This is a genomic window from Cognatishimia sp. MH4019, from assembly GCF_020177595.1.
In the GTDB taxonomy this organism is placed as follows: Bacteria; Pseudomonadota; Alphaproteobacteria; order Rhodobacterales; family Rhodobacteraceae; genus JAHTBL01.
The window spans coordinates 228,424-286,094 of sequence record NZ_JAHTBL010000005.1 but is presented as its reverse complement, the minus strand read 5'-3'; the positions used below and the strand labels follow the sequence as shown (position 1 = coordinate 286,094).

Below are 57,671 nucleotides of genomic sequence, written 5' to 3'. Positions count from 1 at the left end.
GGCAGCTGAGCGGGACGGTTTCGCGTGCGAAACCCTGTTTTTAAAGGCCCTGCTTTGATATCATTACCTTTTATTTTCAGCAACTTAACATAATACAGGTTAACGCTGAAGCGCCCTGTTTTTCAACGATTTCTTAAGGTTTTCGTGGGATGCGTTAGCTTGCGTCCCCGTTGAAATGCACGCGCCCAAGGTCGGAAAGATCATAGCCGCCAAGTTCGGCTGCGCGGGCGGCAAGATCGGCGGACCGCAGGAACTGAAGGACCGCCTGAAATGGCGGATCGAACCATGCCGCGCGCCAGACCAGAAGGTCATAGCGTTCGGTCAGCAAAGGGATGAAATCAAGACGCATCTGGGCGGCGCTGGCCGCGATCCCGAAGCCCACATCGGCTTTGCCTTCGGCGATGGCGGCAGCCACATCGCCTTCGGTGCGCATGGGTTGGGTCGGCCCTGCAAGGGCCGCTGCATCGATGCCGACCTCGCGGGCTAGGTCGGCAAACATGCGGTGGCTGGCGGCGCTTTCCTGACGGCGCGCAAAGCGGAGCGATGCAGGGCGTGCAGATGCGGTGGTGTCTGTGGATGCGGTCGGCCCTGCGGATATGGGGGCGAGATCGGCAATGCCGGTGATGCCATGTGGATTGCCGGCAGCGACGATCAGGCCACGCTGGCGCTTGGCGAACTCCACCAGCACGACGGGGATGTTGGCGAGTTGAGTGGCGACGGTTGCGGCGTTCCATCCGTCTGTTTCGCGGATATGCAGGCCGCAGCCCATGGCCTGGCGGCTGGCCACGCGGGTTAGCCCATCGTGACTGCCATCATAAAACGCGGCCAGGCCAGAGCCGCTTTCGCGCAAGGCCCAATCAAGCAGCGGGTCATGGCTGCCTGCGAAAATGCCGGGCAATGGCGTCGGCACGGTTTCAGGGCCAGAGCGGTTGCCGTCGATCCAGGCCATCACCTCGGCCCGGGGAAAGAGCAGCTTGCCCACGACGCGGGTGCACGGCACCTCTCCTCCAGAGGCGAGGTCATAGACCTTGCGTTCGCTCAGCCGCAGCAATGCGGCCAGCTCTTTCGTGGTCAAATAGTCGGGGGCGGCGTCGTTCATAGGGGCGAGCCTAGGCCGAAGGGTGCTTTGCATTCAACTGGGATTGCTTGAGTTTGGCCCCTCAATCATCATATGAGTGCGCAGCAACCTTGGATGCCTTCACGCATGGCCGACCCCTCCACCGATATGACATCGCTTCAGATTGCCCGGCGCCTGCTGGGCGAGGCGCTGCCGCGTCACTGGAAGCTGTATCTGGGATCATTGATTTGCATGTTCGGTGTCGCCGGGTTCACCGCGGCGCTGGCCTATTCGACCAAGCTGATCGTGAACGAGGTTTTCGTGGCGGGCAGCGCGACAGCGGCCTATCAGGTGGCCGCGCTGCTGGCGGTGGTGAGCATCGGCAAAAGCGGCTTTGAATACGCCAATGTGGTGATCGGCACGAAGTTCACGCGGTCGGTCGCGGCGTTCTACCAGAAGGCCACGTTCAAAGCGATGGTCGCGAAATCGGTGCCGTATTTTGCGGGCAAACACGCGGCCAAACACATGGCCGAGGTGATGCTGTTCGGGCGCGCGGCAGGCTTGATCGTGACGACAGTGCTCAACAAGCTGTCCACGGATGTGCTGACCCTGATCGGGCTGGTCGCGGTGATGATCTACACCGATCCGTTGATGTCGATCTCTCTCGCGGTGCTGTTTCCGCTGATTTTCGGGCTGGTCGCGCTTTTGACGCGCCGGATCAAGGCGGTCGCGGCAGAGGAAACCGAGCTGCAGGGCAAGATCCAATCGGTCGGCGCGGAGGCGTTCGAGGGGATCAAGACGGTCAAGAGCTATGGGTTGGAGGAGAAATCCAAGTCGAAATTCGCAGCCGCGGTGAACGCGCTGGAAGATCGGATGCTGGGGATCGCGAAGACGACATCCCTCACAATCCCGTTGATGGAGTTTCTGGGCGGCCTCGCGATCGGTTTGTTCATCCTCTATGCGTCCTGGCAGACCGGCCAGGGCACCCGCACGGCGGGGGATTTCACGGCGTTCATCACGGCGTTTTTGCTGGCCTACCAACCGGCGGAGCGGGTCTCGCAGAACTGGGTGATGATCCAGAAATCGCTGGTGCAGGTGGGGCAGATGTATGGGCTTTTCGCCTCGTCGGATGGGGACGCGCGAACCGGGACGGCGACGCTGGAGGGGCGGTCGAGCGCGTTGAAGTTTGACGGCGTGTCGTTCCGCTACAATGCGGAAGCCGCCGCGCTGCATGATCTGAGTTTTGAGACCAAGCCGGGGGAGCGGATCGCGGTTGTGGGCCGCTCGGGCGCGGGAAAAACCACGCTGATTGATCTGGTGCAGCGGTTTTACGCGCCGACCAAGGGCGTGATTTCGATCGGGGGGCAGGATTTGGCCGAGGTGACCCCGGATGCGATGCGGGACGCGATTGCGCTGATCTCGCAGGATGTGTTCCTGTTTGACGGCACGATCCGCAACAACATCCGCGACGGCAATCCCGATGCGACGGATTACGAGATCGCGGCGGCGGCAGATCGCGCGATGGTCAGCGCCTTCGCCGATGACATGCCGGACGGTCTGGACAGCGAGATCGGGCCGAACGGGGCCTCCTTGTCGGGTGGGCAAAAGCAGCGCGTGGGCATCGCGCGGGCGATGGTCAAACACGCCAAGATCTACATCTACGACGAAGCAACCAGCGCGCTGGACGGGGCAAACGAGCATAAGATTATGCAGGCCACGGTGGACAGCGCGACTCAGAGCACCATCCTTTTCGTCACGCACCGGCCTTCAACGCTGCAATGGGTCGACCGGGTTTTGTTGCTGGATCATGGTAAACTGGTGGCGTTCGACACCCATGAGGTGCTGATGGAAACCAACGCGATCTATCGGGCGTTGTTCAATCTGGAGGCCAAGGAGGACGCCGACACGTGAGCCAGACGCAAGAAGATATGCGAGCCGATATCTCGAACCGTCGGTTGTGGTGGAAGGCGTTGGTGGGGGTGTTCAACGCAATTGACCAGAAGAACCTCGCGCTGATTTCGGCGGGCATTGCGTTTTATGGCATCTTGGCGGTCTTTCCCGGATTGGCAGCGATCATTGCGATTTGGGGTCTGGTGTCGGACCCATCGATTGTGGATGCGCAGTTGGAGTTGATGCGCGGAATCATCCCGGCGGATGCGTTTCGATTGTTGGGCAATCAGGTGGACCGGCTGGTGCGCACGTCCTCCTCTACGCTGGGCTGGGCGGGCGCGATATCTATCCTCTTTGCGCTGTGGTCGGCGCGCTCCGGGGTCAGCGCGCTGATCCGGGGGCTGAACACGATCCACGGGTCGTCCAACCGGGGCGGGGTGATGCATTATCTGACCGCCCTGTTCCTGACGGCTTGTCTGGTGGGCGTGGCGCTGGTCGCGCTGACGACAATCGTGATTGTGCCGATCATTCTGGCATTCCTGCCGCTGGGCGCGTTTGCAGAGGTCGTCGTCGAACTGCTGCGCTGGAGCACGGCAATCACGGTGCTGCTGATGGCGCTGAGCCTACTATATCGGTATGGCCCGAACCGCCCGGTCTACAAGATGAGCTGGATCACACCGGGCAGCTTTCTGGTGGTGATTTTCTGGGCTGGTGCGTCGGCGGCCTTTTCCGTCTATCTGTCGAATTTCGGCACCTATAACGAGGTCTACGGCTCTATCGGGGCGGTGATCGCGATGCTGATGTGGCTCTATATCAGCGCGTTTTTGATTCTGCTGGGCGCTGCCCTGAACGTCGAGCTGGCCCGCGGGCGAGACACCCGATAGGGCCTCAAAATTTCCGATAGGCGTCAGAGCGTGTGCCAGTAGAGACGCGCGCCGACAGCTGATGTCGGAAATGACCATATCTGTGTCTCATACAACCGTATGCATTTGTGTATTTTCGCGTCTCATCAACGGCGAGTTGGTGTGCGCTGAGGGAGGCTTGGCATGGCATTGGACGATCGTAAGGGCGTTTGGAAATCGGGGCGGGGCAAGGGCCGCGTCACGCCAAAGGGCCGTCAGTATGACGACGCCGCCTTGGCCGAGGTGCGCGCGCTGTTGGGCGACCGCCCGCGCCGCCGGGATCTGCTGATTGAATTTATGCACCTTATTCAGGACGCGCATCGTTGTCTGTCGGCGGCGCATCTGCGCGCGCTGGCCGAAGAGATGAAGCTGAGCATGGCCGAGGTTTACGAGGTCGCGACATTTTATGCGCATTTCGATGTGGTGAAAGAAGGCGAGGCGGTGCCGCCTGCGCTGACCATCCGCGTGTGCGATTCCCTGTCGTGCGAGTTGGCTGGGGCGCAGCAGTTGAAAGCCGCGCTGGAGGACGGTCTGGATGCGTCCGAGGTCCGCGTTCTGCGCGCGCCGTGCATGGGGCGGTGCGATACCGCGCCGGTACTAGAGCTGGGGCATAACCATATCGACAACGCCACGGTCGAAAATGTGGAGGCCGCGATTGCGGCGGGCGACACCCATGCGCATGTGCCGGATTACGAGGATTTCGACGCCTATGTCGCGGATGGCGGCTATGCGGCGCTGAAGTCGTTGCGCGCAGATGGCGATTGGGAAGACGTGCAGGAAACCGTGCTGTCCTCGGGTCTGCGCGGCCTTGGCGGGGCCGGGTTCCCGTCTGGCAAAAAGTGGGGTTTTGTACGGGGCAATGAAGGCCCGCGTTATCTGGCCGTGAACGGCGACGAAGGCGAGCCGGGCACGTTCAAAGACCGCTATTATCTGGAGCGGACGCCGCATCTCTTCCTTGAGGGGATGCTGATCGCGGCTTGGGCGGTCGAGGCCGGGACGTGCTTTATCTATATGCGCGACGAATATCCGGCGGTGCTGGACATTCTGCGCACCGAGATTGCCGCACTTGAGGCGGCGGGCATCGTTGCTGAGGGCTATATCGACCTGCGGCGCGGGGCTGGGGCGTATATCTGCGGCGAAGAAAGCGCGATGATCGAAAGCATCGAGGGCAAGCGCGGGTTGCCGCGGCATCGCCCTCCGTTCGTGGCTCAGGTCGGCGTTTTTGATCGCCCGACCTTGGTGCATAACGTCGAGACTTTGTATTGGGTCGCCAAGATTTGCCGCGAAGGGCCGGAGGTTTTGAACTCGGTCGAGATGAATGGACGTGTGGGCCTGCGCAGCTATTCGGTGTCAGGTCGCGTGGCAGAGCCGGGCGTATATCTGCTGCCCGCAGGGTCCACGATTTTGGACATTATCGAAGCGGCGGGCGGCATGGCGGATGGCCATGTGTTCAAGGCGTATCAGCCGGGTGGGCCGTCCTCAGGGCTGCTCCCTGCGTCAATTGACGATGTGCCGTTGGACTTTGACACGTTGCAGCCTTTGGGCACGTTTATTGGATCGGCGGCGGTTGTCGTGCTGTCCGATCAGGATGCGGCCCGCGATGCCGCGCTGAACATGCTGCGGTTTTTTGAGGATGAAAGCTGCGGGCAATGCACGCCGTGTCGCGTGGGCTGCGAGAAGGCCGTCAAGCTGATGCAAGAGCCGGTTTGGGATCAGGATTTGCTGGGCGATCTGTGTACCGCGATGACCGACGCCAGCATTTGCGGGCTGGGGCAGGCGGCGCCCAACCCGATCAAGCTGGTGATGCAGCATTTCAAGGAGGAAATCTGATGTCGTATTCCCTCCGCGTCCCGGGCCTGACCCGGGACCTTTCCGCCACCCAAGAGGTCCCGGATCTGGTCCGGGACGTGAGGGAGCCAAAGCCATGACCGTGACCTTTACCCTCGACGGTGAAACCGTCACTGCAGCCCCCGGAGAGACCATTTGGGAGGTCGCCAACGGGCGCGGTCTGGTGATCCCGCATCTGTGCCACAAGCCTGCGCCGGGCTATCGCCCCGATGGCAATTGCCGCGCTTGTATGGTCGAGGTTGAGGGTGAGCGGACGCTGGTTGCGTCCTGCATTCGCGAGCCTATGGACGGCATGGTTGTAACGACGGATTCTGCGCGCGCGAAGACCGCGCGCAAGATGGTTGTCGAAATGCTGGTCGCCGATCAGCCAGAGCGTGACGTGGCGCATGATAAATCCGCGCATCTGTGGGATATGGCCGAGGCCGTGGGGGTTGAAGGCAGCCGCTTTCCGAAGCTGGAGAAAGAGCGCATTCCGCTGCTGGATGACAGCCATATCGCGATGAGCGTTAACCTTGATGCCTGCATCCAATGCGGGCTGTGCGTGCGGGCGTGTCGCGAGGTGCAGGTCAATGATGTGATCGGCATGGCGGGGCGTGGCCATGACAGCTATCCGACCTTCGATTTTGCCGACCCGATGGGCGACAGCACCTGTGTGGCTTGCGGTGAATGCGTGCAGGCGTGTCCGACAGGGGCGCTGATGCCGTCGTCTGTGGTGGATGAGGCGCAGGTCGGCGATAGCAAGGATTTCGAGGAAGAGGTGCAATCGGTTTGCCCGTTCTGTGGGGTGGGCTGTCAGGTGTCGCTCAAGATCAAGGACGGGGCCGTTAAGTATGTTGAGGGGATCAACGGGCCTGCGAATGAGGGGCGTTTGTGCGTGAAGGGGCGGTTCGGGTTTGACTACATTCACCATCCGCACCGGCTGACGACACCGCTGATCCGGCGTGAAGATGCGCCGGAAAAGGGGCTGAACGTGGATCCTGCAAACCCGTTTACGCATTTCCGCGAGGCGACGTGGGAGGAGGCGTTGGAGGTTGCCGCGAAGGGGCTGGTGGACCTGCGCAGCTATTATGGTGGCGCGTCGGTGGCCGGGTTTGGCAGCGCGAAATGCACGAATGAAGAGGCGTATTTGTTCCAGAAGCTGATCCGGCAGGGCTTCAAGCACAACAACGTCGATCACTGCACGCGGCTGTGTCACGCGTCCTCGGTTGCGGCGTTGATGGAGAACGTCGGTTCCGGCGCTGTGACGGCGACGTTTAATGAGATTGAGAACGCGGATGTGGCGATTGTGATTGGGGCGAACCCGACCGAGAACCATCCGGTTGCGGCGACGTTCTTCAAGCAGTTCGCCAAGCGCGGTGGTGAGTTGATTATCATGGATCCGCGCGGGCAGGGGTTGAAGCGGCATGCGTCGCATATGCTCCAGTTCCGGCCGGGGACGGACGTGGCTTTGCTGAACGCGATCATGAATGTGATCGTGGAAGAGAAGCTTTATGACCGGCAATATATTGAGGGCTTCACCGAAGGATTCTTTGAATTCCGTGAGCATATTCGGGCGTTTACGCCCGAGCGGATGTCGGAGCTGTGTGGCATCACGCCCGAGATGATCCGCGATGTGGCGCGCACTTATGCGGGGGCCACGAATGCGATGATCTTTTGGGGGATGGGCGTTTCGCAGCACATCCACGGCACGGATAATGCGCGGTGTCTGATCGCGCTGGCGCTGCTCTGTGGGCAGATCGGGCGGCCCGGGACGGGGCTGCATCCGCTGCGGGGGCAGAATAACGTGCAGGGCGCGTCGGATGCGGGGCTTATTCCGCAGGTTTTGCCGGATTATCAGTCGGTAGCGGATGAGGAAGTGCGCGAATTGTTCCGGCATATCTGGAAGGGCACCGAGATTGATGCCAAACCCGGTTTGACCGTGGTCGAGATTATCGACGCGATTTATCGGGGCGAGATCAGCGGCATGTATATCATGGGCGAGAACCCCGCGATGTCGGACCCGGATGTGGAGCATGCCCGCAAGGCGCTGGCGCGGCTGACACATCTGGTGGTGCAGGATATTTTCATGACCGAAACGGCGATGTTTGCGGATGTGATCCTGCCGTCGTCGGCGTTTCCTGAGAAGTCAGGCACGGTCACCAATACCAACCGTCAGGTGCAGGTGGCGCGCAAGGCGGTCGATGCACCCGGCGAGGCGCGTGAGGATTGGGAAATCATCGTCGAGATGGCGCGGGGCGTGGGTCTGGATTGGGATTATGACGATCCGCGCGAGGTCTTTGACGAGATGAAGATGTCAATGCGCTCGCTGCATCACATCACGTGGAAGCGGCTCGAGAAGGAAAGCGCGGTGACCTATCCGTCGCTGTCCAACACCGATCCGGGGCAGGCCGTGGTCTTTGGCGACGGGTTCCCGCGCCGTGCGGGACGGGCGATGTTCACGCCTGCGCGGGTGACGCCGCCGGCTGAGGTGCCGGACGAGAACTTCCCGATGATCCTGACCACAGGGCGACAGTTGGAGCATTGGCATACCGGTACGATGACCCGCCGCGCGCCCGTGCTGGACGCGGTGGAGCCTGAGGCGAACTGTTCGCTGCATCCGAAAACCCTGCGCAAACTGGGTGTTGAGCCGGGCGGGCATTTGAAGCTGACGACCCGTCGCGGCAGCCTTGTTGTGATGGCCCGCGCGGACCGCGCGGTGGCCGAAGACATGGTGTTCCTGCCCTTCGCCTATGTCGAGGCTGCGGCCAACATATTAACCAATTCTGCCGTCGATCCTTTCGGCAAAATCCCTGAATTCAAGTTCTCGGCCGTCCGTGTCGAGCCTGCCGAGTTGCAATCTGTCGCCGCTGAGTGACCTCTAAGAAAGACCACGCCTATGGCTTACAAGACCGACATCGAAATCGCCCGCGAAGCGAACAAGAAACCGATCCAAGAGATCGGTGCCAAGCTGGGGATCGGCAGCGATGATCTGCTGCCTTATGGCCACGACAAGGCCAAGGTGAGTCAGTCGTTCATTAACTCTGTTCAGAGCAACAAGAACGGCAAGCTGGTGCTGGTCACCGCGATCAACCCGACCCCTGCGGGCGAGGGCAAGACCACGACGACCGTGGGTCTGGGCGATGGTCTGAACCGCATCGGCAAGAAGGCGGCTGTCTGCATCCGCGAAGCCTCGCTCGGGCCGAATTTCGGGATGAAAGGCGGGGCCGCTGGTGGTGGTTACGCGCAGATCGTGCCGATGGAGGATATGAACCTTCACTTCACGGGCGATTTCCATGCGATTACGTCCGCGCATTCGCTTTTGTCCGCGATGATCGACAACCACATCTATTGGGGCAACGGGGCCGAGATTGATATTCGCCGCGTTCAGTGGAAGCGCGTTGTGGACATGAATGACCGCGCGCTGCGCCAGATCACGGCGTCTTTGGGCGGGGTGGCCAATGGCTTTCCGCGGGAGGCCGGGTTTGACATCACGGTGGCCTCGGAAGTGATGGCAATCCTGTGTTTGGCCAAGGATCTCAAGGACTTGGAGCAGCGTCTGGGTGATATGATCGTGGCCTACCGTCGCGACCGCAGCCCCGTGTTTTGCCGCGATATCAAGGCGGAAGGCGCGATGACGGTTCTGCTGAAAGATGCGATGCAGCCGAACCTTGTGCAGACGCTGGAGAACAATCCCGCGTTTGTGCATGGCGGTCCGTTCGCGAATATCGCGCATGGCTGTAACTCGGTCATCGCGACGACGACGGCTTTGAAAATTGCCGATTACGTTGTGACGGAAGCCGGTTTCGGGGCCGATCTGGGCGCTGAGAAATTCATGAACATCAAATGCCGGAAGGCGGGCCTGGCACCCGATTGTGTGGTGCTGGTCGCCACCGTGCGCGCGATGAAGATGAACGGTGGTGTCGCGAAGGCCGACCTTGGTGAAGAGAATGTCGAGGCCGTGAAAGCGGGCTGTGCAAACCTTGGGCGGCATATCGGGAACCTCAAAGGGTTCGGCGTGCCGGTTGTCGTGGCCATTAACCACTTTGTCAACGACACAGAGGCGGAAGTGGCGGCGGTGCAGGAGTATGTCGCCTCGCAAGGCTCGGAAGCGATTTTAAGCCGCCATTGGGAGCTGGGCTCGGAAGGCTCCGAAGCCTTGGCGACGCGGGTGGCCGAGATTGCCGAGAGCGGGGCGAGTGAGTTTGCGCCGATCTATGGCGATGACATGCCGTTGATCGGGAAGATCGAGACGATTGCCAAGCAGATTTACCATGCGGATGGCGTGATCGCGGATCAGAAGATCCTGGGTCAGTTGAAGCTGTGGGAAGAGCAGGGTTATGGCAACCTGCCGATCTGCATGGCGAAAACGCAATACTCCTTCTCGACCGATCCGAATGAGCGCGGCGCGCCGACCGGGTTTTCCGTGCCGATCCGTGAAGTACGGCTAAGCGCGGGGGCCGGTTTCGTGGTTGTTGTCTGCGGCGAGATCATGACGATGCCGGGTCTGCCGCGCGTGCCGTCGGCAGAGAATATTCGCCTGAACGACGAAGGCCAGATCGAAGGTTTGTTCTAGGGAGCGCCGCGCCGGGGCATCGAGCCCCGGCCCGCCGCCATGCCCTCCGGGCGGGAGGTATTTGCGGACAAAAGAAGGGATGAGGTGTCGCGTTGAAGGTGGGGATCGGGTGGCTTAGGTCAGAGGCGACTGTCATTGGAGTTATGACTTATGAAACCGCCATCTGAGTGTTTGGACATGGTTGATATTCGCGCCGGAATTGATGCGCTGGACCGGGAGTTGGTGGCGCTTTTGGCACGGCGGGCTGCGTTCATAGATCGCGCGGCTCAGATCAAGGAAGCGGCGGGTTTGCCGGCGAATATTCCGGCGCGTGTTGAGGACGTTGTGGCCAAGGTGCGGGTGGCCGCTGGAGAGGCCGGGTTTGATGTGGATCTGGCAGAGCGCCTGTGGCGCGAGATGATTGACTGGTCCATTGCGCGCGAGGAGCGGCATATGGGCGATAGGAAAGACGGGTAAGATGACAGCGACAGTGATCGACGGCAAAGCGTTTGCGGCAAGCGTGCGGGGCAAGGTGGCCGCGCATGTGTCCCGGATCAAAGAGGAAAACGGGATCACGCCGGGTCTGGCCGTGGTGCTGGTGGGGGAGGACCCTGCGTCTCAGGTCTATGTGCGCTCGAAGGGGAAGATGACTGTCGAGGTGGGTATGCACTCGGTCGAGCATAAGCTGGACGTGGACACGTCTGAGGCGGATCTGCTGGCGTTGATCGCGGAGTTGAATGGCGATCCGAGCATTCATGGGATTTTGGTGCAATTGCCGTTGCCGGGGCATCTGGACGAGGATCTGGTGATTAACTCGATTGATCCGGCCAAAGATGTGGACGGGTTTCATATCAGTAATGTGGGCCTGCTTGGGACCGGGCAGAAAAGCATGGTGCCGTGCACGCCGCTGGGCTGTCTGATGATGCTGCGGGATCATCATGGGTCGCTCAGCGGGATGGATGCAGTGGTGATCGGGCGCAGTAATATCGTTGGCAAGCCGATGGCGCAGTTGTTGCTGGGTGACAGCTGCACGGTGACGATTGCGCATTCGCGGACCAAGGATTTGCCGGATGTGGTGCGGCGCGCGGATATTGTGGTGGCGGCTGTCGGGCGGCCTCAGATGGTGCCGGGCGACTGGATCAAGCCTGGGGCGACTGTGATTGACGTGGGCATCAACCGGATTGAAAAGCCCGAGGGCGGTACGCGGTTGGTGGGCGATGTCGATTACGACAGTTGCGCGGCTGTGGCGGGGGCGATTACGCCGGTGCCGGGCGGTGTGGGGCCGATGACGATTGCGTGTCTGCTGGCCAATACGTTGACGGCGTGCTGCCGGGCGAATGGGTTGGTGGAGCCGGAGGGGCTGACGGCTTAGGAGGCACCTGCAAGTCTGACGTTCTGAATCTGGCAGGGAGGGTGTCCCGCCTTTCAAGCATTTTGCCGATACCTAACTCCATTGGCTTGCAGACCTAAAAACTTGCGAGCTTTTTGGCGTAGTGCTACCTGATTGCGTAAAAGGAGCGGAAGTCGTTGAGCCGAAAAGTCTTATTCTCTGCGGTGAAAAACGAAGGTTCGACACTCCTTGAATGGGTCGCGTATCACCGGCTGATCGGGTTTGACACGATCTATATCGCCTCAAACGATTGCACAGATGGGACGGATGCGCTGCTGGACGCGATGGAGCAGGCAGAGCTGATCGCCAAACACTTGCCGCATAAGCCTGATCCGCGGTTTGGACCTCAGAGATCGGCGATCATGGCGCTCAACAAATCGGGGCTTTTGCAGGATGGCGATTGGTTCGCCTTTCTGGACGCGGATGAGTATCTAAATATCCATCTGGGTGATGGCTATGTGGACGATCTGATCGTCAAGCTGGGACGCAAGAAGGGGATGATCATTCCGTGGCGTCTGTTCGGCGATGGCGGAACGACCGGGGTGATCCAACGGCAGGTGTCCGAGGACTTCTCGACGGCAGAAAAGCAACCCAGCGGGAAGCCGTGTCACGTGAAATCGATCTTCCGGTACGAGCGCGGTGTGCTGGGGTTTACCTATGGCAACATGCACCGCCCTCAGATTGTTAAAGGCGCCGAGCTGAGCCTTGATGATTTCCTTTTGGCGGGCGATGTGCCTTGGAACGCAGAGCGCGATGCCAATAAAGGCTGGATCGCGGGCAGTCGGTCTGGCGGCTCTGCCTATATTGGCGAAAGCGAGTTCTCGACAGAATACGCGCAGATCAATCATTACGCGGTGCGCAACCCCGATATGTTCGCGCTCAAGAAGAAGCGCGGGCGTGGGTTTTACCGAAAGAAGGCAGCAGATGCGCACCTCGCGTGCGGCACAACGAGAATTTCTACCGCTTGCACAATCTGAACGATGCGGAAGACCGCACGATTTTGCGACACAAGCCGGAATTGGATAAGCTGATCGAAAGCTACCTGAAGAATGAAGCAGTGCGGACGTGCCATGAGCAGGCACTCGACCATATAGGCAAGGAACTGGCGATGACCGAAACAGAAGCCAAACTGGAAGAGGGCGCGTTTTCCCCTTCAACGATCCAACTGGATGCGGAATCGGAAGAGCTTTTCCTCCCGAAGATCACCTTGCCGGAGGCAGAGACGAAATACCTGACAGAGAAGTATCGTGGGGCGCAGACGATCCTTGAATATGGATCAGGAGGCTCGACCGTTTTTGCGGCAACGCTGCCGCATCGTCCGAAGCTTTTTTCGATGGAGACGGATCAGGCCTGGTCGGACAAATTGGGGGCGTCGATCAAGACGGCCTATCCGGACGCCGATATCCATATGCGCTACACCGATATCGGAAAGACAAAAGCCTGGGGCCGCCCCAAGGGCCATAACGGATATATGCGCTATCCGGATTACTCATTCGGCATCTATGACGATCCGGAGTTCGTGGAGCCGGACTTGATCTTGATTGATGGACGCTTCCGGCAAGCCTGCTTTTACGCAGCATTGTTCAAGATGAGTAAACCGGTCACGATACTGTGGGACGATTACACGAACCGGCGCCGATATCACGGGGTCGAGAAGTATTTCAAACCTGTGGAAACGGTCGGTCGTATGGTGCGCTTTGAAGTGGAGCCGATGGCCTTCCCGGCGGAAGATTTGGTTCCTGTTATCAAGGCGATTATGAACAGCGAATAGGCATGGCTGCGCAGACAGGTGTTGATCGTGCTTTTGAAGATGTTGGGAGCTTTGGGTAGATGAGCCCCTACGGTGTTTTCTTCGAAATCACCTATCGGGCGACGCGTTTCTTCGAAACGCTTGGTGGAGCCTAGGGGAGTCGAGGGAGTGATAATAAAATATATTAATATCATATATTTAATTATAATTTGTCTGTCTGAATCGTAGTAAGATGTCGTAGTAAGATCATCGGTTTCGACCAAGTCGTGATGACTCATACTATTGTTTCTTCTTTTTTCCCTTGCACCTTGGAAACCCAACACAGCCTAAGAACGGCCCATAGCGGCCCTTTCGCTCGACCAGCCAGCCATCGTTACAACTCGGACAGGTGGGGTATTCTGCACCACAGCAACACTGCATCATTTCAGTGTCAGCTTGCTTGGTCGGTAACCCGCTTTCGCACTCACCACAGGCGTTCAAGGAGTGCCCGCAGAGATCGGCATGCTCACAACGATACCAAGTGCGACCGTCCTTGGTTGGGAACGCCAACAGATGCCCACCACACTCGCCACACGTATGGGTCACGGGTGTTGTCTCAGACATGCCAATGACGCCGTATTCAGGGTCATCCACCAACTCCGTGACAAATGCAGAAGGCATGGATGCCGACCCCATCAAGGTCACCGTTTTTCGCGCACGTGTCATGGCGACATACATCACCCGCCTTTCTTCGGCGTTTTTAAACGGCTCAGCTTCTGGGGATACCAAGCTCAACAGTGGGTCATCCACAATCTCAGATGGGAAACCCGTGCGTCCCCTGAACAGGCTCAAGATGATCACGTGGTCGGCCTCCAACCCTTTGGATGAGTGGATGGTCTTGAACGTGATGTCGAGCTTAGGGAACTCACGACGCAATTGGGGCAAGCGGTCAGGTGCCAAATGCCGATAGCGCCCCAAAAGCAGGACAGAGGCCTTACGGTTGTCGGGTTGATCATTATCCGAGAGAGACGAGAGGACCTGCTTCAGCTTGGTCTCAGCGTCATGCCGAAACGTCGGTACGACCTTGAGAGCGGGCGTATCGGCGACACCCGCAGGGATCACGGTTTTTTTCAGTTGGGCAGGATTTTGCAAAACGAACTTCTTCGCCGCGTACGCGATTTGATCGACCGACCGGAAAGTTCGACCAAGGTCAACGGTCCGGTGGACGGCAGTTTGGCCATCGAAACTACCGCCGAATTCTTTACCAAAGTCACGCATCAGATTGATGTCCGAACCGGCGAACCTGTAGATCGATTGCCAATCATCACCCACGGCAAAGAGACGGGCGTCACTATGCTGCCCTTTCAGTGCCTTTACCAAACGGCCCCGACTGCGTGAGATGTCCTGAAATTCATCCACCAAGATGTGCTTGAACGGGCTGACGTATCGTCCGCTCTCGGCGTAGCTTGTGGCCCGTAGGATCATATCTTCAAAGTCGATGCGACCGTCCAGCCGTTCTTGGTATTCCGCATAGACTGGTTCAAAGATCGAAAGGAACGCTGTGGCCCGTTTGCCAAGTTTGATCTTCTTACCCTTGGCGGCGCACTCTTCGATACGGTAGCCGCCACCCTTGTAGTGCTTCAGGAAGGTACCGATTAGTTGCACGAAGCTGTCGGCTTGGTTCATCTCCATCACCTGATCGAACAGCGTCGCACGGGAGCGTGGTGCCAGCGTTTCATGCTCGGCGATCTTTTCGGCCAATGCCTCCAGCAGGCGACCTTCCTGCCGTTCATAGCTGAAGGTCTCGATCAGCGTGGTTTCATGTTCGGCATGCACACCGCGCTTCCATTCCATCCCGTCCAGATACTCTTCGCGGTCAACAAATGGTGCCGTGGTCAGGATTTCGGCTCCACTGGCTGTCTTGCCACGTCGCACGCCAAAATGCTCGATATAGACGCCGCTCTTGGTGAGGCGGAAATCGGGGCAGTAGTCGCGGTATCCATCCGCCGAGACCTTGTGTTCATAGTCGGGCTCATACTCGTATTCGATGCCATTCTCGAACAACCAGTTTGCGATCATCAACTCTTCATAGCTCTTTACCTGTTCGCCCTGAAGGGTGCGTAGGTCCAGTTTTTCAACGTATGTGTAATAGTCGTGCTTCTTCTTGAAGTCCCACTCGCTCTTATCGTCGAGACGCGCATAGGAGAACCAGCCCATGATCGCTTTCGACACTTCAGTCGCCGTTTGAACCAATGCGCGAAGGATGTCCTTGATCAAGGCAAGGAACGCTTTGTCATCCGTGGCGTGTGCGGCCAGTGCAGGCTTGCTACCCTCGATAGCACCTATGATGTCGTAGGCGAGTGCATGAAACGTGCGGGCCTCCAATGGTTCCCCGCATTTCTCCTCAATCCGTTCAGACATTTCCTTTGCGGCGTCTCTCGCAAATGCCAGCAGCAGGATTTCTTCAGGTTTCCGTATCCCCGATTTCAGCAGGTACCCCGCCTTTGCGGTGATGACACTGGTCTTACCTGAGCCTGCACCCGCAAGGACGAGGGTCGCATCCTCATCAGCAATGATCGCCGTCCGCTGTTCAGGGGTCAGTGGGTTGCTCTCGAACGTATCGAAGAACTCCTGCCACTTCGGTAGCTGTTGTCGTTCGAACTCTTTGATCGCCAGGTCGCGCATCGTACCTGCGTTGTTCACAAACCCATTGATGGACTGAACTTTCTTGAACCGCTGTTCGCCGATGGCTTCTTCGGTCAGCTTCGAGAGGACTTCAGTGTTTATCTGCCGAGCTTGTTCAAGGATCGGCGACAGAGTGCAGGCCGATGGGTAGCGTAACGGCTGGGATAGCTCAGCAATAGCGCCAAGGATTGCGTCGATAGCCAAACGCTCAGCCTCGAAACGTGATGTATTATGAGCGACCCACTCTGCTGTGATGCTGTCACTGAAGGAAATTGCTTCTGCGTATTTGGCACCTCGAAGCGCCACCTTCGTGCCGTCATCGATGGAAAACTGCAATCTACCCCCGCCAAAACCCTTGGTGACGACTGGTGCCGTAGCGAGGCTGGAAATATGGACGCTTCTACTGTGCTTGGCCGTGACGCGCAGTCGGTCGTTTTGATATTCTAGACTGCGGGCATGGACGCCCAATGGGTTCAGGAAGAAACCAAGTATTGGCTTTTCTTTGATGCGCATCAAACAATGTTATCCATCATTTGCTCGGGATTTCACGTCCTGATAGCTGGTTGGTGTTACCCTCCAGCCATTGTGCCAAAGGGCGATATGCAGCGTTCTTGGCAATCAATCGCTGAAACGCTTCTTCAGCCGCTTGGTCCGCATTGTCATCCCATTGATGAAGTGGCTGCGCTGAAATTGCCGTTGCAACAAGAGTCCAAGGAAGAACCGTGCGCATCATAGCACCATGCGGGTCCCCATCTTTCGGGTTTAGTTCTGCCGCCCTCACAGCATGAATTTCAGCCTGACATAGCACGTCGTTTGATACTCCCCCACACTCTGCAAGCCAAAACATCAAGGGACTGCATTTAAGGCGGTTCCACATCCCTTGAGCGTCTACCATCGTTGGGTGATTGCCTGACTTACGAGCCTGACATTCCTGCACAACCATCCATCCAAGCATATGATCGCGTTGAGATTTGTACCACTTGTTGTGGAAGGCACTACCAATCTTGATGCGCTTCTCCAGATCGGCGGTCCGTGGCGGGTGGCTCTCAAAGGAAAAAACCATTCTCTTGAGTGTTGTGATGTCAATGAAGGTCATGGTGTTTGCGCCTCAATTCGAACTGCTCATCAAATGGGAAGTGTTTCGATTGATATAGGAGTTGGGTTCGGCGTCTAGTGAAGAGTGACTCTTCCAGACGTAGAATTCATCCACTACTTATTTATACGTAGTGTTCGCGTGTTGCGCGAGTTCGTCAGTGCCGAAAGTGAGCCGTGGTCTTGCTGAACGTTTGACACGATCAATTGCCGATCTTGCGTCCATCCCTTTCTTCACCACCTCGATGGTGGTTTCCACAGGCCTTCCAAGTCGCGATTCATCGGGTCAAGGTCTTCGATCTTTTCCCTAGTCCAAGCGATCCATTCAGCGGCTGTCATACCATCGATATCGTCAGCCTGCTCAGTCGGCGTTCGGTGTTCGATAGCATCAACCAAGGCGCGAAGCCGCTGACACTCCTGCCACAATACAGCTTGTTCACGGAAGTGTTTCCACCGACGTGCTTCCAACTCACGCCGCTGCTGTTCCTCAAACTGCTTACGCCTTTCCTCTTCATAACGCAGTTGCTGTGCTTCTCGTTCAGCCTGTTGCTCGTCAAGCCGTGGGCCACATCCCATGATGGTAGCGATGATCTTCGGCAGCAGATCGACTACTGATTTGTTTTGTCTTTCTATCCACTCCAGCTTGCCGCCGCTCACGTACGTGTTGACCGCGATCCTCAGGAAACCCGATGGATGCAACCCGTGTTGGTGGTGGTGTGGGTATGCGGACCAGGATTTATCGACGTCGGACAAGCCCTGCCGCATCTTTTCCTTAATCGCGCATTCAAGTGTGTGGTTTCCAACCTTGATGTCAAACTTGCCGATTATCTTAGCGCCAACAACCTCAGCACCTGCCTTCTCCAAGGCGTTGAAGACCGTGCTCGTTGCTTGGAATCTGTAGCGGTCACGTTCTGTTAGGTCTGGAATTGGGTCCCAAAAATGGCCCAAGACCTCACGCCTACGTTCCCGCCGCTCTTGCCACCGTTGAGCCTGGTCGTCACGATGTTGTTTCACCCATGCTCTGACGGAAGGGTGAAGACTCCTGAAGCTATCTAGTTCGGTGATTTTTGCCACCGCGTTCAAGGCTTCCTCTTGTGCATCGACTACGGCATCGGAATGTGATGGCTTAGGTGTCAGAGGCGTTATGACTATGACATCTGATTTGCCTTCGGGAAGCGGTGGCAGGGGGGTGATCTCGACCAGCCCTCCCAAAGACAATCTGGTCCAATGGCCTTGTGGCGGACGCGGTATTTCATGGCGGTCACATAGTTTGGCGAGACCCGTGCCAGTCATCCCAAACTCCACCGAGATTTCTTTCAGCGGCTTTTCCCAGACCTTCTGATGCAGTTCCATCCGTGTTGTTCGTATTCGCGGCATCATGTTTATTCTCAGCGTTCTTCACTCGGCAGAAGCACCGCTTAGTGCACACCCCACCCAGTGCTTTGCAGATGGTTGTAGGCAAGATTGATTTGTCTGGGTGTGAACTTCTTCTTCCGCTCATTCCACGAGTGCGTCAGTCGGATTGCATCCTGGACATCTTCGGCCCCATCGTTGTGGATGACCCAATGCACGGTTGCCAGAAGCTCCATCCCAACAGGGGATTCGAACCCGTCAACCAGGTCACTCACCCGCTTAAATCTTGCATGGGTGTCGGCATGATCTTCCAGGAACCGCGACGCCTCGGCCATTGCGCCAGGGACCAACTCAATTTGTTTCTCTGGAATATCACCACCGTCCGCGTAACCAGATACGAGGTGACCTTCGATACGATTGAGAACATGCCGAAGGTTTTCAGCGTAGGGGCCATAGTGATGTTTTTTGTATTGCAGCTTGAGTGGTTCCCCCGCCACCTGCATGAAATACATCAACTTGTGCAGTTCGATCAGCGTCACGAACGGGTCGAGTAACCCAGAAAGATATCTGTCCACCAATGTGACGAGTGTAGCTCGACCAGGTGACATCGTGGGCGCATCGGTTGACCTCGCCATCACCTTTGCATCAGGGACACCTCCTGGTTCGAAGACAAGTATGTCCACCTCCAGGTCGGACAGGGCTGAGTCGATGGCGGCCTTTACGTCTGACCAGTTCAATCCACCTAGTCCACTTCCAAGGGGTGGGATGGCAATCGACTGAATTTCACGTTCAACGATCTCCACCTTCAGAGCCTGGAGGCCAGAAATAATATCCTCCATCCTGCTCTTACCACGCCAATGGCGTTTCGTCGGAAAGTTGACGATTAAACGGGGACCTGTGAGGGCTTTGCGTTCCGTGATGAACATCTGGCCAGGAACAACTTCACCTTTCTCACACGCAGTGCGGTATTCTTCATAGTTCGACGGGAAAGCTTTCTTGAATTGCAGTGCAATTCCGCGCCCCATAACACCAACGCAATTGACCGTGTTAACGATAGCATCAACATCAGCACGAAGAACGTCGCCTGTCGTATATCGAATCATTTCACGCCTCCCCGCGCATTAATAATACCAATTTCGAAGTATTTTGACTTCAGGCTTGTGCGGCAAGCCAGAGATCAACCGCGTCACCTTCTCGCCCTGACTTTGCGAATAAACCCCAATGCCCAGGATTCGTCGCCAAGGGAAAGACTCTTCGATCAAGAACTCCGCCTGCTTGCCTTCCTTTATATCTCTGTCTACGCCGTTGCCGCCCCAACGGGTTGCTTTCACCGCGTCCCAGTTGATTTCATCCAGTTGATCCAGGTCAGCACGGTCCTCGAAGTAACCAGACCCTGCGTTTGACAAGGTGAACGCCCACCGACGGTCTTTTCGTTCCGCCCATTTGACTGCCTTGGGAACGTCAGCAACGAGATGAATGATGTCTTGCTGGCCGCCTGTGTAGGTGATCTCCTGATGGTTCCCCATGTGCAGCAGATATAGCATCACCGAACGGGGGCAGAAGTAGAAGGGAACGCATGAGCCGACTGCCAAGCCTGGATGTGAACTGAGTTGCGAAGTCAGCCTGCGATCCTTAATGCTCTGCATCCCGACAGTTGTTCCAGGTGAACCGCGTCGGCGGGTTTCTGCATCAGACCAAAGGCAGCCATCCTCGATGATCGAAGGCAGGCGATCTATATGCACGATGTGGTAGATGTGTATTTTTTCTGGCACCTGTGTCATGCCTGTTTATCCCGTTCGGCAGAGACCTGGGTAGCACTGAGGCGCTCGAACTCTTCAACCGAGCAAACCACCGCAACTGGGCGTCCATGCTTCTCGATAACGACTGGTTCCAGCCTCGCATCATCGATCATCTTACCAAACTGGTTCTTGGCATCTTTTGCGGAAAAGTTCTTCATATGTTCATATAAAGCTATTTTGGCTACTATGTCCATATGTCGGCTGGAGTAGTGCTGAAGTAGAGTCGCGGTAGTTGCCACATACAAACTGACGGAGTGAACCGCCTCACCAGCCATATTCTCGGAAACGGTCGTTATCCGAGTTCTCGATTGACCTGACTGACCATACAGTCCTGGCTCATAAACCACAGGTTCTGGATATTATCGATTACCCCTATCGAAACATTCGTGTCATCCCGCTATGATGCCGATGAGTTTTGAGAAGGAGAGTTGATGAACATCGGTTACGCACGGATCAGTACGGACACCCAGACCCACGACGCCCAAATTTCGGCATTGAAGGCTGCGGGATGTGAAAAGATATTCACCGAGACCGCATCTGGTGCGAAGAGAGACCGCCCCGTGCTGGCCGAAGCGTTAAAATACCTTCGTTCAAACTCCGACGATAAATTGATCGTATTCAAGCTCGACCGCGTCGCCCGCAGCCTCCCGCATCTCATTGACACCATGAACGATCTCAATGAACGAGAAATTGGATTCCAGAGCCTGACCGAAGACATCAACACATCTACACCTGGTGGAAAATTGCTGTTTCACATCTTGGGTGCAATATCTGAATTTGAACGCGACCTTATCCGTGAGCGTACCCAAGCTGGATTAAAGGCCGCAAGGGCTAAGGGCCGCATCGGTGGGCGACCACGCCAAATGACAGAAGACAAGATCAACGCGGTTCGTGAACTGCTGGCCACAGGGACGCCGGTCAAGGACGCCGCCGCCGCCGTGGGGGTGTCGGTACCCACACTGTATCGATGGCTACCAGGTACGTCTCGATGAACCCGTATGCTTGGGTGGTGTCCATTAGGATTGATGTCCGCAAACGAATAGACTGCATTGTGGACGCCATGGTTGAGGCGGATCGGTGCGTCCGTTGATGCATAACCTAACGGTCATTGTATTGGCGACTTGCCCGCAATCGATCCGAAGTTGTGTCCAAGTAACTCTTGGATAGGTCGATCCCGATCCCGCTGCGTCCAAGTCGTTGCGCTGCGACGAGGGTCGTGCCTGTTCCAACGAACGGGTCGAGAACAATGCCACCTATGGGGCATGTCGCCTTCAACGGGATGTCGCATATCGTTTCGGGAAATGGCGCGTAATGCGCAGTCCGTCCCGTGGATCGCTCTGGCGACAGATACCAGACGTCGCCCGGCATGCTGCCCTTGGGATCGTAGCGAAGAATGTAAAAACCATCTCGGTCCAGTCGTTCGGCACGAGATGAGGACGATTGCTCATCTGAGTGGGTGGTGCGGTTTTGGCCTTTGATGACCAGACGAAAGTCATGAAGTCTCCCGTGGGCCAGATCATCGAATGCATTGGTAACGCTAGAGCGGGCGGCATGTCGTTGACCATCCGTTAGCAGGTCAGCTTGGTCGATGCGTGTCAGGCACGCTGACTTGGTCAGGCCGGTGGCTGTTGCAACCTCTCCGGCTCCCAGACGCGCAAGTGCTGGTGGTACCCTGATGGCATCGTCGTCGAACCAGTAGTCAGGTTGTTTAACGAGGTGGAAGATATGTTCATGCCTGTGCGTCAGCCGATTGGTCGATCTGTTCAATGATCCGCCAGTCTTTGACCAAATAACATCATTTCTGACGAGCCAGCCGCAATCTTCGACCATACCCAGCACCAGCCGCCATGGGATGCCCAACATGGATGAGTTGGAATAACTGTCATCGATGTTCAGCCAAAGGGAACCACGGGCTTTCAACACTCGGTGGGCTTGACGAAACACGGCGCGAAGGTCCTTGAGATACGCCTCGACGGTTGGCTCTTGGCCGATGCCACCCGCCTTATACACCCGTTGGCCCCAGTATGGCGGTGAGGTGATAATGCAGTCTATGGTTTCCGATGGCAGACTGGACAGTGTGCTATGTGCGTCGCCTTGGAGCAGGGCGTAGTTTGGATCGTTCTCCTCACCCGATTGCAATACCGACAACAGACCATTGTGGTTCATAACATCCCCGCTCAGGGGTTCCTTGATGCGGTCAGTGGTTATCAAGCTGGGTTTCAGACGAAGTGCTGACAGGCACGCAGTCAATGTATCAAGGCGACCCCGAAAGTGGTTTTCCAGAGCAATGATAGTTCGATGACTGACCCCGATCTGCTTCGCTAAGTCCCGCTGACTGATGTCGAGCATCCGCCGACGGGAGGCTAGAGCATCTCCGGGATTGCGTTCATCAATGTTCAACCAGTGCATTCTCAGTGCAAGTGCATCGAGACATTTGAGGAAAGAGTTGATGTTTCCTCGCCCAGTTTCCAGTAGCCTTATGGTTGGTATCGCAATGCCTGCCATCTGCGACATCGCCTGCAAGGTGATGGCGTTATCCTTGCGATGAATTCGCAAAAGCTGCCCGAAGTCTTGATGCATATTTATTTCATATAGACGAAGTCATGTGCCATAAACATGCATCACCGTCCGACCGTTTGACAGCGAAGATTTGCGGCTCTTTGTTCTACACCAGTTGGGCCGCTCTGAGATTTTCAGGCGGCTTGCGAGAATTTGCTGCTGTGGTGGTCACGTGTAGCCCGTCGGCCACTGGCTATGGCCCCCGAATTTGGCCAGTTAGCCATGCCACCCCGGCGAAAACCGGTCTTGCCACACGGGCGACCATTTTTTTCACGCCGTGCAGAATTGGGTATTCATCATAATGGGATAGCCCGATCCAGTTTAGAAATGAGTGACCGTCTGATGGTAGCTTCTCAACCTGTTCTTGATGAACAGACGTGGAGGGGCATTCATTGCTGATCTGTTGGAACCCATAGAAGTCATCAACTTCACAGAGAGGGCCACACTGACAGGTATCATCAATTGGAAAGAAGCTGTGACATGATGAACAGTAATCTTTGATTGGACCATTCACACCACCTGTAATGACAAGATTTGGATTAGAAGCGATCTTGTCTGTCAGCCAAACCCACTCAGCATAGCCTTCAAGCATCCGCTCATCTGTTGGTGGCCTGTAGTGCTTCTTCGTTGAATACCCAGCAACACCGATCACATCGGGCCGAACGTCTTTTTCATCTGGGTCTGCATACATCGGCAAGACACGCACTTGGTTAACGCCCGAGAATCGCGAAATGCGTTTGCCGGACCTGTGTGTGTGGAACCCCAGTTCAATGGATCGCGGCACACCGCCGGGTACATAGATCATGCCATGAAAGTGGACTTTGTAGCAGACAGCCTTATCCGCCATGCCCTCACGCCAGCTACGGTCCAGTAAGAGGTCATCGGCCACATCTTCGACCAAAACCTGCTCGACCTCGGGAAACATTATCCAAATAGCATGGGGGAAGCGATTGCGAATAAAGCGACTAACCGACTGGCCGTCAGTTTGGACAGCTTGCAACGCCTGTTCTTTCGTTAAGGAGATGGATGTCACAACGGTAGCATAGCCAACATTGCCAAGTGAGCATTCATGTATCTTCCTCATCGCTTTCAACGCACGCCCTGAGAAACGATCCGAGGCACGGCGGGCCTTACCTTTCGGTACACCAGACTTTCTGGCTTTCCATAGCCCCCTCAATACGGGCCCAGAATCTTGAAGGAACCATGGTTTACCGCGACGGACATCGAGGTCGGATAGCTCATCATAATTGAGTTTCTGAACGACTTTCGTCGCACGCTTCAGCCACTTGTCCGACCCCTTCTTGAAATGCCCCATCCGCATGTTTTGGATGTTGTATTCGAGGCTTGTCATACGCCCTGACTTCTCCATCTCAGGCGCAATCGTCCTGTTCATGGCGAAGGAATTGGTAGTGGTAAAACCCAAGTTGCCGTCTCTACATTCTGTGACGCTTGATCAAACGTCTGGTTCATCAAAGGTCCGACAGATGTCAGACTTTGAAGTATGTAGTCGCAACTCCACAGTTTATGTATCTTTAGGGGGTTTTCTCTTTGATTTGATAAATACTGCTGAGGAGTCACATGCCATGAAAACCCAGACCAAGCTCAGCGTCAGATCAGTATCACCGCTCACACAGGAGCGACTACGCCAACTAAAGGCCTACACTCGCCTACCGTATGGCGCACTGCTGGATGACAGCGTAGAGGCGCTGTGGGAGGCCTATGTAGACGATGGTCACGACGTAGCGAGGGCAGAGCCGTCGCGGTGATAGCAGGCCTTTGAGGCCCGTGAGCATAAGGTTGATACCCGATCCAATCGCTCGACGCATGGTTGACGACACAAGGCGGAGCGGAACGGCGACTAAGCGTTCTTGGATCGGGTAATAGGAAAAGTGAGCGGGTAGATGCGCCAATTCAAGTGCCTGAACAAATTATCCAATGCGCCTAGATGAAGTGCCGTCAGTAGTGAGGCCGAGGCTACCTGTTGGGGGGCAGCGAATGCTCACGATGTGGTTGCATTGCTGAAGCCCAGTGTCGGAGTTGCAGCCTATGCTGGGACAACGCTGTCCGTATAAGCGTCCATAAAAGACGCTAGGTTTGTAACGCGTCGAACACGTCGTACGCGCCCCGTTTCACGTTCAAGGTCCTGTTCCGCCTTGGCGAACACTTGAACCAACTGGCCCATGCGCCCTGCGATCCCCGGTGCGCCTTCGACGTCCTGCCAAGCGCTCTTAACAAACGGCCAAAGCAGGGCTTCATAGACGAAATCCGTGAGCGTCATCGGCTCATCATTCCCCCATGCCATAGGCAGTTGCTGCAAAAAGCTGAGCAGGTCTTCATCGGCGATTTCCGCAAAGAATGCTTCAGCATCCCGTGCGATGTCTTCGCCTGATTGTGATACTGAGTAGATCGCCATTCCATGTTCCTCTAACACTGGTGGTTCCCCTGTATTTAGGCGTTGTTGGGCTGTGGTAAGGAATGATCGTAGCGCCATTGCATCGGGAAGGTGCATTCAGGGATCGATCTGGCAATGCGTGTCAAAGCGGTGAACGCCGTCTCGGTTGATCAGTTTCAATCTGGCCTTGTAATGCCACGTTACGTCCAACGGAGACTTCCCTACCGCCAACCTTTCCGCATTCCGCAGCCACAATCGCTGAAGGATGCGTTGCTTCTGTGCGGCTGTTACCCGCTGTTCGCTGGGGCCATTTTGGTTCATTCGTCAGGAACGAGTTGGATCATGATCGTAAGCGGCCTTATATCGTTGACCAAAAGAGACTCTCACCGCCCTGAATAATAACAACTGGCCGCCATTCCCGAGATCGCCGGATACTGCTCAAAGCGGGCAATCTGTTGATACCTGCGGTCTGGCGGAAGACGCACCCCGAACTCTCTTTCCGAGATTTCATATAGGTTCAAAGCAAGCTGCATCACGTGAGGCCGCGCATCGGCGGGGTTGGTCGTGATGTTGTTGCCCCTGTTACCGACGGACCGAAACGCTTGTAGGTCGTTGATGCCCAGCGTGGTCTTGTCCACGGCGGCACGGAATCTTGGGCCAAGGGTCTCGTCTGCGAAGAAATCATATCCCCACTCTCGGGCAACGAGGGCATAGGAAAGCGCAACATCGACGCCATAGGTATGATACCAAAACCCCCGCACACCACGGTATGAATTCCGATAAATATAGCCAGACGTCTCAAAACGGCGAATGAACTCAGCCCGCCGTGTGCGCAGTTCACGATCTGCCAACCGCATGTCGTTCGTGAGCGCGGCATATGCCAGTCGGGCCATACCCATGTTACCCAGATCGTAGATGCCCTCCTGATCCATCTCCACCGCATCAACGACAAAGCGGCGATAGGCTCGGTCAAACCACGGCATCAGCACCTCTCTGTCTTCATCGGTGACATGTGGCTCAAGAACGGCGGTCGAGATCATTAGCAAGGCATACATCCTTGCGACGAACATCGGTGTAAACTGTGCGCAAGGGGAGTTTGGCCCGTTGGCATAGCAGTCGGTCAGTTGTATCGCTTGCGGGCGTGTTATGAGGCTCGGCTCGTTAGTGTAGCGGCCCTCAATCGCCATCTGCCTTAGTCCGTCGATGATGGTGCGTGCCAATTCGACGTCATTGGCAGCGGCAGCGGCGTAGCTGTTGAACAGGACCGGTTGCCAATGCACCCTGAAGTCATCGAACTTCACGGTCATGGACGTCGATTGTCGCAGGTCCGAAATGTACCGTTCGCTGTTCACACGCAAAGCGGTCAAGGCCCTTTCGGCTGACGCCACGCTTGCCCTGCCGCCTCGGTTGTCACGGGTGCAGCTTGGGCCAAGTTGTTCCGCGATGAAATAAGTTGGCTTGGTTGCACGACTGACATCAGGAGTGCCTGTGACCGTGTCCATGCACCCCGACAGAGCGAGAATGCCCGCCAGCATTATCTTTCGGATCATCCTGCGTCCTTCTCTCTCGGTTGTGTCAACGGCGTTTGCGCCAGTATGTTCGTATCAGTTTAGGGCGATTTCATGTCGGACACTTGATCTACTGCGCTCGGCCATCCAGCGTGAAGCGGATGCTTTTGATGTAAACGCTTGCGAAGGGATAAGTGGAGGTCTCAACGATCTCCACGTCATCAGCGTGATCAACAGAAAACTGCAACCGGCGAAACATCTGAGACGAGATTTGCGCCCCTGCATGGTCTGCCTCTGCTGCCGCTTCGATGCAGCGGGTCACCTCAGCGCGATCATTGCCGAAGAATAGCCAATAGATGACAAACCCAATTGCCAGAAGGATACCAAGGCCAAGCGTAGTGTCTTGCATGGATGGGTCATCGGCCTTCTTCGCTTTAGGATCATTGCTGCTCATGGTTTCGTCTTTCTTGGTATGGGTTGGCTGCGCCGCTCATCATCGAGAAGAACCATGGGGCTGCATGGCGTCACACAATAAAGCCCTGCTAAGTCGTTTGGTGTGACCTGACCGTTGGTTTCCTCGTAGATGCGTCGGACCAAGGACCTCCTCGGCGTCACTGATCTATCGACAACACGGCTGATTGTTGCGGCTGTCGTGCCAACGCGGCTGGCGAACATTGCCATGGTCAGATTATTTTTCGTGAGGAAATCATTGAGTTGCATATTATGTATTAGTTACGTGTGACGCAATTGATTCGCAATAGGTATCGAAAATCATGCTGTCACTCTGTTACGTGCCGTGTAATACTCCACTCAAAGTCATGCTTGAGGTGGTGCAGTGTCGTTGCACGCAAAAATCAAAGAAGCCCGTCAGCAATGCCAGATGTCACAGGCACATGTGGCTGAGGCATTGGAAATCACGCCTGCGTCTTACTCGCGGCTTGAGGCTGGGCTGTCAGCAATCACGACCGAACGTCTCAACGATTTGGCCCAGATTTTCGATGTCTCTGCTGGTGCTTTGCTGGAAGGTTCAATCGTGAGGCTCCCGCACCGCCTGGACATGGATCGCCTCCGAATGGTTGTGACGGAGATCGAGAACACAATCGCCAGTCTCGATGCCCGCCCATCGCCCGAAAAAGTCGCTGATGCTGTGGCTGAGGTCTACCAGACCGAGATCGAGTATGTTTTTAATCACCCTAAGCAAGAATTCGATCCATCCCGCCATCGGCGGTTGATTGAACTCATTTTCAGGAAGTAGCCCGTGAACGCTGTCGAGATTGAACAGGCCATCAGCGAATTGGCCGACCAGCCATATGATGCTGCCGAGTTCCCGTTTGCCTTCCTCGAATGCTTCGACAACAGCGATGCGCGGTCCAAGAAGCTGCGCAAGGGCACATCCAACAAGTCTGACATCAATGGGGTCTTACAAGTCGGCAACATCCACATAAAAACTTGTGACGCCGGGCGTGTCCCTGAAACGCTGACCGAACTACGTGACAGCAAGGCCACTCAGACCAAACGCAACAAGGTGCGGTTCGTGCTGGCCACAGATGGGCAACACTTCGAGGCAGAGGACCTGATCACCGGCGATATCGTCTCCTGCACCTATGACGACTTCCCCAATCACTTCGTGTTCTTCTGGCCACTGGCTGGTCTGAGCAAGACCAAACAACTCAGCGAATCCGAATTCGATGTGCGGGCCACCCTGCGGCTGAACAAGCTGTATGTCACCCTACGGTCCGACAACCCCGACTGGGGCACACCCGAACGCCGTCATGAGATGAACCACTTCATGGCACGGCTGATTTTCCTGTTCTTTGCCGAGGATACCGACATCCTAGTCGGTGACGACCTCTTCACCAGTACGGTCGAACAGATGGCCAATCGCGATGGGTCCAACACGCATGAGGTCATCGGCGAACTTTTCCGTGCGATGAACACCCCGATCAAGGATCGTGCCTCCGCAAACCTGCCCCGCTGGGCGGATGCCTTCCCATATGTAAACGGCGGTCTGTTCTCGGGCAGCACGGAGGTGCCGCGCTTTTCTCTGATCGCGCAACGCTATCTGATCAAAATCGGCAACCTGAATTGGCAACGGATCAACCCCGATATCTTCGGCTCTATGATCCAGGCCGTCGCCGATGATGAGGAGCGCTCAAAGCTGGGTATGCACTACACCTCGGTGCCGAACATCCTGAAGGTGCTGAACCCTCTGTTCCTCGATGATCTGAACGACCATCTGGATCGCGCCGGTGACAGCCCCGTCAAGCTGCTAAACCTGCGAAAACGCATGTCCAACATCCGCGTCTTTGACCCTGCCTGTGGGTCAGGCAACTTTCTGGTCATCGCGTACAAGCAGATGCGAGAGATCGAGTTTGAGATCAACAAACGGCGGGGAGAGGCTGACCGGGCGTCGGACATCAGCATCCAGAACTTCCGTGGGATCGAACTGCGGGACTTCTCAGCCGAGATCGCCCGTCTGGCCCTGATCATCGCAGAGTATCAATGCGACGTGCTGTACCGTGGACCCAAGGTCGCACGGGACACCTTCCTGCCGCTGGATGCGCGGAACTGGATCACCCAAGGCAATGCCCTGCGGTTGGATTGGCTGGACGTGTGCCCGCCAACCACCAAGGGAGTAAAGCTTACATCAGACGATCTGTTCGACACTCCACTGGAGCAAGCAGCGATTGATTTTGAGAACGAGGGGGGTGAGACCTATATCTGTGGGAACCCACCATACCAAGGTAGTGTCAATCAAACCGCGGAGCAGAAAGAAGACATGAAGAGGGTCTTCGCTCCTGTATTCAAGCGATACAAGGACCTCGATTTTGTGGCGGCGTTCATGCTTCTTGCGGCCCGCTACAACAACCAGACTGGTGCAAGTAGCGCGTTGGTAACGACCAATTCAATTGCTCAGGGTGAGCAGGTTGCCATGCTTTGGCCTCTAATATTCCAGCAAAACAATCGCATCAGCTTTGCTCACAACTCGTTCCTATGGTCCAATCTCGCTAGTAACAAGGCTGCGGTCACTTGTATTATTGTTGGCCTCTCAACACGGTTCGATGCGAGGCGTTTGTATGAGGACGGATCGGTCAAAACCGTACACTCCATCGGCCCATACTTGATCCCAAATTCGGAAAGCGTCGTTACAAAGCGCTCTTCTGCTCTGCATAGCCTCTCAAAAATGGACTATGGCAACAAGCCAACTGACGGTGGAAACTTAATTCTCAATGGCCAACAAAAGAAAGAGCTATTGGCTTCTCACCCGCAATCGCGTCGGTTTTTCCGAAATTACGTCGGTTCACAAGAGTTTATCCGAGGCGGAATCCGACACTGCCTTTGGATTGACGATAGCGAGAAAAGCGAGGCGACCGAGATCGGTCCGATTTCCAAACGAGTTGAGCAAGTCAGACAACTAAGAATCGCAAGCCGTGGCAGCCAAGCCAACAAAGCTGCGCAGACACCGCATAGGTTTGTCTTCACCCCGCATACCGATCAGAAATCCATATTGGTTCCCCGTCACTTCTCTGAGAATCGAGAGTATCTCACGGTGGGATACATCGACGGAGGGCAGACCGTTATCGCGGACTCCGCATCAGCAATTTATAACGCCACTTTGGTAGATTTTTCGGTGCTCTCATCCGCGCTTCACCTAGCATGGACTGCCGCCGTTGGAGGTCGAATAAAATCTGACTATCGGTATTCAAGCACTTTAGTCTGGAACACCTTCCCCGTCCCCAAGCTCACCGAAAAGAACAAGGCCGACCTGACCCGCTGCGCAGAGGATATCCTGCTGGCCCGCGAGGCGCATTTCCCCGCCACAATCGCCGACCTCTACAAACCCGACGCCATGCCCGAAAACCTCCGCGCCGCCCACGACCGCAACGACGAGGTGCTGGAACGCATCTACATCGGCAGACGCTTCCGCAACGACACGGAACGGCTGGAGAAGCTGTTCGAGATGTACACGAAGATGACGACAAAGGTGCCGGTATGAAGTGTTGGGCTTGTCAGAGTGAACTGGCTGAAAACCAAAAGTTCTGCTGTGAGTGTGAACACTGGCAAAACTGGCGTCGCTATTTTGGGTTTTCCACCACGGTATTGTCGCTGCTAGTTGCCCTTATCTCTGTACTGGGCGTGGTAACTCCAATCCTGATGGACGTGATCAACAAAATCGACGTTCCCGTCGTTGAAGTCTCTGGTTCACATTCTGAGAACTACCAAGCTTTCAGCATTCAGGTGGAAAATCTCTCTGATAAGCCGGTTGTGTTTCCGTCCCTGTTGCGGTGTTTTGAGGCTGATCCACCCGAAGAACGCAGCTTCGCCGTTTATATATACCAAGCCTCTAGCAGTTCATTCGTCCGCGATGGAGAGGGGACAGTGGTTGACTACGTATTTTCACAAAGCATGCATACGTCCGAGCGAAACACGATTGAGCTTCCAGCGTCGGCAAAACTGCGCTGTGAAGGTTTTTTTCGCCGAGCCAATGGGGAAAAAGTGGTCATGCGATTTACGAGCAAGACGCTACTCAATTTTTGGTTGGAACGAGATTCCGAGCAATACTATCCCGGAGGCCTCTAGAGCAACATGACAAAGTTAATCCCCTCATCCATGGTTACCTATCCTCAGACCGATGTTTCTATGGGGTCAAGCACAGTGGGGCTACCCGCAATCAAACTTTGTAGAGGCGTTCATGTCTGAGGTGCATATGGGACCCCTTGTGCTTGAACCTGCCGATTACAGGGCGATGAACGCGCGGCAGAAGGAAACCTACAATTTTCACAAGATTGCTGCCCGTCTTGCCGACTACGGCTACAACTGCCTCTTGCTATCAGACGACTGGCAGGGTGCGGATTTCATAGCCTACCATCACAATGGAAAAGACTTTTACCGCGTTCAACTCAAGGGCCGACTAACACTGAACGTGAAGTACGAGGGTAAGGGCCTCTATATCGCCTTTTTTGATCGCAAGAATGACCGTTGCTACGTCTACCCTCACGATCTTATCGGTGGTCTCATCGAAAGGGCCGATAAGATTAATAGCTCGAAATCATGGAGTGAACACCGCAGCTACTCTTGGCCCAGTGTCCCAGCATGGGCGTCAAAGCTGCTGGCACCATATGAGATACCTTCAATCCCCAAGCCCAAGGACGACGAATGACCAAATCAATCCCCTCAGTCTCCGTCACCTACGCTCAGAATGGCGCGTCCACCACGTCCAACGAATATGGGATGCGGGCGATGCAGGAGCGGGCCTACGAACGGCGCGGTGAGCAATATCTGCTGATCAAGTCGCCACCGGCGTCGGGGAAATCTCGGGCTTTGATGTTCATCGCTTTGGACAAGCTGGAGAACCAAGGGTTGAAGCAGGCCATCGTCGTGGTGCCCGAGAAATCCATCGGGTCCAGCTTCAACGATGAACCGCTGGCCAAATACGGTTTTTGGGCGGATTGGACCGTGGTCCCGAAGTGGAACCTCTGCAACGCGCCCGGCGGCGATGATGGCAAGGTCGGTTCGGTCGGCAAGTTCTTGGACAGCGATGATCGCATCCTGATCTGCACGCACGCCACCTTCCGCTTTGCCGTTGATAAGTTCGGGATCGAGGTTTTTGATGATCGACTGATTGCCGTCGATGAATTCCATCACGTCAGCGCCAACCCTGATAACAAGCTAGGCGCACATCTGGGCCAGTTGATCGCCCGTGATCGGGTGCATGTTGTGGCTATGACCGGCAGCTACTTCCGTGGCGACGCGGAGGCTGTGCTGTCACCAGCCGACGAATCCAAGTTCGATACGGTGACCTATACCTATTACGAGCAATTGAATGGGTATGAACACCTCAAGACGCTAGATATCGGATATTTCTTTTACACTGGTTCTTATGCTGATGAACTGCTGTCGGTGTTGGACCCAAATGAGAAGACAATCCTTCACATCCCGAACGTGAATGCACGGGAAGCAGGCCCGCTTCACAAGTCAGCACAAGTCTCACATATCATGGATGCAGTAGGTGATTATCAGGGAACCGATCCGATTACTGGTTTTCATCTGATCGAAACGCCTGAAGGTCAGATTATCAAAGTAGCTGATCTCGTTGAGGACGACCCCAGGAAGAGAGATTGTGTTTCTGCTGCATTGAAGGACCCCACTCAGAAAAACAACCGGGACCACGTAGACCTGATCATCGCCCTTGGCATGGCAAAAGAAGGTTTTGATTGGATTTGGTGTGAACACGCCTTGACCGTTGGCTATCGTGCCAGCCTCACCGAGATCGTCCAGATCATTGGCCGTGCCACCCGTGATGCCAAGGGAAAGACCCATGCGCGGTTCACCAACCTGATTGCCGAACCTGATGCGTCAGAGGGCGCGGTGACCGAGGCGATTAACGACACCCTCAAGGCCATCGCAGCCAGCCTGTTGATGGAACAGGTCCTCGCCCCGCGTTTCAACTTCACCCCCAAGACGACAGCCTCAACCGAGCAGGAAGGGTTTGAGTATGGCGAGGGTGGGTATGATCCAGCAAAGACCAATGTCGGCTTCAACGAGGAGACAGGTCAGTTCCAGGTCGAGATCAAAGGTCTTGCTGAACCAAAGACCAAAGAGGCCGAACGGATTTGTCAGGAAGACCTGAATGAAGTGATCACGGCATTCGTTCAGGACAAGCCTGTGATTGAGCGTGGGCTGTTTGACGAGGAACTGGTTCCAGAGGAACTGACCGTCGTCCGCATGGGGAAGATCATCAAGGATCGTTACCCCGAACTTGAGGACGGCGACGTCGAGGCTGTGCGCCAACGTGCTGTCGCTGCCATGAACCTGACGCAGCAGGCCAAGAAAGCCGTGCTGGAAGATGACGAGGATCGTGAACCTTCGGCCAACACAGCATTGATCGACGGGGTCCGTAAGTTTGCCATGGACGTGCGCGATCTCGACATCGATCTCATCGATGCCATCAACCCGTTTAACGAGGCATACTCAATCCTATCCAAGTCGATGGACGCTGAACGGCTGCAACAGGTCCAAGCCGTCATCACATCAAAGCGCACCCAGATCAGCCCCGACGAGGCAGTCACATGGGCCAAACGAGCCAGCCGCTTCAAGAAAGAAAACGGACGCGCCCCATCAATGACCGCCCCCGACCCCTATGAAAAACTGATGGCCGAAGGTGCCACTGCGTTTATGCGGTTCCGCAAAGAGGGTCGCTATGAGTGATGACCTTGATGCCCTTGCCGGTGACCTTGCCGAGTTTGACGTCGAGGAGAAAACAGTCAAGCGGTCTCCTATCGAAGAGCGGGTCATCGCCGGGTTTGAAGACATTCAGCGGTTTACAGACCGTCAAGGGCATCCGCCCCGTCATGGTGAAGATCGGGATATCTTCGAGAGGCTGTACGCGGTCCGCCTAGAGCGCCTCTCTGCGTCAGCCGACTACGTGGCGATCCTATCACCACTTGACCACCAGGGGCTGCTCCAGGGGGCAACAGAGCTATCCGTTAAGGAAGATGATCTCGATCTCGATGCGTTGGCATCTGATCTAGAGGATTTGGACGATGTAGCAGGTGATATCACGGAACTACGACATGTCCGTCCCGTGGCCGAAAAACGGGCCGCAGAAGAGATCGCCAACCGTGAGACCTGCGCTGACTTTGACAAGTTCAAGCCACTATTCGAGAAGGTCCAAGCTGATCTCGACGTGGGCCTAAGAACGACTCGACCACCTGAAACCAGCGCCGAGATCAAGGAGGGGCGCTTCTACATCCTGTCTGGCCAGAAAGCTTATGTGGCCGAGGTCGGTGAGCAGTTCAAACAAGACTATGGTGACTGGGACGCCCGGCTGCGTGTCGTGTTCGACAATGGGACAGAAAGCAATCTGCTGATGCGGTCGCTGCATCGTGCCATGAGCAAGGATAAGTCGAGCAGAACCATCAGCGACCCCGTGGCGGGGCCCCTGTTTTCCGACGCTTCAACTGAGGGTGATGAGGCCAGCGGCACCATCTACGTTCTTCGCAGTAAGTCGGACCTTCCGATTGTGGCCGACAACCGCGACCTACTGCATAAGATCGGCGTAACCGGTGGTCCAGTTGAACGTCGGATCGCCAATGCTAAGCTCGATCCGACGTTCCTCATGGCGGATGTGGAAATCGTGACCACCTACGAGCTTTACAACATCAACCGAGTGAAGCTGGAAAACCTACTTCACCGCATCTTCGAACGCGCACGTTTGGATATCGAGATCAAAGACCGCTTTGGCCATCCTGTTGTACCACGTGAGTGGTTCCTCGTACCGGTCTTTGCCATTGATGAAGCAGTGGAGCGGATCAGGGATGGGTCGATCAAAGGGTTGTCGTATGATCCGACTACTGCGGGCTTCACATAATCACTTGCCTTTGTTGTTCGTCAGGTGAGTTGTCGCTTCTGCCTTCTGGTTCATCGATCATGGTGTTTCAAAGGCTGCATCAATTCCAATCGGTAGTCCGCGTAGCGAAATCCGCGACGAATTGATCGACGTCGCCATAAGTGATTAGGCTGATTGCAGGAATAATCTTTTCCTTCATCTCCCGTGAGCCATAGTTCTTATTCATCACACCTTTCATTTTCCAACCGCCAAGGTGGGCCTTCCATTTTTCCGATGTCTCGGCATCGTCGAGGGCGTCAAGGAATGTGTGACGGAAGCTGTGAAAGCTCAACTTTTGTCCTTTCCAGCCTAGTGATGTGATGAGCCGAGTGGCCCAATCGGAAATATCGTCACTTCGATAGCCGTCTTTGGTTTCACGGAAGTCGGGGAACAAGTAGTCCTGCCCTTTGGATCGTTGAACGAAATCCAATAGCCCACCTTGCCGTAAGATCGGGTGTATTGGTATTGTTCGAGGAATGGTCTTTGACGAGCCTTTACGTGAACCTGAGATGATTTCCTTTGGTAGCTTGAGGTCGATGCAGGGATACCCATGCTTTGTTATGAAATCCCGTGGCGAAAGTGCGGCAATCTCGTTTGCCCGTAGGCCATGGTAGAGGCCAATTATGCTGCACCAATAGAATGGCGAAACACTTCCCTCGCTGGCATGCGCAACAGCTTTTGAAAGAAATATGCTTAGCTGATCAACTGAAAATGGATAGCGCTTGTCCAGTTCATCTACGGGGTCTTTGAGCGAAATCCTCGTCAAATTCGGTTGGCGGAAATTGCCATCGTACATCGTCGCAGTGTTGAACAGTTGTACAACGTTACGGATATGTGTGTTGACGGAAGAAATTGATAGCGTCTCGTGTTCAGGTTTCCGTTGGTCGATTGCTTCCATCATTGTCTTGCCAGGATACCTCTTTGACATATTCGTCGGTACGTTGAGCAGTGCATCGCGAAACTCTGTTACTTCAGCGCGTCCGATATTCCTGATATCGTAGTTCTTGCCAAACCATTGCTGCATCAGGTCCATGGTGTTTCGTGTTTTGGCGACACCCTTCGCACCACGGCTATTGGATACTTCGGCAAGCAGCAGATTGGCCTGTTCACTCAGGTCGTAGCTGATCGCTGGCTTGCTGGACGTGCTGTTTGCGGCGTCAATCGGCTCTTTGGTGGTCGCGTCGATGAAGAAAGAGTTGTCATCCCGTCCGGGGGTGTTGGCATATGTGTTCACGATATCCACATAAACTTGGATGAAGGCCTCGCGAATGCGGCGGACCAACTTGGCATAAGATGGGTTGTCTGGCGACAGCGCCAGTTGATGGGTCCTCAACTGACTATCTGCATACTGTTTGGCAGACGAAATTGGATCGAAATCTCGAAGCAGTTCCTGAAGTGTCGCGCTACGGTCCTCCTCAGCGATTTCATTGGCCAATTGCTCTTCCAACGGAGCGTCAATGAGGTCGGCAAAATCGGCGTCGATCTCTGTGCGATAGTCTCGATACACTTCGCGTGCCATTGTCGCGATCATCGATTCAGGCAGTTCCTCGATGACGCTCGGCTGGCTGGCACGAGCATCGTATAGTTCATTGAACCATCGGTACTGATCCCTGCGCCAATCATCAGCGCGTTCACGGGCGGTGCGCCGATCCGTCGTGTCCATCGATTTGTGCTTTTCCCTCTTTCCGACAAGTGGGATGACCGACTTTGGGACATATACGCGCACATGCCAGATGTCGTTCTGTCGATATAAGTGTGGGACGCCTTTGGGTTTCAACATGGGCCAATCGTAGTAGCGTATCGTAGTAAAAGCCACACTCAAACCCTTGCGAGTAAGGGGTTTTCATAAAAATATGGGAAATATAAGGGTATTGGTGGAGCCTAGGGGAGTCGAACCCCTGACCTCTTGCATGCCATGCAAGCGCTCTCCCAACTGAGCTAAGGCCCCAATAGCGCGGTCTTTAAGGCAAGCGCGCGGGGGAGATCAAGTGAAAAATCCCCGCGCCGCCGGACCGGTTTAATCGTCGTCGTCATCCGCTGCGACATCGGCGATCTCGTCGAGTGAGACATCATCATTGTCGTCATCATCATCCAGCAGATCGTCGTCGAGCTTCACGTCAGCGGCGTCATCCTCGTCGAGCACTTCGACGTCATCGGTGACATCCTCTTCCTTGGCCTTCTTGCTGGCCGGGTCAGCCTTGTCGGCGACCATGGTGCGGTTTTTGCTCACGTCGATGGTCACGACCTCGCCCGTGTAGGGGCTGACGATCGGGTCTTTGTTCAAGTCGTAAAACCGTTTACCGGTTGTCGGGCAAAGGCGCTTTACGCCCCACTCTTCTTTGGGCATGGGAATCCCTTTCGTATCCGTCATTGCGGTGATCGACGCCAACTGCCACAGCTTGAAAGCGGTGTCAAAGCCAATTGAAAGGAAGCGCGCTTATGTGGGGCCGAGGGTTGCCGACACATCTGATTTTGCAAGGCCCTCCGGCGGTGGAGGTGGTGCTGAAACGCTCGGCGCGGGCCAAGCGGTTATCGCTGCGCGTCTCAGGGCTGGATAGGCGCGTATCGCTGACGCTGCCGCCGCGCGTGCGGCTGCGCGAGGCCGAGGCGTTCTTGCGCGAGAAAGAGAGCTGGTTGCGGACGGCCCTGGCGCGCAATCCCGATATGGTGCGCGTTGAGCCGGAGGCAGAGGTTTTGTTTCAAGGGGCACCGCATGTGGTTGAGTTGGCGACTGTGAAGGCGGTGCAGGTGGAGGGGGACCGCCTGCTTGTGCCTGGCCGCGCCCCGGAGCGGACGGGGGCGCGAGTGGAGGCGTTTTTGAAGCTGCAGGCGCGGCATCGGCTGCAGGCCGCAAGCGATCTATATGCGGCGCGATTGGGTTTGCCCTACGGACGGCTGACCTTGCGCGATACGCGGTCGCGCTGGGGGTCGTGTTCTGCTGAGGGTAACCTGAACTACTCGTGGCGTTTGATCATGGCTCCGGCGGAGGTGCTGGAGTATGTGGCCGCTCATGAGGTCGCCCATCTGGCCGAGATGAACCATAGCCCGGCCTTTTGGGATGTGGTCACGCGGCTTTACGGGCCCTATGCAGAGCAGCGCGGTTGGCTGCGCCAGCATGGCGGTCAATTGCATCGCTATCGCTTCAAAGATTGACCCGCGCGGCGTTTGTGATCACATTTGAGCCATGTTGATCCAATCCCGATCCGAACCCACGACGGCATCCCATGACCGGGTGTACCGGTCTTTGCGCACCAAGATCATGCATGGAGAGGTTTTACCCGGTCAGGCGATGACCTTGCGTGGGATCGGTAAGGAATACGGCGTGTCGATGACACCTGCGCGCGAGGCGGCACGGCGGTTGGTGGCGGAAGGGGCGTTGTCGCTGTCCTCCTCAGGCCGGGTGTCGACGCCAGAGTTGAGCAACGAGCGGATCGAGGAATTGGCCGCCTTGCGCGCGCTCATCGAGCCGGAACTGTCGAGCCGCGCCTTGCCGCGGGCGCATATGGCGCTGATCGAGCGGCTGGAGACGATCAACGGTGCGATTGGCACCGTGATCGCGCGCGGAGATTCGGTTGGCTATATTCGCACCAATCTGGAGTTTCACAGGACGCTTTATCTGCGCGCCCAAGCACCTGCGATGCTGGCCACGGCAGAGACGATCTGGCTGCAATTGGGGCCGACCATGCGGGCGCTTTACGGCAAGCTGAAGCGCACGGAGCCTCCGGTGCATCACCGGTTGATTATCGCCGCGTTGAAGGCGGGTGATGAGCCGGGATTGCGGCTGGCGGTGCGCACGGATGTGACGGCTGGTTTGAAGATGTTGGCGGGGTAGGGGGCGCTGCCCCCTCTGGCTGCGCCATTCACCCCCGAGGTATTTAGGAACAAAAGAAGGGTCGGCGGGCGCGCGTTAAGGTTAATGGTTGGTGAAACGAGTACGGCGCCCCGCGATGGGAGCGCCGTTTTTTCGTTCTGAGCTTCGGTTCAGCTATGGATCGGGCCGTCGCCGCAGGCGAGGGCCGCTTCGCGCACGGCTTCCGAATAGGTCGGGTGCGCGTGGCAAGTGCGGGCGAGGTCTTCGGCGGCGGCGCCGAACTCCATAGCGACGCAAATCTCGTGCAGCAGGTCACCCGCCATGGGGCCGATGATATGCGCGCCGAGGATGCGGTCGGTGGATTTGTCGGCGAGGATTTTGACGAAACCGTCAGCGGCGAAATTCGCCTTCGCGCGACCATTGCCCATGAAGGAGAACTTGCCGACCTTATAGGCACGCCCTTGTTCTTTCAGGGTTTCTTCGGTTTCACCGACGCTTGCGACCTCGGGGTGAGTATAGATCACGCCGGGGATCACGCCGTAGTTCACGTGGCCGTGCTGGCCTGCGATCACTTCGGCAACGGCCATGCCTTCGTCTTCGGCTTTATGGGCCAGCATCGGGCCTTCGATGGCGTCGCCGATGGCGTAGATGCCTTTGACATTGGTGTTCCACTGGGCGTCGGTCTTGACCTGACCGCGCTCGGTCATGGCGACGCCGAGAGCGTCTAGGCCGAGGCCGTCGATGTAGGGTTTGCGGCCCGTGGCGACGAGGACGGTGTCGGCGTCGATCGTGTGCTCGCTGTCATCCTTGCGCAGCTTGTAGGTGACTTTGGCCTTGGTTTTCGTGGCGTCGACCGATTGGACGGCGGCGCCGAGAGTGAAGTTAAGGCCCTGTTTTGTCAGCAGTTTCTGGAAGGTGCGCTGCACTTCGGCGTCCATGCCGGGGGTGATAGCGTCAAGGAATTCGACGACATGCACTTCGGTGCCGAGGCGGGCATAGACAGAGCCAAGCTCAAGCCCGATCACGCCTGCGCCGATCACGACCATTTTCTTGGGGATCTTGCTTAGTTCCAGCGCGCCGGTGGAGGTGACGACGACCTTTTCGTCAATCTCGATCCCCGGCAGGGAGGACGGCTCGGAGCCGGATGCGATGACGATATGCGTGGCCTCGTGAACCTCGTCACCGACTTTGACTTTGCCCGCTTCGGGGATCGATCCCCAACCTTTGAGCCAGTCTATCTTGTTCTTTTTGAACAGAAATTCGATGCCTTTGGTGTTCTGGCCGATCACCTCGTCTTTGTAGGCGAGCATCTGTTTCCAGTCGACCGAAGGGCTTTTGCCCTTCAAGCCCATGGAGGCGAAATTATGTTCTGCTTCGTGCAGCATATGAGACGCATGCAGCAGCGCTTTGGACGGGATGCAGCCGATGTTCAGGCAGGTGCCGCCAAGGGTCTCGCGCCCTTCGACACAAGCGGTTTTGAGGCCGAGTTGGGCGCAGCGGATGGCGCAGACATAGCCGCCGGGGCCGCTGCCGATGATGATGACGTCATAGTTGGCCATTGGGGTCTCCTGAGGTCGGGAAGGGCTGTGCATATCGCGTACACTTCCGGTGCATAGCGCGTACATACACTGTACATACAAATGGGTGTATCATAGCAGCGCCGCCATGATCATAAGGCCGCTGGCCGCCCAGCCGACGGCGAAGATAAGACTGCGCCACGGCACCCATCCGAAGGCATAGGCGGGGATGTAGAGGATGCGTGCGGCAAGGTAGGCGTAGGCGCAGGCGGCGGTGAATTGCGTGCCGCTGTCCGAGAGTGTCACGACGACGACGGCGAGGGTGAAAAGGATCAGCGCCTCGAAATGGTTGTTCAGCGCGCGATAAAGGCGGGCGGTGCGGGTGCTGAGTTGATCCATCAGCGGTTTTTCCATGCGATCCGCGTCGCGGGGGGACCCGGTTTTGGCCGGGCCAAGCTCCAGATTGGCGGGGACCGCCATCAGGACGAATTGCAGCATCTGCAACAGGCCTGCGAGGGCGAGGACGGTAAGCTCGGGTGTCATTTGACGGTCACCCGTTCGTGGCGGAACCACTTGGCGATGCCCCAAAGGCCGACGCAGGCGAGCAGTGCGTTCAGGTAGGTGGCCATGGAGGCCATGTTCTGCGGGGCGGTGAGGGCGGAGGCGATCATCGCGAGGCAGAAGAGCGCGAAAAGGCCTCCCATGAGCGGATTCGCAGCTTTGAGGCCGATGCGGAGGGCCAGCATGATCGCGAGGTCAATGGCGGCTGTGATGAGTTGGCCATTGGTGGCAGCGTCCGACAAAGCAAAGCGCAGCACAGCGGCCATGACGAGGCCGACGACCGAGACGATCAGCATGTAGCGGAGGGCTGTGAGGGCGACGGTCATTGGGTTCTCAATTTGCAAGCTGATCCATTAGGAACCGAAAATTTGTTCTTCCGTTGATCCTAATCGTTTCAGGTTTGAGTTCTCGGACATCATCTGCTTCGCGAACCTTAGCTTCACAATGCCCAAGACCTTTCACAGGCGTCCCAAACGCATTCGCAGCTTCGTAATCCACAAACACGGATGCCATTTCGTAACCACCGGAAAACAGTTGCTTGTCGATTGCGTCTAGAGCATCGAAGCTACTTGCTCCCTCCCAAGCCGCATAAGTTTCTTCGGTCATCGGTTGAGTCTCGAAGAATTGGCAACCTGTGCGGACGTAAGTGCTTGGTGATCGGAGACGTTCTTTGATTTGGCTTTCGCATGCCTGACAAAATAGCTCATCGTTGCTTTGCAAGAAATCTGGAACCCAATCAGCGCGAAGCAGTGTTGGCGTCACGCCGGACGTCAACAATGTGAAGAGTCCGATTGTTCCCCAAAACTTCATAGCTTTAGAGATCCATCAACAAGCGGCGCGGATCCTCGAGCGCCTCTTTGACCCGCACCAAGAACGTCACCGCGCCTTTGCCGTCGACGATCCGGTGGTCATACGACAGCGCCAGATACATCATCGGGCGGATTTTGATTTCTCCACCCACGACCATCGGGCGGTCCTGGATTTTGTGCATCCCCAAGATACCCGATTGCGGCGGGTTCAGGATGGGGGAGGACATGAGGGAGCCGTAGACGCCTCCGTTCGAGATGGTGAAGGTGCCGCCTTGCATTTCGGCCATCGACAGTTTGCCGTCGCGGGCGCGTTTGCCTTTTTCGCCGATGGCTTTTTCGATATCGGCGAAGCTCATCGCGTCGGCGTCGCGGATCACGGGGACGACGAGGCCGGTGGGCGTGCCGGCGGCGATGCCCATATGGACGAAGTTCTTGTAGACGATGTCGGTGCCGTCGATTTCGGCGTTGACCTCGGGGACCTCTTTCAGCGCGTGGCAGCAGGCCTTGGTGAAGAAGGACATGAAGCCCAGTTTCACGCCGTGTTTCTTGAGGAACATGTCTTTGTATTCGTTGCGCAGCGCCATCACCTCGGTCATGTCGACCTCGTTATAGGTGGTGAGCATGGCGGCGGTGTTCTGGCTGTCCTTGAGGCGCTTGGCGATGGTCTGGCGCAGGCGCGTCATCTTCACGCGCTCTTCGCGGGAGGCATCATCGGCAGAGACGGGGGCGCGCGGGATCGACGCGGGCGCAGGCGCTTCGGCCTTGGGGGCGGAGAGGGCGTTCAGAACGTCTTCTTTCATCACGCGACCGTCGCGGCCTGTGCCGGTGACCTGGTCGGAGGTGAGGCCTTTTTCGGCCATCAGCTTTTTGGCAGAGGGGGCGTCTTCGACGTCTATGTCTGAGCCGGACGGGGCTGCGGCGGGGGCCGGGGCTTTCTCCTGCGCGGGGGCCGCGGCACCTGAGCCGGAGATGACGCCAAGCTTTGCGGAGGCATCGACGGTTGTGCCTTCAGCGGCGGTGATTTCCGTGAGGACACCGGCGGCGGGGGCCGGGACCTCGACGCTGACCTTGTCGGTCTCCAACTCGCAGAGCATTTCGTCTTGCGCGACGCTGTCGCCCACGGCTTTGAACCATGTGGAAACGGTCGCCTCCGTCACGCTTTCGCCAAGGGTGGGGACCATGACGTCAACAGCGTCGCCGCCTTTGGGGGCGTCGGCCTTGGCTTGAGGCTCCGACTCTGCGGCCGGGGCGGGGGTCGCGTCTGCACTCGCGCCTTCGGAGATAGAGGCCAGCAGCGCGTCAACGCCCACGGTCTCGCCTTCGGCGGCGACGATTTCAGACAGGGTGCCAGCGGCGGGGGAGGGGACCTCGACCGTGACTTTGTCGGTTTCCAGCTCGCAGAGCATTTCATCCACAGCTACGGCATCGCCGGGCTTTTTGAACCAAGTGGCGACGGTGGCCTCGGTGACGCTTTCGCCCAGTGTGGGGACGCGGACTTCGGTGGACATGGCTTATTTCCCTTCCATGGTCAGCGCGTCATTCACGAGCGCTGCTTGTTGTGCTTTGTGCTGGCTGGCCAGACCCGTTGCGGGCGAGGCAGAGGCGGGGCGACCAGCATAGCTTGGACGCGCGGTTTTCGCACCGATCCGGCCGAGGACCCATTCGATATTGGGCTCGATAAAGGTCCAGGCGCCCTGGTTCTTGGGCTCTTCCTGACACCAGACCATTTCGGCCTGGCTGAACCGCTCCAGCTCTTTGACGAGGCTGAGGGCGGGGAACGGGTAGAACTGTTCCACGCGCAGCAGGTAGATGTCGTCGATGCCGCGGGCGTCGCGTTCTTCGAGCAGGTCGTAATAGACCTTGCCCGAGCACATCACGACGCGCTTGATCTTGTCGTCGGGCTTCAGCTTGGTGTCCGAATTGCCCTTTTGCGCATCGTCCCAGAGGACGCGGTGGAATGAGCTTCCGGTGGTGAAATCCTCGGCCGCGCTGATGGCCAGCTTGTGGCGCAGCAGCGATTTGGGGGTCATCATCACCAGCGGCTTGCGGAAGGTCCGGTGCAACTGACGGCGCAGGATGTGGAAATAGTTGGCGGGCGTGGTGCAATTCGCCACGATCCAGTTGTCACCGCCGCACATTTGCAGGAAGCGTTCAAGACGGGCCGACGAGTGTTCGGGGCCTTGGCCTTCATAGCCGTGGGGCAGCAGCATCACGAGGCCGGACATCCGCAGCCACTTGCTTTCGCCCGAGCTGATGAACTGATCAAACATGATCTGCGCGCCGTTGGCGAAATCGCCGAACTGTGCTTCCCACATGGTCAGCGCGTTGGGTTCGGCCAGTGAGTAGCCATATTCAAAGCCCAGCACCGCGTATTCCGAAAGCATCGAGTCGATGACCTCGTAGCGGGACTGGCCCGCGCGGACGTGGTTGAGCGGGTAATAGCGTTCTTCGGTGTCCTGATTGATCAGCGCGGAGTGGCGTTGCGAGAACGTGCCGCGTGCGCTGTCCTGGCCTGCAAGGCGCACCGGGTAGCCTTCGGTCAGAAGCGAGCCGAAGGCGATGGCCTCGCCCGTTGCCCAATCGAAGCCCTCACCGGATTCAAACATTTTGGACTTGGCGTCCAGCAATCGCCCGACGGTTTTGTGCATCGGGAAACCATCCGGCGCGGTGGTCAGCGCTTTGCCGATTTCCTCAAGCGTTTCGGGCTTGATGGAGGTCGCCCCGCGCTCGTAATTTTCGCCGTTGCGGCGATCAAGATGAGACCAGCGGCCATCCAGCCAGTCGGCCTTGTTGGGCTTGTAGTCGCGACCCGCTTCAAACTCGTCGTTCAGATGGGCCTGGAAGGCGGTTTTCATATCCTCGATCTCGCCTTCGGGGATCAGGCCATCCTTGACCAGACGTTCCGTGTAAAGGCTGAGCGTCGTCTTGTGCGACTTGATTTTCTTATACATCACCGGGTTGGTGAACATCGGCTCGTCGCCTTCGTTATGCCCGAAGCGGCGGTAGCAGATCAGGTCGATCACGACGTCTTTCTGGAATTTCTGGCGGAACTCGGTCGCGACCTTGGCGGCGTGGACCACGGCCTCCGGGTCGTCGCCGTTCACGTGGAAGATCGGGGCTTCGACCACCAGCGCGTTGTCGGTGGGATAGGGGCTGGAGCGGGAGAAATGCGGGGCCGTGGTGAAACCGATCTGGTTGTTCACCACGATATGCATGGTGCCGCCTGTTTTGTGCCCGCGCAGGCCGGACAGGGCGAAACATTCGGCCACAACGCCTTGGCCTGCGAAAGCTGCATCGCCGTGCAACAGGATCGGCATGACCTGAGAACGATCATCGGGGTTCAACTGGTCCTGCTTGGCGCGGGCCTTGCCCAGCACCACGGGGTTCACGGCCTCAAGGTGCGAGGGGTTCGCGGTCAGCGACAGGTGCACGGTATTGCCGTCAAACTCGCGGTCCGAGGACGCGCCGAGGTGGTATTTCACGTCGCCCGAGCCGTCGACGTCTTCGGGTTTGAAGCTGCCGCCCTGGAATTCGTTGAAGATCGCGCGGTAGGGTTTGCTCATCACGTTGGCCAGCACCGACAGGCGGCCCCGGTGAGGCATGCCGATGACGATTTCCTTCACGCCAAGCGCACCGCCGCGCTTGATGACCTGCTCCATCGCGGGGATCAGGCTTTCGCCGCCATCCAGGCCGAACCGCTTGGTGCCCATGTATTTGACATGGAGGAATTTCTCGAAGCCCTCGGCCTCGACCATCTTGTTGAGGATGGCTTTGCGGCCTTCACGGGTGAACTGGATTTCCTTGCCCAGACCTTCGATCCGTTCCTTGAGCCAGGCGGATTGTTCGGGGTCGGAAATATGCATGTATTGCAGCGCGAAAGTGCCGCAATAGGTGCGCTTCACGATCTCGATGATCTGGCGCATGGAGGCGATTTGCAGCCCCAACACATTGTCGATGAAGATCGGGCGATCCATGTCGGCCTCGGTGAAGCCGTAGGATTTAGGGTCCAGTTCCGGATGTGGGGTTTGATCGCGCATGCCCAGCGGATCAAGGTCTGCCACAAGATGACCCCGGATGCGGTAGGCGCGGATGATCATGAGCGCGCGGATAGAGTCGAGGACGGCACGTTTGATCTGGTCGTCGGAGACGCTGACACCTTTGGCATCGGCCTGCGCCTTGATCTTGTCGCCTGCGCCTTTGGCTTCAACGGGGTCGGGCGCCCACTCGCCAGTCAGCGCAGCTGTCAGGTCATCGGCAGGCTGCGGCGGCCAGTCGCCGCGCGCCCAGCTTGGGCCTTGCGCTTCGGCTTTGACGTCCAGTTCGGCGTCGCCCATCTGGCGGAAGAACTGCTGCCACGCTTCATCGACCGCGTTGGGGTCGTTCGCGTAGCGCGCGTAAAGCTGTTCGAGATATTCCGCGTTGTGGCCTTGCATGAAGCTGGAGGCATGGAAGATATCGTTGGGGCTTTGGTCTGTCATTGGGGCACCTCATTCGGTTGGCGCTGGGAAGGGGAGCTCTGCAGCATTGGCAAGATAAGGCTAAACGAGAATAGCAAGAGTAACCCGTAATCGCTTTGCTCGTTGAGGAGGGTCGGCATCAGGATAGAGGGCCACGGGAAGACAATTCCGCTGATGGCAACTGGGATCAAGATCAGTGCGCTGATAACGGCTAAAGCGGACGCAACAGTCATTCTAAAGAGCGGGAATGGGCTGATAGACGCGTCTAAAACTCTGTATTTCCTTTTGGCATTAGAACGCCTAGCAACACCGTCCCGTCCAACAAAGAAAAGACCAGTAAAGGTTGTCGCAGACAATTGTAGTGCCGCTAGGTCGCGCCAAATTCCTCCGAGCATTTGTAGCAAGTGTGCACTTGTGGCTAGACTGCTCCAAAAGAAGAAAAGGGTAAGGAACCTCTTTCGAGTCATCATGGATTTTCCTTCCAGCGATACCGCTGGGCCGCGCCCAACCCACACTTAAGACGCACGCGTGCAGCATCCGCCCAGTCCAGAGCGCTGCTCTCTGATCGTGATGCGGCACGTCTTGCCATCTTGCTCCTCGCGCCCCGGGCTTGACCCGGGGTCTTTGGGTTCAGGTCCCGGGTCAGGCCCGGGACGGGGTTTCTTAGCCGATCGCTTTCACGACCGCCTCGCCAAGACTGGCGGGGCTTTCGGCGACGACGATGCCTGCGGATTTCATCGCTTCGATCTTGTCTTCCGCGCCGCCTTTACCACCGGCGACGATGGCGCCGGCGTGGCCCATGCGGCGGCCCGGAGGGGCGGTGCGGCCCGCGATGAAACCGGCAGTGGGCTTCCAGCGGCCTTTCTTCTTCTCATCGGCAAGGAACTGGGCGGCTTCTTCTTCAGCCGAACCACCGATCTCACCGATCATGATGATGCTTTCAGTCTCGTCATCCGCAAGGAACCATTCGAGGACGTCGATATGCTCGGTCCCTTTGATGGGGTCGCCGCCAATGCCGACGCAGGTCGACTGGCCAAGGCCCACATCGGTGGTCTGCTTGACGGCCTCGTAGGTCAGCGTGCCGGAGCGGGAGACGACGCCAACGCTGCCGCGCTTGTGGATGTGGCCGGGCATGATGCCGATCTTGCAGGCGTCGGGCGTGATGACACCGGGGCAGTTGGGGCCGATCAGGGTGGAGGCGGAGCCTTCGAGCGCGCGCTTGACCTTCATCATGTCGAGCACGGGGATGCCTTCGGTGATGCAGACGATGACTTCCATCTCGGCGTCGATGGCTTCAAGGATCGAGTCCGCTGCGAAGGGCGGGGGCACGTAAATCACCGACGCGTTGGCTTCGGTCACGTGCTTGGCCTCGTGGACCGAGTTGAAGACGGGCAGATCAAGATGCGTCATGCCGCCTTTGCCGGGGGTCACGCCGCCGACCATCTTCGTGCCATAGGCGATGGCCTGTTCGGTGTGGAACGTGCCTTGCGAGCCGGTAAGGCCCTGACAGATCACTTTGGTATTTTCGTCGATGAGGACTGCCATTTCGTGGCTCCTTTAGGTTTCGTTCTGAGCGTCAGCGGCATTCATGATCATGAGCATGACGCTGGCAGGTTCGTTGGGACGGCCCTTGCGGGTCGTTGTGACAAGGCGGTTCGGGTTGGTGCCGGTGAGCCAGGCGCGCTCGGTCGTTTTGCTGATCTGGGCCGGGTCTATGGCGGTTGCATTAGGGAAGGTGCGGGCGACATAGCGATCTACGGCGGCGGTTTGCCCGGTGCGCGAGGCCGCAGCCACAGCGCAGACGGGCGGTGCGCCGTCCGAGGAGAGCATGACGAGCGGGCGCCTGTCATCCACGGCATACATCTGGACGCGGGTTTGCGTGGCTTGGGCCGGAACCACGCGCGGAACTTGCACGTAGCTGGCCGCGCGCAGACCCGCCGGGATGCTGTCAAACGCGTTCATCTTTGAGACGCAATGGGTGTCGAACGCCGCCACGAAAGTGCGCGGGGCCGATTTCGGCACGACATTGCTGTCCTTGATATTGGCAAGCTCGAACATCTCAGGGGTGGTGCCTTCCCAGCTGGGTGTGCAGGCCGCCGCACAGAGCAACGCGCAGGCCGAGGCCATGCGGCTGAGCATATGCGGAGGCTGGCGCATCCATGCCGTTCCTTAGCCCTTAACCGCTTTCACGATCTTCTCGGCACCGTCTTTGAGGTTGTCGGCGGCGATGACGTCGAGGCCGGAGGTGTTGATGATCTCCTTGCCTTTTTCGACGTTTGTGCCTTCGAGACGCACGACGAGGGGGACTTGGAGACCGACCTCTTTGACGGCGGCAACGACGCCCTCGGCGATCACATCGCAGCGCATGATGCCGCCGAAGATGTTCACGAGGATACCTTTGACCTGCGGGTCAGACGTGATGATCTTGAACGCCTCGGTGACCTTTTCCTTGGTCGCGCCGCCGCCCACGTCGAGGAAGTTGGCAGGCTCGGCCCCGTAAAGCTTGATGATGTCCATGGTTGCCATGGCAAGGCCCGCGCCGTTAACCATGCAGCCGATTTCACCGTCCAGAGCGATGTAGTTCAGGTCGTATTTGGAGGCGGCGAGTTCCTTGGGGTCTTCCTCGGTCTCGTCGCGCAGCTCGGCGATGTCGGCGTGGCGGTAGATTGCGTTGCCGTCGAAGCTGACCTTGGCGTCGAGCACTTTCAGATCGCCGCTGTCGGTGACGATCAGCGGGTTGATCTCGAGCATCTCCATGTCCTTCTCGAGGAAGGCTTTGTAGAGCAGACCCATCAGGCCGACGCATTGCTTGACCTGTTTGCCTTCCAGACCCAGCGCGAAGGCGATGCGGCGGCCGTGGTAGGCTTGATAACCCGCAGCGGGATCGACGGAGAAGGAAAGGATCTTTTCGGGGGTCGCGGCGGCAACCTCTTCGATATCCATGCCGCCCTCGGTCGAGCAGACGAACGATACGCGGGAGGTCTGGCGATCGACGAGCAGGGCCAGATACATCTCTGTCTCGATGCCGGAGCCGTCTTCGATATAGATGCGGTTGACCTGCTTGCCGACGGGACCGGTCTGGTGCGTGACGAGCGTGCGGCCGAGCATCTTCTTGGCCTCGGAAGCGGCTTCTTCGACCGACTTAGCCAAGCGGACACCGCCCGCTTCGCCTGCGTCTGCTTCCTTGAAAGAGCCTTTGCCGCGTCCACCGGCGTGGATTTGTGCTTTGACGACCCAGAGGGGGCCGTCCATCTCACCGGCGGCTGTTTTGGCGTCTTCGGCTTTCAGCACCACACGTCCGTCGGACACCGGGGCGCCATAGCTGCGAAGAAGGGCCTTGGCCTGATACTCATGGATATTCATGCAAACTGTCCCGTTTTGCTACGTTTAAAGGCGATATAGACATAAGCTATGACGTGCCTAAAACGTCTTTTCGTCGCATCCCCCGAAAAAGCGACATTTGTGATCACAGGGTTTTAACGTGTGATCACAAATTCGGTGTGCAATGGGATACCGAAGGGAGAATCACCGTCACATCAATGGCTAGGCGGGCTGTAAGAGCCGGGTTATGGTGCGGTTCAACGGGTCGCGGGGCGGCCAAACTCAGGCGAGCATAGCGCAATGACAACAGCATCGGGCGGAGAGTGGGCGATCTGCATGACAGTGCGGGAACCCGCAGTTCTGGTTCTGGCCAATGTGCTGTGGCATCTGGAAACGGGCGCGTCCGAGGTCTGGGTTTTCCTTGATGACCCGGACGATCCGGTGGGCGCGTTGATCGAGGGGATGGACCGGGTGATCGTCACGCGTTGCGATGTCGATTGGTGGGCGGCGCGTGGCGACCGGCCTGTTCCGCAAACCGGACGGCAACGGATCAACGCGACGGAGGCTTACCGCCGCACGAGTGCACGCTGGATGATCCATCTGGACGCGGATGAACTGCTTTGGCAGCATCGGTCTTTGGCGGATGAGCTGAAGCATCTGGGCCAGATCGACGGCTATCTGAAGTTCCGCGTCTATGAGCGCGCCTATGCGCTGGGCCAGCCCGCGCCGGGCATTTTCGACGGCGTGTTGCGTCGGGCGATGGGGCGCGGGCCTGCGGTATCGGGCGCGGTCTGGGGCGATCTGAATGCGGTCAGCCATGAAGGGCTTTTGGCGCATAACTTGGGTAAGCCTTGTGTCCCTGTGGGGCGTGAAACGCAGCTGTCAGTGCACCGGGCGGAGCCTTTGGAGGGCACGGCCAAGCTGCCCTCTGCCCATGTCGCGGGGACGTGGCTGGTGCATTATGACGGGCTGACGCCGCTGCATTGGATGCTGAAGCTGCTGCGTTATGCCGAACTGCCGAAACACCAGCAGCAGAAGATTTTGGGTGATAAGCGGCGTGCGCAGTTGGAGGCGGTGTTGACCACATACAAGACCGCCACCGGGCTACGCAGCTATCACGATCAGTTGCGGGGCTTTACGCCGGAGCGACTGCAAGCGCTGACCGAGATGGGCTATGTCGAGGATCGTCCGTTCAATCCGCAAGCGGTGATTGATGCAGCGATGCCGGGTCTGGATCTGAGTGTGGCGGCGTTTGACGCGGACCTGCGGGCACGCAATGCGGATTTGATCGCGCGGTTCAAACGCAAGCTGGGATAACGAAAAACGGCGCGAAGGGGACCCTCGCGCCGTTTTCTGAACTGCTTTGAGAGGCTTTTAGGCCAGCGACTCGTCGATGCCTTTGCAGGCCTCAACCAGACCCTTGACCGCGTTGACCGAGCTGTCGAACATTGCCTGCTCGTCCTTGGTCATTTTGATGTCCACGATCCGCTCAACCCCACCGGCGCCGATCACGGTCGGTACACCGACATAAAAGCCGTTCAGGCCAAGGGCGCCGTCGACATAAGCTGCGCAAGGCAGAACGCGCTTTTGGTCTTTGAGATAGGCTTCGGCCATTTCAATCGCCGAAGTTGCTGGCGCGTAGAATGCAGAGCCGGTTTTCAGCAGGCCCACGATCTCGGCCCCGCCATCGCGGGTGCGCTGGACGATGGCGTCGAGCTTCTCTTGCGTGGTCCAACCCATCTTCACCAGATCCGGCAGCGGGATACCCGCGACGGTGGAATAGCGGGTCAGGGGCACCATCGTGTCGCCGTGACCGCCCAGAACGAAAGCAGTGACGTCTTTCATCGACACGTTGAACTCGACCGACAGGAAGTGACGGAAGCGCGCGCTGTCCAGAACACCAGCCATGCCGCAGACTTTCTCGTGGGGCAGGCCCGAGAATTCGCGCAGGGCCCAGACCATCGCATCGAGCGGGTTGGTGATGCAGATCACGAACGCGTCTGGCGCGTTGTCGCGGATACCTTCGCCAACGGATTTCATGACCTTGAGGTTGATGCCCAGCAGGTCATCGCGGCTCATGCCCGGTTTGCGAGGCACACCGGCGGTTACGATGCAGACGTCTGCGCCTGCGATATCTTCGTAGCTTTGCGTGCCGCTCATCGCAGCGTCGAAGCCTTCCGAGGGGCCGGATTCGGCGATGTCGAGGGCTTTGCCCTCGGGGATGCCTTCCGCGATGTCGAACAGAACGACGTCGCCCAGTTCTTTCAGTGCCGCAAGGTGGGCGAGTGTGCCACCGATTTGTCCCGCGCCGATAAGGGCGATCTTGGGTCTGGCCATGAGTGTGATCTCCGATCCGAGTGAATTTCGGTCAGGTGCCTAGTCCTTTGCCCCGCGCCGCGCAAGGGCAACGGGGCGCGGCGAAGCGCTGCATGGGCGCTGGTTTGCGCGCGCGCCAGCGTGTAAGCCTAGCTCAGACTGTGCTTTTTCAGGACCAACCCCGTGCTGACACTTGATCTTGCGTTCTTCGCTTTGGCCATTCCGGCGACGATCTTTGCGGGGATCAGCAAGGGGGGCTTCGGGTCGGGTGCGGCGTTTGCGGCGGGGTCGATTCTGGCGCTCGCGGTCGATCCGGGCGTGGCGCTGGGCGTGATGCTGCCGCTTTTGATGCTGATGGATGTGGCCGGGTTGAAGGCCTATTGGCGCAAGTGGGACTGGGGCGAGGTGCGCCTGATCATCTATGCGGGCCTGCCCGGCGTGGCGCTGGGGGCCGCCCTTTATCAAGTGGCGAATGCAGATGTGTTTCGCTTCTTGATTGGGGGAATTTCCCTGGCCTTTGTCGCCTATCAGATCTTGCTGCGCGGGGGCTATATCCCGAAGCCCAAGCGCCCCATGGGGCCGAAAGCAGCGATGGTGACGGGCGTCACGGCAGGGTTCACCAGCTTTGTCAGCCATGCAGGCGGGCCGCCGGTGGCGGTCTATCTGCTGAGCCGCGGGCTGGACAAGCTGACCTATCAGTCTGGCACTGTCCTGATTTTCTGGGCCATCAATGTGATGAAATTCGTGCCCTATTCATTTCTGGGCATTTTCACGTGGCAGACGCTTCTGGCGGATCTGCTGCTGGCCCCCTTTGCGGTTCTGGGCACATGGTTGGGGGTCCGCGCGCACCACATGATCTCGGAGCGCGCGTTCTTTGGCGTCACATATGTTTTGCTGACCCTGACCGGCAGCAAGCTGATCTTTGACGCGTTAACCTAAACAGGGTTAGCCGTCTGTGCCTGCCGCGGGCAGCGCTTCGGCGAGGTGCTCGTAGGCTTGGCCAGAGGCGACCAGACAGGTCAGCCCGTTGGTGCCGGTGACCACGATGGTCCAGCTGCCGGTTTCTTCAGAGGCGAAGGTTTCGATCACGGCGTTATTCGCCGCAAGCCCCATGGATTGGCGGGTTTCGCCATAGGCGCTGATCAGTCGTTCAACGATTGCCGTGCGTTCGCCGCAGCGTTGCGTTTGGGCTTTGACCATGAGCGTCGAGCCCATGAGGGTTGCGATGGAAAGGCCTGTAAGTAGCAGTTTCGGTGTCATGTCCGCGTCCTTTTTTCTGAGCGACCCTGAGAGGGCCGGAGCGGCGAGGAATGCCACCGCTGCATCCAAGACTGCGAAGAGTGTCGCAAATTAAGGTTAACGAACGGTTCTGACGCCTTAATAGGGGATTAAGCGTCGCAGGCTGCTGTTTTTTGAGGCAGGTTTGGTGCCGCGTTGCAGCGAAGTTTCTCTTGAATGATCTGCAAAGTCTGTGGCAGGCGTCGCGCAACAATATTGCGAGGAGCAGAATCAATGACCGCACGTCCCTATCGCTCGGTGCTGTATATCCCCGGTTCGAAAGAGCGCGCTTTGGAGAAAGCCAAGACGCTGCCTGTCGATGCGATCATCTTTGATCTCGAAGATGCGGTGGCTGTCGAGGAAAAGGCCAATGCGCGGGCGCTTTTGGCGGAGACGTTGAAAACGGCGGACTATGGCGCGCGTGCGAAGATCGTGCGGGTCAATGCGCTGGACACCGAATGGGGCCACGCGGATGTGGAGGCGCTGCGGGATGTCGGCGCGGATGCTTTGCTGTTGCCGAAGGTGGATTCAGCCGAGGACGTGCAAGCGCTGGCCGAACTGGCCCCCGGTGTTGCGATCTGGGCGATGATGGAAACACCTTTGGGCATCTTGAACGCGGCCGAGATTGCGGCGCATCCGGCGCTGGAGGGGTTCGTGCTGGGCACCAACGATCTGGCGAAGGACCTGAACACGCGCTTTCGCGCAGATCGGGAGCCTTTGCTGACATCCCTGCAGATGTGCATGCTGGCGGCGCGGGCGCATGGGGTTGTGGCGGTCGATGGCGTTTACAACGCGTTCAAGGATGACGAAGGGCTGCGCGTTGAATGCGAGCAGGGGCGCGATATGGGCTTTGACGGGAAGACGTTGATCCATCCCGCGCAGGTCGAAATCACGAATGCGGCGTTTGCCCCGTCTGAGGCCGAGATTGATCTGGCGCGCCGTCAGATCGCGGCGTTCGAGCAGGCGGAAGCAGATGGGCAAGGTGTTGCCGTGGTGGATGGCAAAATCGTCGAGAATCTGCATATCGTGACGGCGAAGGCGACGCTGGCGAAGGCGGACGCCATAGCCAAACTGGAGATCGCATGATTGCTCTGTTAGCTGTCGGGGTTCTGCTGTGGACCGCTGCCCATTACTTCAAACGTCTGATGCCCGAAAAACGCGCCAAGCTGGGCGATCCGGGCAAGGGGCTGGTGGCGCTGGGCATCGTGGCGAGCATCGTCCTTATGGTGATCGGCTATCGCGGGGCGGAGTTTATTCCGGTCTGGAACACGCCCGGTTGGACGGTGCATCTGAACAACACGCTGATGATCCTGGCGCTTTGGGTTTACGGGTCGAGTGCGGCCAAAGGGGGCAAGGTCTGGCCTGCGAATAAGATCAGGCATCCTCAGCTCACGGGGTTCAAGATCTGGGCGGCGGCGCATTTGCTGGTGAATGGCGATCTGGCGTCGATCGTCCTGTTCGGCGGGCTGCTGGCCTGGGCCGTGGGGGAAGTCATTCTGATTAACCGGGCCGAGCCTGCATGGGAGCCTCCGGGCAATGCCGATAAGGCTGCGCATATCCGGCTCGCTGTGATTACGCTGGTGCTGTACGGGGTCATCGCCGCGATCCACGTTTGGCTGGGCGTGTGGCCGTTCCCGTCATGAAGATTTACCGCTTTCTGAGCGCGGATGACACGTCTGCCTTTTGTCACAAGGTCAGTGCGGCTTTGGCCAAAGGTTGGGAGCTTTACGGCAACCCGACCTATGCGTTTGACGAGGCCAACGGTGTGATGCGCTGCGGGCAGGCGGTGACGAAAGAGATCGAGGGCGATTACAGCCCGGATATGAAATTAGGGGACCAGTAAATGGTGAAGACGAATGCGGGGCGCTTTTTCGAGGATTACGCGCCCGGTCAGGTGATCGAGCACGCGGTGCCGCGGACGGTATCTGGCGGCGAGCGCGCTTTGTATCATGCGCTTTATCCGGCGCGAGGGGCTTTGTATTCGTCGGACGAGTTTGCGCGTGGGTGCGGTCTGCCGATGTCCCCGCTGGACGATCTGGCCGGGTTTCATGTGGTGTTTGGCAAATCGGTGCCGGACATTTCGCTGAATGCGGTGGCCAATCTGGGCTATGCTGAGGGGCGGTTTTTGCAACCCGTCTATGCCGGGGACACTTTGCGGTCGTCGTCTGAGGTGATCGGGGTCAAGCAGAACTCCAACGGGAAAACCGGGGTTGTTTACGTGCGCACGCGTGGAACGAACCAGCGCGGTGAGACGGTGATGGAGTTTGTGCGCTGGGTGATGGTGCGCAAGCGGGATGTCGATGCTGATGCGCCCGATACGGTTGTGCCAGAGCTGAGCAAAGTGGTTGCGGCAGAGGATTTGCCGATCCCGGATGGCTTGGACTTCTCAAGCTATGATTTCACGCAGGCGGGGGAAGAACACCGCTGGGGCGATTATGAGATCGGCGAGCAGATCGACCATGTGGACGGTGTCACGATTGAGGAAGCCGAGCATATGATGGCCACGCGGCTGTGGCAGAACACGGCAAAGGTGCATTTCGATGCGACCGCGCGACCTGACGGGACGCGGCTGATCTATGGCGGGCACGTAATCTCATTGGCGCGGGCGCTGTCGTTCAACGGTTTGGCCAATGCGCAGATGATCGTGGCGATCAACGCAGGCGCGCATGCGAACCCGTGCTTGTCGGGCGACACGGTGCGGGCGTGGTCGGAAGTGCTGGACAAGGCCGAGACATCGGCGCCGGGTGTGGGGGCCGTGCGCTTGCGGCTCGTGGCCACAAAAGGCGACGCGTTCAAGCTACGCGGTGAGGATGGCAAATACCTGCCCGAGGTCTTGCTGGACCTCGATTACTGGACCTTGATGCCGCTATGAAACATCTCGCAGCAGCTTTGGCATTGATGGCGTCGCCAGTGATGGCGGAGGATACGGAGCTGTTTGTTGAATCCAACCTGCTGAGCATTTTTTACCATGAGCTGGGTCATGCGCTGATCGACATCATGCAATTGCCCGTCTTCGGGCAAGAAGAAGACGCCGCGGACGTGCTATCGGTTCTGCTGATTGATGCGTTCTATGATGAAGAGACCGCGCAAGCGATCGCCTATGATGCGGCTTTCGGGTTTTTGGGTGAAGTGGCCGAGCGAGGCGATGAAGAAATTGCTTATTGGGGTGTGCATGGCCCGGATGAGCAGCGGTATTACAACCTTGTCTGCCTGTTCTACGGGGCCAACCCGGACGAACGGGACGATCTGGCCGTTGATCTGGGCTTGCCGGAAGAACGCGCGGAACTGTGCGAGGACGAATTCGCGCTGGCCAATGACAGCTGGGGGCCGGTGCTGGACGAGATGGCAAAGAGCGGGGGCGGCGACACGATTAAATACGTCTCTGAAGGGGACAGCCTGACCCATATCCTGATGGAGGATGAGGTTCGTGAGTTGAATGCGGAGTTTCAACTGCCCCAGACGCTGACCGTGCGGGTCGAGCCGTGTGATGAACCGAATGCGTTTTATGATCTGAGCGAACAGTCGATCACGATGTGCACAGAGTTTGAACCGTTCCTGCGAACGCTCGCGCCTGAGTAAGGGACGCGTAAGGCGGGACCGACGCCGAAGCGCCGATCCCTAGGGGACCCTTTGGATCAGTCGTATTCACCGATGAACATCTTGGCGAGTTCGGCATTGGTGTAGTCTGCCGGATCAACGCCCATTTCAGCAGCCAAGCGCGCGTGGCCTTGGCTGATGCCGACATTCTGAGTGGAGATCACATCGCGTGAAATCGTGATCTGTTCGTCAACTCCGTCGCCGGACAGCTTTTCCGCTGCGATCTGAAGCGTCTGCGGAGCGCTGGGGGTGGAGGCTGCGATGGCCTTGCCGAAATCGTCGGCTGGGCCCGCAGAAAGAGCCGTGGCAGTGACAAGAAAAGCAGTAAGGGCGGCCGGGATAAAATAGGAATTCATCTTTATTTCCTTTCACTTAGCGTTATGGGCACTCAAAGGCCCGACTGGAGACTTCAACCGGAGCACGAAAAAGTGAACCGATAAGTTCACAAGTGGGGGAACCTTTCGAAGAGATCAAGACGCCGCGCGAAAAAATAAACCGTTTAGTTTGAATTGAGCTAAATCCCGCTGAGTCGGGCGGTCGGTTCGGCAAAGCGCTGCTTGCCGCATCATACAGGAAATTTTGTGATCACGGCTATCGACCGCGTGATCACAAATTAGAATTTTCTGCCGGGTTGCGCCAAATAACCGCGCCAAATCAAGGTCTGAAGGCGTGACTCAGAGCGTAAAATCACTATCACTTACGCCAGAGCCAGCGCGCGAGCGCACAGCCGAAGGGAATAAATATGCCAGACGTGAACAGGGGCAATCGCCCTCTCTCACCGCATCTGTCGATCTACCGACCGCAGATCACATCCATCAGCTCCATCCTGACGCGGATCACCGGAAACGCGCTGCTTATCAGTGCACTGCTGGTGGTGTGG

53 protein-coding genes and 1 tRNA gene (2 of these 54 only partly in view) are annotated in these 57,671 nt (G+C 57.4%); 27 read left to right on the top strand and 27 right to left on the bottom strand.

Annotated elements, in window-relative coordinates; genetic code table 11:
* Positions 1-9: the 3' end of a substrate-binding domain-containing protein gene (locus KUW67_RS11350; RefSeq protein ID WP_224825421.1), read on the top strand. 810 nt of this gene lie to the left of the window's left edge; only the last 9 of its 819 coding nucleotides appear in the window; its start codon lies off the left edge, out of view; the stop codon is at positions 7-9.
* A gap of 145 nt (positions 10-154) precedes the next feature.
* Here the strand turns inward: KUW67_RS11350 and KUW67_RS11345 are convergent, their stop codons facing one another.
* On the bottom strand, positions 155-1,099 hold the full coding sequence (locus KUW67_RS11345; protein WP_224825420.1) for a helix-turn-helix transcriptional regulator: 945 nt from the start codon (positions 1,097-1,099) through the stop codon (positions 155-157).
* A 105-nt stretch (positions 1,100-1,204) separates the two neighbouring features.
* Here KUW67_RS11345 and KUW67_RS11340 point away from each other — a divergent pair, with 105 nt between their 5' ends.
* The 9 genes from KUW67_RS11340 (at position 1,205) to KUW67_RS11300 (ending at position 13,389) form a co-directional block, all read left to right on the top strand.
* Positions 1,205-2,968: an ABC transporter ATP-binding protein gene (locus KUW67_RS11340; protein WP_224825419.1), complete on the top strand. Its 1,764-nt coding sequence runs from the start codon at positions 1,205-1,207 to the stop codon at positions 2,966-2,968.
* Entirely contained in the window at positions 2,965-3,831 is an 867-nt protein-coding gene (locus tag KUW67_RS11335) for a YihY/virulence factor BrkB family protein (RefSeq protein ID WP_224825418.1), read from the top strand. Before KUW67_RS11340 ends, KUW67_RS11335 begins: the two co-directional genes overlap by 4 nt.
* 162 nt (positions 3,832-3,993) lie before the next feature.
* On the top strand, positions 3,994-5,679 hold the full coding sequence (locus KUW67_RS11330) for an NAD(P)H-dependent oxidoreductase subunit E (protein ID WP_224825417.1): 1,686 nt from the start codon (positions 3,994-3,996) through the stop codon (positions 5,677-5,679).
* A 94-nt stretch (positions 5,680-5,773) separates the two neighbouring features.
* Positions 5,774-8,551: a formate dehydrogenase subunit alpha gene (gene fdhF, locus KUW67_RS11325; RefSeq protein ID WP_224825416.1), complete on the top strand. Its 2,778-nt coding sequence runs from the start codon at positions 5,774-5,776 to the stop codon at positions 8,549-8,551.
* Between the two features lie 21 nt (positions 8,552-8,572).
* Positions 8,573-10,249 (top strand): formate--tetrahydrofolate ligase, encoded by a 1,677-nt coding sequence (locus tag KUW67_RS11320; protein ID WP_224825415.1) that lies wholly within the window; start codon positions 8,573-8,575, stop codon positions 10,247-10,249.
* A gap of 150 nt (positions 10,250-10,399) precedes the next feature.
* Entirely contained in the window at positions 10,400-10,705 is a 306-nt protein-coding gene (locus tag KUW67_RS11315) for a chorismate mutase (protein ID WP_224825414.1), read from the top strand.
* A 1-nt stretch (position 10,706) separates the two neighbouring features.
* Positions 10,707-11,600, top strand: coding sequence for a bifunctional methylenetetrahydrofolate dehydrogenase/methenyltetrahydrofolate cyclohydrolase FolD (folD, locus tag KUW67_RS11310; RefSeq protein WP_224825413.1), 894 nt, complete (start codon positions 10,707-10,709; stop codon positions 11,598-11,600).
* Between the two features lie 155 nt (positions 11,601-11,755).
* A complete protein-coding gene (locus tag KUW67_RS11305) occupies positions 11,756-12,595 on the top strand; it encodes a glycosyltransferase family 2 protein (RefSeq protein ID WP_224825412.1) in 840 nt (279 codons plus the stop codon).
* Complete coding sequence (locus KUW67_RS11300) at positions 12,583-13,389, top strand: hypothetical protein (protein ID WP_224825411.1); 807 nt, start codon at positions 12,583-12,585, stop codon at positions 13,387-13,389. Before KUW67_RS11305 ends, KUW67_RS11300 begins: the two co-directional genes overlap by 13 nt.
* Positions 13,390-13,647: 258 nt before the next feature.
* Here KUW67_RS11300 and KUW67_RS11295 read toward each other — a convergent pair whose 3' ends face one another.
* The 6 genes from KUW67_RS11295 to KUW67_RS11270 all read right to left on the bottom strand — a co-directional run bounded on the left by KUW67_RS11295 (position 13,648) and on the right by KUW67_RS11270 (position 20,551).
* The gene (locus KUW67_RS11295) at positions 13,648-16,545 is read right to left on the bottom strand and encodes a UvrD-helicase domain-containing protein (RefSeq protein WP_224825410.1); all 2,898 of its coding nucleotides are present in this window, start codon (positions 16,543-16,545) and stop codon (positions 13,648-13,650) included.
* Between the two features lie 16 nt (positions 16,546-16,561).
* The gene (locus tag KUW67_RS11290) at positions 16,562-17,128 is read right to left on the bottom strand and encodes a hypothetical protein (RefSeq protein ID WP_224825409.1); all 567 of its coding nucleotides are present in this window, start codon (positions 17,126-17,128) and stop codon (positions 16,562-16,564) included.
* 230 nt (positions 17,129-17,358) lie between these two features.
* Entirely contained in the window at positions 17,359-18,477 is a 1,119-nt protein-coding gene (locus KUW67_RS11285; protein WP_224825408.1) for a hypothetical protein, read from the bottom strand.
* Between the two features lie 65 nt (positions 18,478-18,542).
* Positions 18,543-19,580, bottom strand: coding sequence for a macro domain-containing protein (locus tag KUW67_RS11280; RefSeq protein WP_224825407.1), 1,038 nt, complete (start codon positions 19,578-19,580; stop codon positions 18,543-18,545).
* 18 nt (positions 19,581-19,598) lie between these two features.
* Complete coding sequence (locus KUW67_RS11275) at positions 19,599-20,258, bottom strand: DUF4433 domain-containing protein (RefSeq protein WP_224825406.1); 660 nt, start codon at positions 20,256-20,258, stop codon at positions 19,599-19,601.
* Positions 20,255-20,551 carry a type II toxin-antitoxin system Phd/YefM family antitoxin gene (locus KUW67_RS11270; protein ID WP_224825405.1) on the bottom strand — a complete coding sequence of 99 codons (297 nt, stop codon included), beginning with the start codon at positions 20,549-20,551 and terminating at the stop codon, positions 20,255-20,257. The genes KUW67_RS11275 and KUW67_RS11270 overlap by 4 nt, the downstream gene beginning before the upstream one ends.
* Before the next feature lie 153 nt (positions 20,552-20,704).
* Here KUW67_RS11270 and KUW67_RS11265 point away from each other — a divergent pair, with 153 nt between their 5' ends.
* Positions 20,705-21,268: a recombinase family protein gene (locus KUW67_RS11265; RefSeq protein WP_370634968.1), complete on the top strand. Its 564-nt coding sequence runs from the start codon at positions 20,705-20,707 to the stop codon at positions 21,266-21,268.
* Between the two features lie 106 nt (positions 21,269-21,374).
* Here KUW67_RS11265 and KUW67_RS11260 read toward each other — a convergent pair whose 3' ends face one another.
* From KUW67_RS11260 to KUW67_RS11240, 5 genes are all read right to left on the bottom strand, one after another.
* Positions 21,375-22,856, bottom strand: coding sequence for a DNA methyltransferase (locus KUW67_RS11260; protein ID WP_224825403.1), 1,482 nt, complete (start codon positions 22,854-22,856; stop codon positions 21,375-21,377).
* Positions 22,857-23,028: 172 nt separating this feature from the next.
* Positions 23,029-24,258 carry a hypothetical protein gene (locus KUW67_RS11255; RefSeq protein WP_224825402.1) on the bottom strand — a complete coding sequence of 410 codons (1,230 nt, stop codon included), beginning with the start codon at positions 24,256-24,258 and terminating at the stop codon, positions 23,029-23,031.
* 621 nt (positions 24,259-24,879) lie between these two features.
* On the bottom strand, positions 24,880-25,248 hold the full coding sequence (locus tag KUW67_RS11250; RefSeq protein ID WP_224825401.1) for a hypothetical protein: 369 nt from the start codon (positions 25,246-25,248) through the stop codon (positions 24,880-24,882).
* 362 nt (positions 25,249-25,610) lie between these two features.
* Positions 25,611-26,777, bottom strand: a complete 1,167-nt coding sequence (locus KUW67_RS11245) for an alginate lyase family protein (protein WP_224825400.1) — start codon at positions 26,775-26,777, stop codon at positions 25,611-25,613.
* 88 nt (positions 26,778-26,865) lie between these two features.
* Entirely contained in the window at positions 26,866-27,189 is a 324-nt protein-coding gene (locus KUW67_RS11240) for a hypothetical protein (protein WP_224825399.1), read from the bottom strand.
* 381 nt (positions 27,190-27,570) lie between these two features.
* Between KUW67_RS11240 and KUW67_RS11235 the strand changes: the two genes are divergently transcribed.
* The 6 genes from KUW67_RS11235 (at position 27,571) to KUW67_RS11210 (ending at position 35,106) form a co-directional block, all read left to right on the top strand.
* The gene (locus KUW67_RS11235; protein WP_224825398.1) at positions 27,571-27,990 is read left to right on the top strand and encodes a helix-turn-helix transcriptional regulator; all 420 of its coding nucleotides are present in this window, start codon (positions 27,571-27,573) and stop codon (positions 27,988-27,990) included.
* Between the two features lie 3 nt (positions 27,991-27,993).
* The gene (locus tag KUW67_RS11230; RefSeq protein WP_224825397.1) at positions 27,994-30,732 is read left to right on the top strand and encodes a DNA methyltransferase; all 2,739 of its coding nucleotides are present in this window, start codon (positions 27,994-27,996) and stop codon (positions 30,730-30,732) included.
* A complete protein-coding gene (locus KUW67_RS11225) occupies positions 30,729-31,316 on the top strand; it encodes a hypothetical protein (RefSeq protein ID WP_224825396.1) in 588 nt (195 codons plus the stop codon). The genes KUW67_RS11230 and KUW67_RS11225 overlap by 4 nt, the downstream gene beginning before the upstream one ends.
* Before the next feature lie 112 nt (positions 31,317-31,428).
* On the top strand, positions 31,429-31,896 hold the full coding sequence (locus KUW67_RS11220; protein WP_224825395.1) for a hypothetical protein: 468 nt from the start codon (positions 31,429-31,431) through the stop codon (positions 31,894-31,896).
* The gene (locus KUW67_RS11215) at positions 31,893-33,944 is read left to right on the top strand and encodes a DEAD/DEAH box helicase (protein WP_224825394.1); all 2,052 of its coding nucleotides are present in this window, start codon (positions 31,893-31,895) and stop codon (positions 33,942-33,944) included. The genes KUW67_RS11220 and KUW67_RS11215 overlap by 4 nt, the downstream gene beginning before the upstream one ends.
* Positions 33,937-35,106, top strand: coding sequence for a GIY-YIG nuclease family protein (locus tag KUW67_RS11210; RefSeq protein WP_224825393.1), 1,170 nt, complete (start codon positions 33,937-33,939; stop codon positions 35,104-35,106). The genes KUW67_RS11215 and KUW67_RS11210 overlap by 8 nt, the downstream gene beginning before the upstream one ends.
* A gap of 79 nt (positions 35,107-35,185) precedes the next feature.
* On the opposite strand, the gene KUW67_RS11205 is transcribed toward KUW67_RS11210, so the two are convergent.
* From KUW67_RS11205 to KUW67_RS11195, 3 genes are all read right to left on the bottom strand, one after another.
* Positions 35,186-36,904, bottom strand: a complete 1,719-nt coding sequence (locus tag KUW67_RS11205; RefSeq protein WP_370634967.1) for a DUF6538 domain-containing protein — start codon at positions 36,902-36,904, stop codon at positions 35,186-35,188.
* 92 nt (positions 36,905-36,996) lie between these two features.
* Positions 36,997-37,072, bottom strand: a tRNA-Ala gene (locus KUW67_RS11200).
* A 69-nt stretch (positions 37,073-37,141) separates the two neighbouring features.
* Entirely contained in the window at positions 37,142-37,471 is a 330-nt protein-coding gene (locus KUW67_RS11195) for a TIGR02300 family protein (protein ID WP_224825391.1), read from the bottom strand.
* 92 nt (positions 37,472-37,563) lie between these two features.
* Here KUW67_RS11195 and KUW67_RS11190 point away from each other — a divergent pair, with 92 nt between their 5' ends.
* Positions 37,564-38,277: a M48 family metallopeptidase gene (locus KUW67_RS11190; protein WP_224825390.1), complete on the top strand. Its 714-nt coding sequence runs from the start codon at positions 37,564-37,566 to the stop codon at positions 38,275-38,277.
* 31 nt (positions 38,278-38,308) lie between these two features.
* Entirely contained in the window at positions 38,309-38,956 is a 648-nt protein-coding gene (locus KUW67_RS11185) for a GntR family transcriptional regulator (protein ID WP_255596798.1), read from the top strand.
* Positions 38,957-39,105: 149 nt separating this feature from the next.
* Here the strand turns inward: KUW67_RS11185 and lpdA are convergent, their stop codons facing one another.
* From lpdA to sucC, 9 genes are all read right to left on the bottom strand, one after another.
* Positions 39,106-40,494: a dihydrolipoyl dehydrogenase gene (lpdA, locus tag KUW67_RS11180; RefSeq protein WP_224825389.1), complete on the bottom strand. Its 1,389-nt coding sequence runs from the start codon at positions 40,492-40,494 to the stop codon at positions 39,106-39,108.
* Positions 40,495-40,584: 90 nt separating this feature from the next.
* Positions 40,585-40,995 (bottom strand): MAPEG family protein, encoded by a 411-nt coding sequence (locus tag KUW67_RS11175; protein WP_224825388.1) that lies wholly within the window; start codon positions 40,993-40,995, stop codon positions 40,585-40,587.
* Entirely contained in the window at positions 40,992-41,339 is a 348-nt protein-coding gene (locus KUW67_RS11170; RefSeq protein WP_224825387.1) for a hypothetical protein, read from the bottom strand. The genes KUW67_RS11175 and KUW67_RS11170 overlap by 4 nt, the downstream gene beginning before the upstream one ends.
* A gap of 7 nt (positions 41,340-41,346) precedes the next feature.
* On the bottom strand, positions 41,347-41,823 hold the full coding sequence (locus KUW67_RS11165) for a hypothetical protein (protein ID WP_224825386.1): 477 nt from the start codon (positions 41,821-41,823) through the stop codon (positions 41,347-41,349).
* A 4-nt stretch (positions 41,824-41,827) separates the two neighbouring features.
* The gene (gene odhB, locus KUW67_RS11160; RefSeq protein ID WP_224825385.1) at positions 41,828-43,330 is read right to left on the bottom strand and encodes a 2-oxoglutarate dehydrogenase complex dihydrolipoyllysine-residue succinyltransferase; all 1,503 of its coding nucleotides are present in this window, start codon (positions 43,328-43,330) and stop codon (positions 41,828-41,830) included.
* A 3-nt stretch (positions 43,331-43,333) separates the two neighbouring features.
* Positions 43,334-46,300, bottom strand: coding sequence for a 2-oxoglutarate dehydrogenase E1 component (locus KUW67_RS11155; RefSeq protein ID WP_224825384.1), 2,967 nt, complete (start codon positions 46,298-46,300; stop codon positions 43,334-43,336).
* A gap of 642 nt (positions 46,301-46,942) precedes the next feature.
* Entirely contained in the window at positions 46,943-47,824 is an 882-nt protein-coding gene (gene sucD, locus KUW67_RS11150) for a succinate--CoA ligase subunit alpha (protein ID WP_224825383.1), read from the bottom strand.
* Positions 47,825-47,836: 12 nt separating this feature from the next.
* Entirely contained in the window at positions 47,837-48,436 is a 600-nt protein-coding gene (locus KUW67_RS11145; protein ID WP_224825382.1) for a hypothetical protein, read from the bottom strand.
* Positions 48,437-48,448: 12 nt separating this feature from the next.
* Positions 48,449-49,642, bottom strand: a complete 1,194-nt coding sequence (gene sucC / locus KUW67_RS11140) for an ADP-forming succinate--CoA ligase subunit beta (protein WP_224825381.1) — start codon at positions 49,640-49,642, stop codon at positions 48,449-48,451.
* Positions 49,643-49,900: 258 nt separating this feature from the next.
* Here sucC and KUW67_RS11135 point away from each other — a divergent pair, with 258 nt between their 5' ends.
* A complete protein-coding gene (locus tag KUW67_RS11135) occupies positions 49,901-50,917 on the top strand; it encodes a glycosyltransferase family 2 protein (RefSeq protein ID WP_224825380.1) in 1,017 nt (338 codons plus the stop codon).
* A 57-nt stretch (positions 50,918-50,974) separates the two neighbouring features.
* Here KUW67_RS11135 and mdh read toward each other — a convergent pair whose 3' ends face one another.
* On the bottom strand, positions 50,975-51,937 hold the full coding sequence (gene mdh, locus KUW67_RS11130; RefSeq protein WP_224825379.1) for a malate dehydrogenase: 963 nt from the start codon (positions 51,935-51,937) through the stop codon (positions 50,975-50,977).
* 162 nt (positions 51,938-52,099) lie between these two features.
* On the opposite strand from mdh, the gene KUW67_RS11125 reads away from it, so the two are divergent.
* The gene (locus KUW67_RS11125; RefSeq protein ID WP_224825378.1) at positions 52,100-52,855 is read left to right on the top strand and encodes a sulfite exporter TauE/SafE family protein; all 756 of its coding nucleotides are present in this window, start codon (positions 52,100-52,102) and stop codon (positions 52,853-52,855) included.
* 6 nt (positions 52,856-52,861) lie between these two features.
* Here the strand turns inward: KUW67_RS11125 and KUW67_RS11120 are convergent, their stop codons facing one another.
* Complete coding sequence (locus KUW67_RS11120; protein WP_370634966.1) at positions 52,862-53,176, bottom strand: hypothetical protein; 315 nt, start codon at positions 53,174-53,176, stop codon at positions 52,862-52,864.
* Positions 53,177-53,428: 252 nt separating this feature from the next.
* On the opposite strand from KUW67_RS11120, the gene KUW67_RS11115 reads away from it, so the two are divergent.
* The 5 genes from KUW67_RS11115 to KUW67_RS11095 are packed head-to-tail and all read left to right on the top strand — an operon-like array spanning position 53,429 to position 56,773.
* The gene (locus KUW67_RS11115) at positions 53,429-54,280 is read left to right on the top strand and encodes a CoA ester lyase (RefSeq protein WP_224825377.1); all 852 of its coding nucleotides are present in this window, start codon (positions 53,429-53,431) and stop codon (positions 54,278-54,280) included.
* Entirely contained in the window at positions 54,277-54,837 is a 561-nt protein-coding gene (locus tag KUW67_RS11110) for an NnrU family protein (protein WP_224825376.1), read from the top strand. The genes KUW67_RS11115 and KUW67_RS11110 overlap by 4 nt, the downstream gene beginning before the upstream one ends.
* Entirely contained in the window at positions 54,834-55,037 is a 204-nt protein-coding gene (locus KUW67_RS11105) for a DUF1737 domain-containing protein (protein ID WP_224825375.1), read from the top strand. Before KUW67_RS11110 ends, KUW67_RS11105 begins: the two co-directional genes overlap by 4 nt.
* Positions 55,038-56,066, top strand: coding sequence for a MaoC family dehydratase (locus tag KUW67_RS11100; RefSeq protein WP_224825374.1), 1,029 nt, complete (start codon positions 55,038-55,040; stop codon positions 56,064-56,066).
* A complete protein-coding gene (locus KUW67_RS11095; RefSeq protein ID WP_224825373.1) occupies positions 56,063-56,773 on the top strand; it encodes a DUF4344 domain-containing metallopeptidase in 711 nt (236 codons plus the stop codon). The genes KUW67_RS11100 and KUW67_RS11095 overlap by 4 nt, the downstream gene beginning before the upstream one ends.
* 56 nt (positions 56,774-56,829) lie before the next feature.
* On the opposite strand, the gene KUW67_RS11090 is transcribed toward KUW67_RS11095, so the two are convergent.
* Positions 56,830-57,147, bottom strand: a complete 318-nt coding sequence (locus KUW67_RS11090) for a hypothetical protein (protein ID WP_224825372.1) — start codon at positions 57,145-57,147, stop codon at positions 56,830-56,832.
* A gap of 386 nt (positions 57,148-57,533) precedes the next feature.
* Between KUW67_RS11090 and sdhC the strand changes: the two genes are divergently transcribed.
* On the top strand, positions 57,534-57,671 hold the start of the coding sequence (gene sdhC / locus KUW67_RS11085; protein ID WP_224825371.1) for a succinate dehydrogenase, cytochrome b556 subunit. It continues 258 nt past the right edge of the window; the window shows 138 of its 396 coding nt (coding positions 1-138); it begins with the start codon at positions 57,534-57,536; its stop codon lies beyond the right edge, outside the window.

Bases quoted from the DNA above. Each gene is read 5' to 3' on its own strand.
- KUW67_RS11345 (WP_224825420.1), bottom strand. From the start codon at position 1,099: ATGAACGACGCCGCCCCCGACTATTTGACCACGAAAGAGCTGGCCGCA.
- KUW67_RS11340 (WP_224825419.1), top strand. From the start codon at position 1,205: ATGGCCGACCCCTCCACCGATATGACATCGCTTCAGATTGCCCGGCGC.
- KUW67_RS11330 (WP_224825417.1), top strand. From the start codon at position 3,994: ATGGCATTGGACGATCGTAAGGGCGTTTGGAAATCGGGGCGGGGCAAG.
- fdhF (WP_224825416.1), top strand. From the start codon at position 5,774: ATGACCGTGACCTTTACCCTCGACGGTGAAACCGTCACTGCAGCCCCC.
- KUW67_RS11320 (WP_224825415.1), top strand. From the start codon at position 8,573: ATGGCTTACAAGACCGACATCGAAATCGCCCGCGAAGCGAACAAGAAA.
- KUW67_RS11315 (WP_224825414.1), top strand. From the start codon at position 10,400: ATGAAACCGCCATCTGAGTGTTTGGACATGGTTGATATTCGCGCCGGA.
- folD (WP_224825413.1), top strand. From the start codon at position 10,707: ATGACAGCGACAGTGATCGACGGCAAAGCGTTTGCGGCAAGCGTGCGG.
- KUW67_RS11295 (WP_224825410.1), bottom strand. From the start codon at position 16,545: ATGCGCATCAAAGAAAAGCCAATACTTGGTTTCTTCCTGAACCCATTG.
- KUW67_RS11290 (WP_224825409.1), bottom strand. From the start codon at position 17,128: ATGACCTTCATTGACATCACAACACTCAAGAGAATGGTTTTTTCCTTT.
- KUW67_RS11285 (WP_224825408.1), bottom strand. From the start codon at position 18,477: ATGGAACTGCATCAGAAGGTCTGGGAAAAGCCGCTGAAAGAAATCTCG.
- KUW67_RS11280 (WP_224825407.1), bottom strand. From the start codon at position 19,580: ATGATTCGATATACGACAGGCGACGTTCTTCGTGCTGATGTTGATGCT.
- KUW67_RS11275 (WP_224825406.1), bottom strand. From the start codon at position 20,258: ATGACACAGGTGCCAGAAAAAATACACATCTACCACATCGTGCATATA.
- KUW67_RS11270 (WP_224825405.1), bottom strand. From the start codon at position 20,551: ATGGCTGGTGAGGCGGTTCACTCCGTCAGTTTGTATGTGGCAACTACC.
- KUW67_RS11260 (WP_224825403.1), bottom strand. From the start codon at position 22,856: ATGCATCAAGACTTCGGGCAGCTTTTGCGAATTCATCGCAAGGATAAC.
- KUW67_RS11250 (WP_224825401.1), bottom strand. From the start codon at position 25,248: ATGGCGATCTACTCAGTATCACAATCAGGCGAAGACATCGCACGGGAT.
- KUW67_RS11245 (WP_224825400.1), bottom strand. From the start codon at position 26,777: ATGATCCGAAAGATAATGCTGGCGGGCATTCTCGCTCTGTCGGGGTGC.
- KUW67_RS11240 (WP_224825399.1), bottom strand. From the start codon at position 27,189: ATGAGCAGCAATGATCCTAAAGCGAAGAAGGCCGATGACCCATCCATG.
- KUW67_RS11225 (WP_224825396.1), top strand. From the start codon at position 30,729: ATGAAGTGTTGGGCTTGTCAGAGTGAACTGGCTGAAAACCAAAAGTTC.
- KUW67_RS11220 (WP_224825395.1), top strand. From the start codon at position 31,429: ATGTCTGAGGTGCATATGGGACCCCTTGTGCTTGAACCTGCCGATTAC.
- KUW67_RS11215 (WP_224825394.1), top strand. From the start codon at position 31,893: ATGACCAAATCAATCCCCTCAGTCTCCGTCACCTACGCTCAGAATGGC.
- KUW67_RS11210 (WP_224825393.1), top strand. From the start codon at position 33,937: ATGAGTGATGACCTTGATGCCCTTGCCGGTGACCTTGCCGAGTTTGAC.
- KUW67_RS11205 (WP_370634967.1), bottom strand. From the start codon at position 36,904: ATGTTGAAACCCAAAGGCGTCCCACACTTATATCGACAGAACGACATC.
- KUW67_RS11195 (WP_224825391.1), bottom strand. From the start codon at position 37,471: ATGCCCAAAGAAGAGTGGGGCGTAAAGCGCCTTTGCCCGACAACCGGT.
- KUW67_RS11190 (WP_224825390.1), top strand. From the start codon at position 37,564: ATGTGGGGCCGAGGGTTGCCGACACATCTGATTTTGCAAGGCCCTCCG.
- KUW67_RS11185 (WP_255596798.1), top strand. From the start codon at position 38,309: ATGTTGATCCAATCCCGATCCGAACCCACGACGGCATCCCATGACCGG.
- lpdA (WP_224825389.1), bottom strand. From the start codon at position 40,494: ATGGCCAACTATGACGTCATCATCATCGGCAGCGGCCCCGGCGGCTAT.
- KUW67_RS11175 (WP_224825388.1), bottom strand. From the start codon at position 40,995: ATGACACCCGAGCTTACCGTCCTCGCCCTCGCAGGCCTGTTGCAGATG.
- KUW67_RS11170 (WP_224825387.1), bottom strand. From the start codon at position 41,339: ATGACCGTCGCCCTCACAGCCCTCCGCTACATGCTGATCGTCTCGGTC.
- KUW67_RS11165 (WP_224825386.1), bottom strand. From the start codon at position 41,823: ATGAAGTTTTGGGGAACAATCGGACTCTTCACATTGTTGACGTCCGGC.
- odhB (WP_224825385.1), bottom strand. From the start codon at position 43,330: ATGTCCACCGAAGTCCGCGTCCCCACACTGGGCGAAAGCGTCACCGAG.
- KUW67_RS11155 (WP_224825384.1), bottom strand. From the start codon at position 46,300: ATGACAGACCAAAGCCCCAACGATATCTTCCATGCCTCCAGCTTCATG.
- sucD (WP_224825383.1), bottom strand. From the start codon at position 47,824: ATGGCAGTCCTCATCGACGAAAATACCAAAGTGATCTGTCAGGGCCTT.
- KUW67_RS11145 (WP_224825382.1), bottom strand. From the start codon at position 48,436: ATGCGCCAGCCTCCGCATATGCTCAGCCGCATGGCCTCGGCCTGCGCG.
- sucC (WP_224825381.1), bottom strand. From the start codon at position 49,642: ATGAATATCCATGAGTATCAGGCCAAGGCCCTTCTTCGCAGCTATGGC.
- KUW67_RS11135 (WP_224825380.1), top strand. From the start codon at position 49,901: ATGACAACAGCATCGGGCGGAGAGTGGGCGATCTGCATGACAGTGCGG.
- mdh (WP_224825379.1), bottom strand. From the start codon at position 51,937: ATGGCCAGACCCAAGATCGCCCTTATCGGCGCGGGACAAATCGGTGGC.
- KUW67_RS11120 (WP_370634966.1), bottom strand. From the start codon at position 53,176: ATGACACCGAAACTGCTACTTACAGGCCTTTCCATCGCAACCCTCATG.
- KUW67_RS11115 (WP_224825377.1), top strand. From the start codon at position 53,429: ATGACCGCACGTCCCTATCGCTCGGTGCTGTATATCCCCGGTTCGAAA.
- KUW67_RS11110 (WP_224825376.1), top strand. From the start codon at position 54,277: ATGATTGCTCTGTTAGCTGTCGGGGTTCTGCTGTGGACCGCTGCCCAT.
- KUW67_RS11105 (WP_224825375.1), top strand. From the start codon at position 54,834: ATGAAGATTTACCGCTTTCTGAGCGCGGATGACACGTCTGCCTTTTGT.
- KUW67_RS11100 (WP_224825374.1), top strand. From the start codon at position 55,038: ATGGTGAAGACGAATGCGGGGCGCTTTTTCGAGGATTACGCGCCCGGT.
- KUW67_RS11095 (WP_224825373.1), top strand. From the start codon at position 56,063: ATGAAACATCTCGCAGCAGCTTTGGCATTGATGGCGTCGCCAGTGATG.
- KUW67_RS11090 (WP_224825372.1), bottom strand. From the start codon at position 57,147: ATGAATTCCTATTTTATCCCGGCCGCCCTTACTGCTTTTCTTGTCACT.